Source organism: Actinomadura miaoliensis (assembly GCF_039536785.1).
GTDB classification, from domain to species: domain Bacteria; phylum Actinomycetota; class Actinomycetes; order Streptosporangiales; family Streptosporangiaceae; genus Spirillospora; species Spirillospora miaoliensis.
In genome coordinates this window covers 744,481-800,263 of the sequence record NZ_BAAAZG010000001.1, presented here as the reverse complement: position 1 = coordinate 800,263, position 55,783 = coordinate 744,481, and the positions used below count along the sequence as shown (strand labels likewise).

The 55,783-nt window shown below is 74.4% G+C and carries 54 protein-coding genes and 1 pseudogene (1 of these 55 cut by a window edge); 36 read left to right on the top strand and 19 right to left on the bottom strand.

Annotated features, from left to right (window positions below; all coding sequences use genetic code 11):
* A protein-coding gene (locus tag ABD811_RS03685) for a FecCD family ABC transporter permease (protein WP_425549363.1) crosses the window boundary here: on the bottom strand, positions 1–84 show its start. It extends 891 nt beyond the left edge of the window; the window shows 84 of its 975 coding nt (coding positions 1–84); its start codon is at positions 82–84; its stop codon lies off the left edge, out of view.
* An 85-nt stretch (positions 85–169) separates the two neighbouring features.
* Positions 170–1,120: an ABC transporter substrate-binding protein gene (locus tag ABD811_RS03680; protein WP_344940635.1), complete on the bottom strand. Its 951-nt coding sequence runs from the start codon at positions 1,118–1,120 to the stop codon at positions 170–172.
* Positions 1,121–1,390: 270 nt separating this feature from the next.
* On the opposite strand from ABD811_RS03680, the gene ABD811_RS03675 reads away from it, so the two are divergent.
* Positions 1,391–2,152: an SDR family NAD(P)-dependent oxidoreductase gene (locus tag ABD811_RS03675; protein WP_344940632.1), complete on the top strand. Its 762-nt coding sequence runs from the start codon at positions 1,391–1,393 to the stop codon at positions 2,150–2,152.
* Positions 2,153–2,161: 9 nt separating this feature from the next.
* On the opposite strand, the gene ABD811_RS03670 is transcribed toward ABD811_RS03675, so the two are convergent.
* Positions 2,162–2,404 (bottom strand): aldo/keto reductase, encoded by a 243-nt coding sequence (locus ABD811_RS03670; RefSeq protein WP_344940629.1) that lies wholly within the window; start codon positions 2,402–2,404, stop codon positions 2,162–2,164.
* Here ABD811_RS03670 and ABD811_RS03665 point away from each other — a divergent pair.
* Positions 2,334–2,522, top strand: coding sequence for an SbtR family transcriptional regulator (locus ABD811_RS03665; protein ID WP_344940626.1), 189 nt, complete (start codon positions 2,334–2,336; stop codon positions 2,520–2,522). The two genes, ABD811_RS03670 and ABD811_RS03665, sit on opposite strands and share 71 nt — an antisense overlap.
* Positions 2,523–2,629: 107 nt before the next feature.
* On the opposite strand, the gene ABD811_RS03660 is transcribed toward ABD811_RS03665, so the two are convergent.
* Positions 2,630–3,391 (bottom strand): peptidoglycan DD-metalloendopeptidase family protein, encoded by a 762-nt coding sequence (locus tag ABD811_RS03660; RefSeq protein ID WP_344940623.1) that lies wholly within the window; start codon positions 3,389–3,391, stop codon positions 2,630–2,632.
* Positions 3,392–3,430: 39 nt separating this feature from the next.
* On the bottom strand, positions 3,431–4,609 hold the full coding sequence (locus ABD811_RS03655; protein ID WP_344940620.1) for a hypothetical protein: 1,179 nt from the start codon (positions 4,607–4,609) through the stop codon (positions 3,431–3,433).
* Between the two features lie 533 nt (positions 4,610–5,142).
* On the opposite strand from ABD811_RS03655, the gene ABD811_RS03650 reads away from it, so the two are divergent.
* From ABD811_RS03650 to ABD811_RS03645, 3 genes and pseudogenes are all read left to right on the top strand, one after another.
* Positions 5,143–5,781, top strand: a complete 639-nt coding sequence (locus tag ABD811_RS03650) for a hypothetical protein (RefSeq protein ID WP_344940617.1) — start codon at positions 5,143–5,145, stop codon at positions 5,779–5,781.
* A pseudogene (locus tag ABD811_RS44140) lies at positions 5,727–5,936 on the top strand (hypothetical protein); the annotation flags it as partial. The gene ABD811_RS03650 and the pseudogene ABD811_RS44140, both read left to right, overlap by 55 nt.
* 377 nt (positions 5,937–6,313) lie before the next feature.
* Positions 6,314–6,598, top strand: a complete 285-nt coding sequence (locus ABD811_RS03645; RefSeq protein ID WP_344940614.1) for a hypothetical protein — start codon at positions 6,314–6,316, stop codon at positions 6,596–6,598.
* A gap of 37 nt (positions 6,599–6,635) precedes the next feature.
* Here the strand turns inward: ABD811_RS03645 and ABD811_RS03640 are convergent, their stop codons facing one another.
* Entirely contained in the window at positions 6,636–8,099 is a 1,464-nt protein-coding gene (locus ABD811_RS03640; RefSeq protein WP_344940611.1) for an MFS transporter, read from the bottom strand.
* A gap of 104 nt (positions 8,100–8,203) precedes the next feature.
* Between ABD811_RS03640 and ABD811_RS03635 the strand changes: the two genes are divergently transcribed.
* The 5 genes from ABD811_RS03635 (at position 8,204) to ABD811_RS03615 (ending at position 12,303) form a co-directional block, all read left to right on the top strand.
* Positions 8,204–8,752 (top strand): MarR family winged helix-turn-helix transcriptional regulator, encoded by a 549-nt coding sequence (locus ABD811_RS03635; protein ID WP_344940608.1) that lies wholly within the window; start codon positions 8,204–8,206, stop codon positions 8,750–8,752.
* Between the two features lie 474 nt (positions 8,753–9,226).
* A complete protein-coding gene (locus tag ABD811_RS03630; protein WP_344940605.1) occupies positions 9,227–9,664 on the top strand; it encodes a hypothetical protein in 438 nt (145 codons plus the stop codon).
* A complete protein-coding gene (locus ABD811_RS03625) occupies positions 9,661–9,969 on the top strand; it encodes a transcriptional regulator (RefSeq protein ID WP_344940602.1) in 309 nt (102 codons plus the stop codon). The genes ABD811_RS03630 and ABD811_RS03625 overlap by 4 nt, the downstream gene beginning before the upstream one ends.
* Before the next feature lie 85 nt (positions 9,970–10,054).
* Positions 10,055–11,314, top strand: coding sequence for an AI-2E family transporter (locus tag ABD811_RS03620; protein WP_344940599.1), 1,260 nt, complete (start codon positions 10,055–10,057; stop codon positions 11,312–11,314).
* Positions 11,315–11,355: 41 nt separating this feature from the next.
* Positions 11,356–12,303, top strand: coding sequence for a DMT family transporter (locus ABD811_RS03615; RefSeq protein ID WP_344940596.1), 948 nt, complete (start codon positions 11,356–11,358; stop codon positions 12,301–12,303).
* A gap of 32 nt (positions 12,304–12,335) precedes the next feature.
* Here ABD811_RS03615 and ABD811_RS03610 read toward each other — a convergent pair whose 3' ends face one another.
* Positions 12,336–13,991, bottom strand: coding sequence for an FAD-dependent monooxygenase (locus ABD811_RS03610; protein ID WP_344940593.1), 1,656 nt, complete (start codon positions 13,989–13,991; stop codon positions 12,336–12,338).
* Between the two features lie 227 nt (positions 13,992–14,218).
* On the opposite strand from ABD811_RS03610, the gene ABD811_RS03605 reads away from it, so the two are divergent.
* From ABD811_RS03605 to ABD811_RS03560, 10 genes are all read left to right on the top strand, one after another.
* Positions 14,219–14,608 (top strand): SchA/CurD-like domain-containing protein, encoded by a 390-nt coding sequence (locus ABD811_RS03605; protein ID WP_344940590.1) that lies wholly within the window; start codon positions 14,219–14,221, stop codon positions 14,606–14,608.
* A gap of 291 nt (positions 14,609–14,899) precedes the next feature.
* Positions 14,900–15,595 carry a response regulator gene (locus ABD811_RS03600; protein WP_344940587.1) on the top strand — a complete coding sequence of 232 codons (696 nt, stop codon included), beginning with the start codon at positions 14,900–14,902 and terminating at the stop codon, positions 15,593–15,595.
* 113 nt (positions 15,596–15,708) lie between these two features.
* The gene (locus ABD811_RS03595) at positions 15,709–16,101 is read left to right on the top strand and encodes a TcmI family type II polyketide cyclase (protein ID WP_344940584.1); all 393 of its coding nucleotides are present in this window, start codon (positions 15,709–15,711) and stop codon (positions 16,099–16,101) included.
* Positions 16,098–17,771, top strand: coding sequence for an acetyl-CoA carboxylase carboxyltransferase subunit alpha (locus ABD811_RS03590; RefSeq protein ID WP_344940580.1), 1,674 nt, complete (start codon positions 16,098–16,100; stop codon positions 17,769–17,771). The genes ABD811_RS03595 and ABD811_RS03590 overlap by 4 nt, the downstream gene beginning before the upstream one ends.
* Entirely contained in the window at positions 17,764–18,639 is an 876-nt protein-coding gene (gene accB / locus ABD811_RS03585; RefSeq protein WP_344940577.1) for an acetyl-CoA carboxylase biotin carboxyl carrier protein, read from the top strand. The genes ABD811_RS03590 and accB overlap by 8 nt, the downstream gene beginning before the upstream one ends.
* A gap of 13 nt (positions 18,640–18,652) precedes the next feature.
* Positions 18,653–20,053, top strand: a complete 1,401-nt coding sequence (locus ABD811_RS03580; RefSeq protein ID WP_344940574.1) for an acetyl-CoA carboxylase biotin carboxylase subunit — start codon at positions 18,653–18,655, stop codon at positions 20,051–20,053.
* Positions 20,013–20,276 (top strand): acyl carrier protein, encoded by a 264-nt coding sequence (locus ABD811_RS03575; RefSeq protein ID WP_344940571.1) that lies wholly within the window; start codon positions 20,013–20,015, stop codon positions 20,274–20,276. Before ABD811_RS03580 ends, ABD811_RS03575 begins: the two co-directional genes overlap by 41 nt.
* Positions 20,277–20,349: 73 nt before the next feature.
* Positions 20,350–21,336 (top strand): cupin domain-containing protein, encoded by a 987-nt coding sequence (locus ABD811_RS03570; RefSeq protein ID WP_344940568.1) that lies wholly within the window; start codon positions 20,350–20,352, stop codon positions 21,334–21,336.
* A complete protein-coding gene (locus ABD811_RS03565; RefSeq protein WP_344940565.1) occupies positions 21,333–22,652 on the top strand; it encodes a beta-ketoacyl-[acyl-carrier-protein] synthase family protein in 1,320 nt (439 codons plus the stop codon). Before ABD811_RS03570 ends, ABD811_RS03565 begins: the two co-directional genes overlap by 4 nt.
* On the top strand, positions 22,649–23,965 hold the full coding sequence (locus tag ABD811_RS03560; RefSeq protein WP_344940562.1) for a beta-ketoacyl synthase N-terminal-like domain-containing protein: 1,317 nt from the start codon (positions 22,649–22,651) through the stop codon (positions 23,963–23,965). Before ABD811_RS03565 ends, ABD811_RS03560 begins: the two co-directional genes overlap by 4 nt.
* Here the strand turns inward: ABD811_RS03560 and ABD811_RS03555 are convergent.
* Positions 23,936–24,892, bottom strand: coding sequence for a sensor histidine kinase (locus tag ABD811_RS03555; RefSeq protein WP_344940559.1), 957 nt, complete (start codon positions 24,890–24,892; stop codon positions 23,936–23,938). The two genes, ABD811_RS03560 and ABD811_RS03555, sit on opposite strands and share 30 nt — an antisense overlap.
* Before the next feature lie 204 nt (positions 24,893–25,096).
* Between ABD811_RS03555 and ABD811_RS03550 the strand changes: the two genes are divergently transcribed.
* A complete protein-coding gene (locus ABD811_RS03550) occupies positions 25,097–26,044 on the top strand; it encodes an NAD-dependent epimerase/dehydratase family protein (RefSeq protein WP_344940556.1) in 948 nt (315 codons plus the stop codon).
* Here the strand turns inward: ABD811_RS03550 and ABD811_RS03545 are convergent.
* The 8 genes from ABD811_RS03545 to kdpF all read right to left on the bottom strand — a co-directional run bounded on the left by ABD811_RS03545 (position 26,034) and on the right by kdpF (position 38,923).
* Entirely contained in the window at positions 26,034–28,049 is a 2,016-nt protein-coding gene (locus ABD811_RS03545; RefSeq protein WP_344940554.1) for an APC family permease, read from the bottom strand. The two genes, ABD811_RS03550 and ABD811_RS03545, sit on opposite strands and share 11 nt — an antisense overlap.
* A gap of 80 nt (positions 28,050–28,129) precedes the next feature.
* Positions 28,130–28,804: a response regulator gene (locus ABD811_RS03540; RefSeq protein ID WP_344940552.1), complete on the bottom strand. Its 675-nt coding sequence runs from the start codon at positions 28,802–28,804 to the stop codon at positions 28,130–28,132.
* Entirely contained in the window at positions 28,801–31,425 is a 2,625-nt protein-coding gene (locus ABD811_RS03535) for a DUF4118 domain-containing protein (RefSeq protein WP_344940549.1), read from the bottom strand. The genes ABD811_RS03540 and ABD811_RS03535 overlap by 4 nt, the downstream gene beginning before the upstream one ends.
* 52 nt (positions 31,426–31,477) lie before the next feature.
* The gene (locus tag ABD811_RS03530) at positions 31,478–34,099 is read right to left on the bottom strand and encodes a sensor histidine kinase (protein ID WP_344940547.1); all 2,622 of its coding nucleotides are present in this window, start codon (positions 34,097–34,099) and stop codon (positions 31,478–31,480) included.
* A 13-nt stretch (positions 34,100–34,112) separates the two neighbouring features.
* Entirely contained in the window at positions 34,113–34,997 is an 885-nt protein-coding gene (locus ABD811_RS03525) for a potassium-transporting ATPase subunit C (protein ID WP_344941064.1), read from the bottom strand.
* Between the two features lie 7 nt (positions 34,998–35,004).
* The gene (gene kdpB / locus ABD811_RS03520; RefSeq protein WP_344940544.1) at positions 35,005–37,167 is read right to left on the bottom strand and encodes a potassium-transporting ATPase subunit KdpB; all 2,163 of its coding nucleotides are present in this window, start codon (positions 37,165–37,167) and stop codon (positions 35,005–35,007) included.
* Entirely contained in the window at positions 37,167–38,825 is a 1,659-nt protein-coding gene (gene kdpA / locus ABD811_RS03515; protein ID WP_344940541.1) for a potassium-transporting ATPase subunit KdpA, read from the bottom strand. Before kdpA ends, kdpB begins: the two co-directional genes overlap by 1 nt.
* 8 nt (positions 38,826–38,833) lie before the next feature.
* Positions 38,834–38,923: a K(+)-transporting ATPase subunit F gene (gene kdpF, locus ABD811_RS03510; RefSeq protein WP_344940538.1), complete on the bottom strand. Its 90-nt coding sequence runs from the start codon at positions 38,921–38,923 to the stop codon at positions 38,834–38,836.
* Positions 38,924–39,372: 449 nt separating this feature from the next.
* On the opposite strand from kdpF, the gene ABD811_RS03505 reads away from it, so the two are divergent.
* The gene (locus tag ABD811_RS03505; RefSeq protein WP_344940535.1) at positions 39,373–40,413 is read left to right on the top strand and encodes an NAD(P)-dependent alcohol dehydrogenase; all 1,041 of its coding nucleotides are present in this window, start codon (positions 39,373–39,375) and stop codon (positions 40,411–40,413) included.
* Positions 40,414–40,494: 81 nt separating this feature from the next.
* On the opposite strand, the gene ABD811_RS03500 is transcribed toward ABD811_RS03505, so the two are convergent.
* Positions 40,495–41,019: a winged helix-turn-helix transcriptional regulator gene (locus ABD811_RS03500; protein ID WP_344940532.1), complete on the bottom strand. Its 525-nt coding sequence runs from the start codon at positions 41,017–41,019 to the stop codon at positions 40,495–40,497.
* A 68-nt stretch (positions 41,020–41,087) separates the two neighbouring features.
* Here ABD811_RS03500 and ABD811_RS03495 point away from each other — a divergent pair, with 68 nt between their 5' ends.
* The 12 genes from ABD811_RS03495 to ABD811_RS03440 all read left to right on the top strand — a co-directional run bounded on the left by ABD811_RS03495 (position 41,088) and on the right by ABD811_RS03440 (position 52,172).
* Complete coding sequence (locus tag ABD811_RS03495) at positions 41,088–41,537, top strand: tautomerase family protein (protein ID WP_344940530.1); 450 nt, start codon at positions 41,088–41,090, stop codon at positions 41,535–41,537.
* A 185-nt stretch (positions 41,538–41,722) separates the two neighbouring features.
* Positions 41,723–42,631, top strand: a complete 909-nt coding sequence (locus tag ABD811_RS03490; protein ID WP_344940527.1) for an LLM class flavin-dependent oxidoreductase — start codon at positions 41,723–41,725, stop codon at positions 42,629–42,631.
* Positions 42,632–42,709: 78 nt separating this feature from the next.
* The gene (locus ABD811_RS03485) at positions 42,710–43,156 is read left to right on the top strand and encodes a hypothetical protein (protein WP_344940524.1); all 447 of its coding nucleotides are present in this window, start codon (positions 42,710–42,712) and stop codon (positions 43,154–43,156) included.
* Between the two features lie 20 nt (positions 43,157–43,176).
* Positions 43,177–44,292 carry a sensor histidine kinase gene (locus ABD811_RS03480; RefSeq protein ID WP_344940521.1) on the top strand — a complete coding sequence of 372 codons (1,116 nt, stop codon included), beginning with the start codon at positions 43,177–43,179 and terminating at the stop codon, positions 44,290–44,292.
* Positions 44,289–44,948 carry a response regulator gene (locus tag ABD811_RS03475; protein ID WP_344940518.1) on the top strand — a complete coding sequence of 220 codons (660 nt, stop codon included), beginning with the start codon at positions 44,289–44,291 and terminating at the stop codon, positions 44,946–44,948. The genes ABD811_RS03480 and ABD811_RS03475 overlap by 4 nt, the downstream gene beginning before the upstream one ends.
* 122 nt (positions 44,949–45,070) lie before the next feature.
* Positions 45,071–45,331 (top strand): hypothetical protein, encoded by a 261-nt coding sequence (locus ABD811_RS03470; RefSeq protein ID WP_344940515.1) that lies wholly within the window; start codon positions 45,071–45,073, stop codon positions 45,329–45,331.
* On the top strand, positions 45,328–47,427 hold the full coding sequence (locus ABD811_RS03465; RefSeq protein ID WP_344940512.1) for an MMPL family transporter: 2,100 nt from the start codon (positions 45,328–45,330) through the stop codon (positions 47,425–47,427). The genes ABD811_RS03470 and ABD811_RS03465 overlap by 4 nt, the downstream gene beginning before the upstream one ends.
* 254 nt (positions 47,428–47,681) lie before the next feature.
* Complete coding sequence (locus ABD811_RS03460; protein WP_344940509.1) at positions 47,682–48,539, top strand: STAS domain-containing protein; 858 nt, start codon at positions 47,682–47,684, stop codon at positions 48,537–48,539.
* 9 nt (positions 48,540–48,548) lie between these two features.
* Positions 48,549–48,935: an STAS domain-containing protein gene (locus tag ABD811_RS03455; RefSeq protein ID WP_344940506.1), complete on the top strand. Its 387-nt coding sequence runs from the start codon at positions 48,549–48,551 to the stop codon at positions 48,933–48,935.
* Entirely contained in the window at positions 48,932–49,360 is a 429-nt protein-coding gene (locus ABD811_RS03450) for an anti-sigma regulatory factor (RefSeq protein WP_425549355.1), read from the top strand. Before ABD811_RS03455 ends, ABD811_RS03450 begins: the two co-directional genes overlap by 4 nt.
* Positions 49,361–49,368: 8 nt before the next feature.
* Positions 49,369–50,388 carry a SpoIIE family protein phosphatase gene (locus tag ABD811_RS03445; protein WP_344940503.1) on the top strand — a complete coding sequence of 340 codons (1,020 nt, stop codon included), beginning with the start codon at positions 49,369–49,371 and terminating at the stop codon, positions 50,386–50,388.
* Entirely contained in the window at positions 50,385–52,172 is a 1,788-nt protein-coding gene (locus ABD811_RS03440; RefSeq protein WP_344940500.1) for a PP2C family protein-serine/threonine phosphatase, read from the top strand. Before ABD811_RS03445 ends, ABD811_RS03440 begins: the two co-directional genes overlap by 4 nt.
* 87 nt (positions 52,173–52,259) lie before the next feature.
* On the opposite strand, the gene ABD811_RS03435 is transcribed toward ABD811_RS03440, so the two are convergent.
* Positions 52,260–52,778, bottom strand: a complete 519-nt coding sequence (locus ABD811_RS03435) for a MarR family winged helix-turn-helix transcriptional regulator (protein WP_344940497.1) — start codon at positions 52,776–52,778, stop codon at positions 52,260–52,262.
* Positions 52,779–52,876: 98 nt separating this feature from the next.
* Between ABD811_RS03435 and ABD811_RS03430 the strand changes: the two genes are divergently transcribed.
* The gene (locus tag ABD811_RS03430) at positions 52,877–54,115 is read left to right on the top strand and encodes a PP2C family protein-serine/threonine phosphatase (RefSeq protein ID WP_344940494.1); all 1,239 of its coding nucleotides are present in this window, start codon (positions 52,877–52,879) and stop codon (positions 54,113–54,115) included.
* Between the two features lie 88 nt (positions 54,116–54,203).
* A complete protein-coding gene (locus ABD811_RS03425; RefSeq protein WP_344940491.1) occupies positions 54,204–54,905 on the top strand; it encodes a FadR/GntR family transcriptional regulator in 702 nt (233 codons plus the stop codon).
* Positions 54,906–54,946: 41 nt separating this feature from the next.
* On the opposite strand, the gene ABD811_RS03420 is transcribed toward ABD811_RS03425, so the two are convergent.
* Positions 54,947–55,729, bottom strand: coding sequence for a crotonase/enoyl-CoA hydratase family protein (locus ABD811_RS03420; protein ID WP_344940488.1), 783 nt, complete (start codon positions 55,727–55,729; stop codon positions 54,947–54,949).
* Positions 55,730–55,783 lie beyond the last annotated feature (54 nt).

Below are 55,783 nucleotides of genomic sequence, written 5' to 3'. Positions count from 1 at the left end.
CACGAACGGCAGCCGGTCGGCCAGCGCCTTCAGCACCCCGGCGACCGGCAGGCCGGCGGGCCCGATGAGCAGCGCGGCCAGCATCGCCGCCAGCAGCACCAGCACGGTCACCGCCAGCGGCACGGGACGCAGCCGCGCCGCCTCCTGCGTCCTCACCGAAGCGACGGCTTCACTGCGCCGCCGACGACTTCTGCACGGCGTCCCCGATGGCCTTCACGAACTCCGGCAGCCGCGGACCCCAGCGGGAGGCGATGGAGTCGTCCAGCTCCACGACGTTCTTGCGCTTCACCGCACCCAGCCCGGCCCAGCCGGGACGCTCGCCCACCGTGGCGGCGCTCTGCCCGCAGCACTTGGTGTCGGCCAGGAACACCAGGTCGGGGTCGCTCTTGAGCAGGTGCTCGCGCGACAGCTGCGGGTAGGCGCCCGCCGACGACTGCGCGTCGTCGGCGATGTTGCGCAGGCCGAACAGCCCGTACACCTGCCCGACGAACGTCTTGGACGTCACCGTGTGCAACTGCTCGTCCAGCTCGTGGTAGTAGGTGAGCGGCTCGCCGCCGGGGGCGGCGGCCTTCTTGGCGGAGTCCACCGTCTGCTGGATCCGGCGGCGCATGTCGTCGGTGAGCCTGCGGGCCTGCTCGGCGCGGCCGGTGGCCGTGCCCAGGTCCATGATCTCGTCGTAGGCGTCCTCGATGCGGGTGGCGGCGGGCTCCAGCAGCACCGGCACCTTCACCTTCTCCAGCGCCTTGACGATGCCGTCCATGTCGTCCGACAGCACCACCAGGTCGGGCTTGTACCCGATGATGGCCTCGGCGTTCGGCTTGAACCCCGACAGCTTGGTCTTCGGCGCGTTCGCCGGGTGGTCGGAGTACTCGTCGGCCGCCACCACCTGCGGGCCCGCCCCGATGGCGAACAGCGTCTCGGTGTGCGTGGGCGACAGCGACACGATCCGCTTGGGCACGCCGGGCAGCGTGACGGTGCCGTTGGCCGCCTGGACGGTGATCGCGGCGCCGTCCCCGCCGTCCCGGCCGGACGATGTGTCGTCGTTCGCGCCGCCGCACGCCGCGGTCAGCGTCAGCGTGACGGTCAGGGCGGCCGCGCCCAGGGCACGTAGCGGTCTCAACGGAGCCTCCAGGGGGGCGGAAGGGCCGCCCGCGACGGGCCGCCCTTCCGCGAGGGTCGACGTCATCCGCGCGCGGGAGGCGACCTGGCTCGGCCGTGCGGGGCACGGCCATCACAGTTGCGGGACAGCGCCGGAATCACACCGGACTTCGCTCCGTCGCGCGCTCGACCGGTCACGTTATCAGCCGTTCGTCCGCTTCCGGCAACGGACGTCCGTCCCTGGGCTATCGTCGGCCCCGCGAACGTGATCGACGACGGGTGGGGAGTGCTCGTGGCTGGGGAACAGGACGGGCGACAGGGTGTCGCGCTGGTCACCGGGGCGTCGCGCGGGCTGGGCGCCGTCATCGCGCGGCGGCTGGCGGCCGACGGGTGGGCCGTGGCGGTCTGCTACCGGTCCGGCGCCGAGCAGGCCCGGCGGGTGGTCGGGGACATCCGTGCGGCGGGCGGCGCCGCCGAGGCGTTCGCCGCCGACGTCACCGACGAGGCCGAGGTGTCCGGCCTGGTGGAACGGGTCGCCGAACGCCTGGGCCCGGTGGAGGTGCTGGTCGTCAACGCCACCGGCCCCCAGCCGGAGGTCGCCGTGGAGGACCTCACCTGGGAGGCCCACCTGGACCAGCTGCGGTTCTTCGTCAAGAGCCCGACTCTGCTGCTGCAGGCGGTGCTGCCCGGCATGAAGGAGCGGGGACGCGGCCGGGTCATCCAGATCGGCTCGGACATGTTCGAACGCGCGCTGCCCGGCATGTCCGCCTACGTCGCCGCCAAGGGCGCGCAGATCGGGCTGACCCGGTCGTGGGCGCGCGAGCTCGGCCGCCACGGCATCACCGTCAACCTCGTGGCGCCCGGCTGGATCCCCGTCGAGCGGCACGCCGACGTCCCCGCCGAGGACCGCGCCGCCTACACCGCCGAGGTGCCCCTCGGCCGCATGGGCGACCCCGAGGACGTCGCCGCCGCCGTCTGCTTCCTGGCCTCCGAGGCGTCCGGCTTCATCACCGGCGAGCGCGTCACCGTCAACGGCGGCCACACCATCGACTAGCCCCGCGAGTCACGGCCGGAAGGCGGGCAGGGTCGGGTCGTTCATCCCGTCGACGGGGGAGATGGTCGTGGACCGGGACGCCTCGTCCAGGCGGGCGGCGGCCTCGGCGGGCAGGTCCAGCGCCAGGCCGTCCAGGTTGCCGCGCATCTGCTCCACGCTGCGCGGCCCCACGATGACCGACGTGACACCGGGCCGGCCCCGCACCCAGGCCAACGCCACCGCCGCGGGCGCCGACCGCCGCGACCTGGCCATGCCGGACCTGCTGGCCCTGCTCACCGCCGCCTGCCTGGCCGCCGAACGCGGCCAGTGGGACGAGGCGACGCGCACCCGCACGCTGTCGTTCATGTTCGACGGCTTCCGCCCCCGCTGATCATCGGCGGCCGCTGCGGACGACGGCGGCCGGCCCACCGGGGATCGCGGCGGTGAGCCGGCCGCCGTCGCGGCGAAGGCGGACCCTACGGGCGCGAGGCGCCGGGGTCAGCAGGCGGGGGCCACCGGGTTGTCGGAGCCGGTGTAGACGTAGGCGTCGGCGATGTACCCGGCGCCGACCTTGTTCCAGATGTCGCTGGTGCCGTACGTGCCGGTGACCGAGGTGCCGCGCCGGTAGCAGGAGATGAACACCGTCCCGCCGTCGGGCACCGAGCCGATCGACGAGCCGCTGGTGCTCGCGCTGGACCGGACGGTCAGCGCGATGCCGGAGGTGTTGACCGTGCCGGACGGGCCGATGCAGGTGTTGCGGCTGGTGTAGTTGGCCGTGCCCCAGTAGGTGATCTGCGACCCGTTGAACTTGATCTTCTGGTCGACGCCGTTGAGGCGCTGCTCGAAGTGCAGGTGCGGGCCGGTGGAGCCGCCGGTGGTGCCCACGGTGCCGATCTGCTGCCCGGCCGCCACGCTCTGCCCGACCGTGACGAACTCGCCGGACAGGTGCGCGTACCGGGTGCGCCAGCCGCCCCCGTGGTCCAGTTCGATCCACAGCCCGTAGCTGGTGCTGCCGGTGTTCTCCACGCGGGCGACGGTGCCCGCCGCCGATGCGGTGACCGCGTCGCCCTCGTCGTTGGTGCGGTTGAAGTCCACGGAGTTGGCCGGGCTGTGGTTGGTGCGGGTCTGCCCCGACCACACCTGCCCGCAGGGGAACGGCATCTGGAACGCGGGCGCGGCCATCGCCGGGGTGGCGGGCAGCAGGGCCAGGACGGGGGCGGCGGCGAGCAGGACGGCGGTCGAGCGTGCGGGCACTCTCATGGGACGGCTCCGTTTCCTCGTCGGACGGGGGCGACTACGTCAGCAGGCGGGGGCCACCGGGTTGTCGGACCCGGTGTAGAGGTAGACGTCGGGAACGAAGTGGCCTGGGCCGATGCGGTTCCACAGATCGCTGGTGCCGTACGTGCCGGTGACCGTCTGACCCCGGACGTGGCACTCGACGACGACGTTGGCGTAGTTGGCCGCCAGCCCCACGATGCCGGCGGAGGTGCTGGCGGACGACCGCACGTTCAGGGGCGTGCCGTTGGTGCGGACGACGCCCTTGGGGCCGCTGCCCGTCCACAGGTACGTGACGTTCACCCAGGAGTTGTCGGTGAGCCGCAGCCCGTCCCAGAAGGTGCCGTCGGCCAGGTCGATGCCCGCGGGGTTGGCGACCGTCCTGCCGAACTCGTCCTTGCCGCCGTTGTAGCCGTCCTGGTAGGCGGCCTGGGCCTCGGGCTTGCCCTGGGGCAGGTTCGTCCACATCTGCCGGACGGACGACGGGTTCCAGTAGTCGTCGCGTGTGTTCCAGGGGCCGACGTCCCACACGGGCGCGTACTCGCAACGCGAACCCGACGTCGTGCACACGCGCACCGAGTACTCGCCGGCGTTGTTGGCCGACAGCCCCCGGCGGGACGGCAGCGCGACGAAGTGGTCCCTGGTGGTGATGACGTGGCCGTTGGCCGTCGTGCCGCCGACCAGGCCCTCGCGGGTGGCGTAGATCCGGTACGTCTGCGCGGCGGCGGCCGCGACCCGGCGCTGCGCGACCTGCTCGCCGGTGAGCCGCACCGACGACACCGCCGGGGAGGCGCCGCCGGGGGCGGTGGACAGCACCACCCGCACCTGGATCCGCTTGGACGAGGCGGGCAGCACCTGCCCGGCGGGATGCCACTCGGTCCACGCGGTGCCGCCCAGGTGCGCCCGCACCTCGACGGTTCCGGCGCCCGACACCTGCGCGCTCACCCGGTTGACCGGTTCCGGCAGGTCCTTGGGGGCGAGAAGGAGCTGGCCCGAGGCGACGGCACCGTCCAGGGCGGCGGGTCCGGTGCGGTTGTCGCGGAGACGGAGGGCGTGACCGTCGTGACGGACGTTGACATCATCGCTGTCGATGACCGACAGGTCCGGTGTCCAGGCGGTGTCCGCTTCCGCGGTGGCGGGCAGGGCGACGAGGGACGCGACGACTCCGAGAGCCACGGTTCCCTTACGGATCAGCGGGAGCATGACCAAGAGAGTGAGCGCGAGTGATCGTCTCGGCAAGCGTGAAAGATTTACGAAAGCAACCTTCGTATTTCGGCTACCGTGCACCCGCTCCAGCTAGGAACGTTCCTAAACGCCGGCCCACCCGGCACGGCGGCCCCGACTTTCACCGACCGGCGCGCCCTGCTTAACCGCGCCGCGCCCACCCGTTCACCCACCACCCCGGACCGCCTCCCAGGATCAACGCACGTGATATCCCTCCGCAGGAAAGGCAGGGGTGGCGTATTCGTCATGCGTCAGATCGATGGCGTGAGCGGGAATTACGGCCGCCCGTCCTCGTCGAGGCCGCCGACCGGGGATCGTCCAGATCGACGGAGACCGCGAGAGCTACCACGCCGCACCCGTAAACAATCGTTTATTGAAGCGCCGGTGCCGACCGGCTCACCTCCCGGGTCTCGCCCTGTGCGCACCGGGCGTCTTGAGTGGTGACCAGTCTGGTGCGTTTGGCGGCGGGGCGACGGGGGTCGTGTTGATGATGTCGGTATGGCGAGGCGTGGGTGGGCGCGGGGTTGACGGTGGCGGCGGTCACCGGGCTCGGCGTCTACTTCGCGACCGTCGGGCTGGAGGAAGCCGACAAGCTTGGCAGCGTGGTCGGAGGGCTGGCGGCTGTGGCGGGCCTGTCGCTCACTGTTTACGGGCTGATGGCGGGTTCGGGCGGCGGAGGGCGGCGGGTGCGCCAGACCGCCCGCGCCTTCGGGGGCACCACGCGGCTGCGTCACGCCGCCCTGGCGGCCGCCGGCCGCCGCATCATCGAGGTCGACACCTTCACCGAGCAGGAGGCCCGCTCCTACCTGACGGCCAAGCTCGCCGACCGCGCCGCCAACACCGCCCAAGCAGACGCGCTCGCCCGCGAGCTGGGATATCTGCCGCTGGCGCTGGCGCTGGCGCAGGCCGCGACCTACATCCTCAACGCCGACCTCGACTGCGCCGCCTACCGGCGGCTGCTGGGCACCCGGCTGCTGCACCGCGTCCTGCCCGACCAGCAGGACCTGCCCGACGATCACGGCGGATCGTCGCGGCCACCTGGGAGCTGTCCATCGCCCAGGCCGACCGGGCCCAACCGGCCGGACTGGCCCGGCCGGTGCTGTCCCTGGCCAGCGTCCTGGACCCCGCCGGCATCCCCCAAGCCGTGCTGACCAGCCCACCCGCACTGCAGTACCTGACCGGCCAGCTGGCCGAGGCCTCCCCGGATCGCGGGATGGACACCGAGGCAGTGGATGCGACAGCCGTGGATGAGGCCCTGCGGGCGCTGCACCGGCACAGCCTGATCGACCACGACCGCACCGCAACCCACCATGAGATCCGGGTGCACCAGCTGGTGCAGCGCGCCACCCGCGACACCCTGGCCACCCACCCCGACACCGGCCCCGACCAGATGGCCGCGCTCGCCAACACCACCGCCGACGCGCTACTGGCCGTGTGGCCCGAAGTGGAACGCGACCAGCTCGGCCAGATCCTGCGCGCCAACACCACCGCCCTGCACAACGCCACCGGCGCCGCCCTTCACACCCCCGCAACCGGCGCCCACCGCGTACTGTTGCGGGCCGCCAACAGCCTCGGCGAAACCGGCCAGGTAGCCGCCGCCATCACCGCCTGCCGCAGCGTCCAGCGGGTCAGCGGGCGCAGGGCACCCCGTCCGGACGGCCCACCGGCGGCCCCGGAGGTGGCATGGCCTCGCTGTCGGCCGAGCAGCAGAAGGCGTTCCAAGCGTGCGCCTCACTGCGTCCCTCGCCGCCGGACGGGCGGCGCGGAAACGGCGGGCCGCCGGACGGCGAGGTGTCGGCGGCCTTCCGCGACTGCATGTCCAAGAACGGCGCCGAGGTGGCCGAGGGGACCCGTGTGGCGGACGTGAAGACGACCGACCCCAAGGTGGCCAAGGCCCTGGAGACCTGCCGTCCGCTGCTCCCGCAGCGCGGCGGCGGATCACCCTCGCCGACCCCGGCGGCGTCCTAGGCGGCCCGGCGAGCCGGGGGACGGGCGGGCCGCCTGGTCAGGCGGCCGCCGTGGCGCGGCGGCCGTGCCGCAGGCCGTGCAGGGCCGCGACGACGGCGGTGAATCCCGCGCCGATCGCCGCGAGCACGAAGCACAGCACGTACCCGTGCAGGCTCGGCACCGACGTGCCCCGGATCACGTTGCCGGTGAGCACCGAGGCGGTCACCGCGCTGGCCGTGCTGCCCCCGGCCGTCCGGACCAGCGAGTTGATGCCGCTGGCGATGCCGCTCTGGTGCATCGGGACGTGCTGCACGGCCAGGGTGCCGAGCGCCGCGTACGCGATGCCGAATCCGATGCCCTGGACGGCGCTGAACACCAGCATGTCGGCCACCGAGTCGTTGAACAGGGCCAGCCACACGTAGCTGAGCGCGGCGAACACCGAGCCGATCGCCAGCGTGTACGCGGCGCCGAGCCGGGCCTCGAACCGCCCGGCCAGCGCCGAGAAGATCAGCATGGTGAAGGTGCTGGGCAGCATGTACAGGCCGACGTCCAGCACCGAGCCGCTCAGCCCGTAGCCCACCCGCTCCTCGGGCGTCTGCACGAAGTTGGACACCAGCGTGAACGCGGCGAACATCGAGAAGCCGAGCACCAGCGAGGCCAGGTTCGCCGACAGCGACCTGGGGCCGACCAGCAGGTTCAGCCGCACCAGCGGCTCGCGGACGGTCAGCTCGACCGCCACCCACGCCGCGCACAGCACCGCGGCCGCGATGAACAGGCCGACGACCCGGCCCGAGCCCCAGCCCCAGGAGTTGCCCTGGCTGATGCCGAGCAGCAGGCAGACCAGCCAGGAACCGAGCATGAGGGCGCCGAGGACGTCGGGCCTGCCGCCCGTGCGTCCGCCCACGGCCGGGGCGCACACCGCGACCAGCACCAGCGCGCCCGCGCCGAGCGCGGCCGCCGTCCAGAACACCGGGTGGTGGCTGGTGGTGTGGTCGGCGATCACACCGGTGAACAGCATGCCGATGGTGCCGCCCACGCCCATCGTCGCGCTGACGATCCCGATGGCGGTGGTGACCCGGTCGGCCGGGAAGGCGTCCCGGATCGTGCCGATGGCCAGCGGGATCAGCGCCGCCGAGGCGCCCTGCAGCGCCCGCCCGGCGATGAGCACGCCGAGCGAGGTCGACAGTGCGCACACCACCGACCCGGCGACCAGCAGCCCCAGCGTCACCATGATCATCTTTTTCTTGCCGTACATGTCGCCGAACCGCGACAGCAGCGGGGTGGCGACCGCCCCGGCCAGCAACGACACCGTGAACACCCACGTCACCGCCGACACCGACACCTGGAAGGAGTTCATCAGCCGGGGCAGCAGCGGCAGCACCAGCGTCTGCTGCACGGAGACGGCCATCCCCGCGACGGCCAGCGCCAGCAGGGTGAGCGCGGCCGGTGCGCGCGCCGTCCCCGCCTCCGCGTGATCGGTGAGCTTGACCGGTCCGGTCCCCTTGGTACCGGTGCCTGACATGAGACCTCCTGCCGGATGGCATAGAGCGCCGGGGTGGGCGCGGTCGAACCGCGGGCGCGATACAACTTGCTTAAGTTAAGCAAATAATTCATAGGATGGGAGGCATGTCCACGCAACGGCCCGTACAAGCCGTCGACCCCGCCCGGCCCGCCCCGTGCGCCGGGGTGCCTCCGGTGCCGGCCGACGTGATGGAGATCGAGCGCGCGCTGGCCCGGATCTCTTACCTGCTCAATCGCAGCCGCCAGCACGGCCGGGTGATGGCCGAGGCCGGGGTGCCGGTCGACCGCGCCGCCGTCCCGGTCCTGCGGCTGCTGTCCGACACCGAGCCGCTGCGCCTCGGCGAGGTGGCCGGCCGGCTGGCGGTCGAGCCCTCGCACGTCACCCGCCAGGTGCAGCGGCTGGTCAAGGTGGGGTACGTGGAACGCCTGCCCGACCCCGACGACCACCGCGCCTTCCGCGTCGGGCTGACCGCGCGGGGACGCGACGCGGCCGACCGCATCCGCCAGGTGGGATGGCAGTGGATGCACGACGCGCTCGCCGAATGGCCGCCGCCGCAGCGCGAGCAGCTCGCCGTCCTGTTCAACCGCATGGTCGACGACTTCCTCGCGCACGCCGAGCACCGTCAGATGCCCTGCTCCGAGGGCCCGGGCTGAGCCCATCCGCGGGCCCGGCCGGCGACCGGCACGCCGCGTACGGCCCGTTGTACGACATCCACACCCAGGACACCTCCCGGGCCTGCACGGTCCACCGCCCCGCGGGCGCCGGAGACGTGCGGGTCCTGTGCGCCGGCATCCTCAAGGACCTGCTGCCGCTGCCGGTCGACCGGGCCGGCCGGGTGATCGGGCCGCCCACGTCGGGACGGTCCGGGATCGGCGCGCTGCCGACCGTCCTTTTCCGCCGGCCGCCTTCCTCTGCCGACCGCCTTCCTTCGCCGGTCGTCCTCCTCTGCTGGCCGTCCTCCTTTGCCGGCCGTCCTCCTCTGTCGGCTGACCGGCGGAACCGGTCCCTTCCGCGCCTCCGACGGCCCTCGCCTCTGTCCGCCTCCGTCCGGCTGGGCCCGGCAGCTTGTTTCCGTGATGGAAAGTCGCGAGTTGACAAGATGGAAACTGTCGGCGAGAGTTTCCGGTATGGAAACTCATGGGAGCCCTCCGTCCCCCGCCGAGGCCGCCGCCGCGCTGCGCGCCGCCGAGCAGGCCCGTGCCGCCGGGACCGCGCCGATCCCCGCCTGGTTCTTCCCCGCGGTCGGACTGCTGGTGGCCGCCGGCATGGCGAGCGTCATGCTCCCCGGCCCGGCCGCCGTCGCCGTGCTGGTCGTGGTGGTCGCGGGCCTGCTGGCGGTCAACCTGCTCTACAGCCGCCGGGTCGACGGCGCCGGGATCGAGCCGCGCAGGCTCACCGCGCGCCAGGGCGCGGCGCTGGGCGCGCCCCTCCCCGTGGCGGTGCTGGCCTGCGAGCTGCTGGACGACCGGTGGAGCGGCGTCTGGGCGGTCGCCGGCGTGGTCCTGGCCTGCTGGGCGATCGGCTACGGGCGCCGGCACGCCCGGCGCGTCCGGACGGCGAAATGACCGGCGGCGACGGGTTCGACGCCACCATCCACGCGCCCAACCGGCTGCGCATCTGCGCGCTGCTTGACCCTGCGGAACGGGTGGAGTTCGGTGTCGTCCGCGACCGCCTGGGGGTCAGCGCCTCGGTGCTGAGCAAGCACGTCGCCGTCCTCATGGACGCGGGCTACGTGGAGCAGACCAAGGCCGTGCGCGACACCCGCCAGCGGGTGTGGCTCTCGCTGACCCCCGCCGGCCGCGCCGCGTATCGCGCGCACGTCGCGGCACTGCGCGCCATCGTGGGAGAAGGCGACGCGGCCGTTCGCTGAGTCCCGGGTTTCCCGGCCGCGGCAAGGGGCAGGCTGCTGGCTGGACCGGCCGCCTCTCGGCATCGGCGGCGGTCGAGGCGGGGCCGTGAACGAGGAACGCAGGGACGACGACACGCGCGCGACGGGGGCACGGCAGGTGCCCCCGTCGCTGGTCACGGCCGCCGGCTACGGCTGGCGGCTGATCGTCCTCGCGGCCGTGGTCTACGGGCTGGTCTGGATCTGCACCAGGCTCACCATCGTGGTGCTTCCGATCATCGTGGCGCTGCTGCTGTGCGCGCTGCTGCACCCGGTCACGGCGTGGCTGTCGCGGCGGGGGCTGCCGCCGCTGGCCGCCACCTGGATCACCCTGCTGCTGTCGCTGGTCGTGCTCGGCGGGGTCGGCACCTACATCGTCATCGAGGCGAACGCGCAGTTCCCCCGGCTGGCCACCGAGGTGCAGCAGACCGGCCGGGAGGTGCAGAGCTGGCTGGTCAACGGGCCGCTGCACCTGAAGACCTCGCAGCTGCAGCGGTACGTGGACGAGGGCGTGAAGTACCTGGAGGCGCGCCGCGGCAAGCTGGCCAGCACCGCGGTCGAGGCCGGGCGGATGACCGTCGAGTTCCTCGTCGCCTTCATCTTCATGCTGTTCGTCCTGTTCTTCCTGCTCAAGGACGGCCGCCAGATCTGGGACTGGCTGATCGGCGGGCTCGGCTCCTACCGCACGCGCGTGGACCGCGCGGGCCACGCGGCCTGGCGGACGCTGTCGCAGTACGTCCACGGCACCGTCACGGTGGCCGCCATCCACGCGGTGGTGCTGGCGATCGTGCTGACGGTGCTGGGCGTGCCGCTGGTCGCCCCGCTCGCCGTGATCATCTTCCTGGGCAGCTTCATCCCCATCATCGGCATCCTGGTGAGCGGCACGCTCGCCGTCGCCGTCACCTTCAGCGCCAAGGGACTGTGGGCGGCGCTGATCTTCCTCGGCATCCTGCTCGTCGAGCAGCAGATCGAGGGTCACCTGCTGCAGCCGCTGGTGGTCGGCCGCTGGGTGCGGCTGCACCCGCTGGCGATCATCGTGTCGCTCACCGTCGGCGGCGTCCTCGCCGGGATCCCCGGCGCCGCCCTGGCCGTGCCCCTGGCCGCCGTCATCTACCGCGCCTGGCCCGCGCTGCGCGCCTCACCCGAATCCGGCACCGCCGACACGGCCCCGGCGGACTCCGCCCCCGCGAGACCCGCCGCGGAACCCACCCCCGCCGACCCGCCCCGCGCCGGCGCGGCCCCCGCCGACCCGGCCGGCGCCGACCCGGCCCCTTCCGACGCGGCGAGCGAGGGCCGCTCCCGGGATGATCCGCCGGAGCGCGGCGGTTGACCCTTGTCGTCACGGGTGGGGCCGGTTCGGGAGGTGGGGCTGTGTCGTCCGAGGCCGCGTGCACGGAGGGTCCGGCGGGAGGCGTCCAGGGGCGGCGTCGCGCGTGGACGGCCGGCCGGGCGGCGGCGGCCGCGGTGCCGGTGGCGTTCGTCCCGATCTGGAGCAGCGGCTACATCGTCGGGACCATCGGCGCGCACGCCGGGCCGACGCTGGCCTTGGTCGCGTGGCGGTTCGTCCTGGCGGCCGCGGTGCTGGGCGTGATCGCCGTGGCGACGCGGGCGCCCTGGCCGCGCGGCCGCGCCGTGTACGCGCACCTGCTGGTCAGCGGGGTGCTGCTGCAGACCGTCCAGCTCGGCGGGGTGTTCCTCGGCCTCGGGCACGGCGTCCCGGCGGGCCTGTCGTCGCTGATCCTCAGCGCGTGCCCCCTGGTGGTCGCCGCCGCGGCGGTGCCGCTGTTCGCCGAACGGCTGACCGCGCGGCAGTGGGCCGGACTGGTGGTCGGCCTGCTCGGCGTGCTGGTCGCGGTGAGCGGACGGCTGTCGGGCGGCGGCGAGCTGACCGGGTACGCCTTCACCGGCCTCGCGCTGGTCGGCCTGGCGGTCGGCACGCTCTACCAGAAGCGGTTCGGCCACTCGGTGGACCTGCGCACCGGCACGACCGTGCAGCTGCTGGGCGCCGCGGTCACCTGCCTGCCGCTGGCCGCCGCGTACGGCGGGCTGGACCTGCCGATGACGGCGGCCGCGCTGGGCTCGCTGGCGTGGCTGGCGACGGTCAACTCGATCGTCGCGCTGCTCCTGCTGTTCGTCCTGCTGCGGCGCAGCTCCGGCGGGGCGGCGACGAGCCTGCTCTACCTCGTCCCGCCCGTGACCGCGCTGCTGGCCGTGCCGATCCTCGGCCAGGACGTCACCGCCGGCGTCGCCGCCGGGATGGCCGTGTCCGCCGTCGGCGTCCTGCTGGTCACCGTCGGCGAACGCCGCCCGGCGGGCTGACCGCCACTGGCCCGGCGCGGCGCCCGGCTCACTCAGCGCGACGCCGTGGCCAGGCGCTGCGGCAGCATCGCGGTACGGCCGGTGACCTGGGCCAGCACGGCCTGGACCGCCTCGGCGGCGTCGGCCGGGTACGTGTCGGTCCGCCAGGCGACGAAGCCGTCCGGACGGGCCAGCAGCGCGCCCCGGGCGCCGATCCCGACGTCCTCGTGCCACGTTCCGGACGGGTCGGCCAGGTCCGCCGAGCCGACCCGGTGAACGTTGACCGGCACGCCGACCCGGGCGGCGGCGGCCGGCGCGGCCTCCGTCCAGCCGGGCGCGGCCGGGCCCGCGAACAGGGTGAACCGGGAGCCGATCAGGTCCAGGGTGGAGGCGTCGGCGCCGTTCAGCCGCAGCCACCGGTGCGGGATCCGCGAACCGGGCGTGCCGTCGAGCAGACCGGTGATGTCCTCCAGCGACGGCAGGTCCCGGCTGCCGCCGACGACCGCCGACGACGCGTACCGGTACCCCAGGTGCACGACGGGTGCGCTGGCCGCGCCCGCCGCCGCCCGTTCGGCGACCGCGTTGGGGTTCCAGTGCAGTTTCGGGTTGTGGTGCCGCAGCAGCGCCTGCTCCATGGTGAACACGGCGACGGGACGGCGCTCGGCGTCGTAGCTGTCCAGCAGCGTGGCGCCGGCCTGGTCCCGCAGGACGGCGGCCAGCTTCCACGCCAGGTTGTGCGCGTCGGCGATACCGGAGTTCAGCCCGAACGCGCCCTGCGGCGGGACGGTGTGCGCCGCGTCCCCCACCAGGAACACGCGGCCGTCCTGGAAGCGGCGCGCCACGCGGGCGGTCGGCCGCCACGGCAGCGCGTTGAGCACCTCGACGTCCAGGTCCGGCACCCCGACCGCGGTGCGGATCAGCGACCGGCAGCGCTCCTCGTCGTACCCCTCCCCGTCGCCGACGATCACGTGCAGCGCCCACCGCCGCTGGCCGTCGAGCGTGGCCAGGCGGCCCGCGGCGTCCGGATGCGTGATGTCGGTCAGCACCGGCACGTGCGGGACGACGGCCGACAGGTCGGCGCGGAAGAGGATGTTCAGCGTGCGGCGGCCGACCTGTCCGGGGCCGTCGGAGCCGATGCCGAGCAGCCCGCGCACCGTGCTGCCCACACCGTCGGCGGCCACCAGGTAGTCGGCGCGGACCCGCCGCTCGCCCGCCGGGCCGCACACGGTCGCCGTCACCCCGTCGGCGTCCTGCCGCAGGCCGGTCAGCTCCGTGCCGAACGTCACCGTCGCGCCGCGTTCGGCCGCCGCGGGCAGCAGCACCGCGTCCAGGTGGTCCTGCGGGCAGCTGCCGGGGACCGGCGCGGGCGTCAGCAGGTCGGACGGCCCGCCCGCGGCCAGCATGGGATGCGTCTCCGGCACGGTGAACTCGCCGGGTGCGGTCCGCAGCTCGGCGAGCGTGCGGACGGTGCGCCGCCAGATCCGGTCGGCGGGCACGAAGCACTCCTTCTCCACGGCCTGCTGCAGGCCGACCTCGCGCATCAGCTCCAGCGTGCGTCCGCTGAGCCCGGTGGCGCGCGGATGGTCCGACAGTCCCTCGCGCCGTTCCACCACCAGCGCGCGGACCCCGTGATGGCCGAGGAACACGGCCATGGCCAGCCCCACCGTGCCCCCGCCCGCGATCAGAACCGGCACCTGCGTCTCGCCCATGATGTCCCCCTTCGACTACGCACAGCGTATGTTCGATTACATAAAGCGACATCCTGGGATAGTCCATCAGCTGGTCGTGGTGCGGTCCGCCCGCGTGCCCGCGGCGGCGGGCGGTCTCCTCACCGCGGGCAGGTCCCCCCTCGCGTGGCGGAGACGCATGTTCATCCGGCCGACGGGAGACAGCGCGCACCGTCCCGGCGAAGGATGTGACGCACGGAAAGCTTCCGATGACAGAGGGGGACGCCATGCAACGCCACGCGGTCATGTTCCGGATCAAGCCGGGCAGCCAGGACGCCGTGCGCAAGCTGATGTCGGGGTACCGGGCCCCGCGGCAGCTGGCCGACGGCAAGTCCCGGCTGATCAGCACGTCGGTGTTCATGAAGGACGACATCGTGGTGCGAATGATCGAGATCGAGGGGGACCTGCCGACGCTGATGCGGCACCTGTCCCAGGATCCCAACATCCAGAAGCTGGAACGGGAGTTGGAGCGGCACCTGGCCGAGAAGCGCGACATGAGCACGCCCGAGGGCGCCAGTGAGTACTTCCGCAAGGCGATGATGGAGACCGTCACGACCCGTATGGCGCCGCCGCCCGAGCCCGCGCTCAGCGGACACTGACGGCGCCGCCGGACCGGCGCCCGCACGCGTTGGCGCGAAGGGCGCCGGCGATCCTTTCCCATGACCCGCGGAGAAGACGACTCGATGATGATCGCCGGGGAAGTGGCCCGCCTTTGGTGAACGCATGGGAATTCAGTGAGCGTCCGGCGGTATATGTCCATTGCCGTACGACGTGTCGAGCCGCCGGACCATCTCGTCACCGGCGCGCGGACATCATCCGGGAGCTCGCGTCCGGCGGCGCTCCCCGCTTTTACCGTCACTTCGCGGTGCCCTGAAACGGAGGCGCAGGCAGTGGAACCCGTGCGCGTGCTGATCGCCGACGACCAGCCGCTGGTGCGCGAGGGGCTGCGGGCCACCCTCGCGCAGGCGGACGGCCTCCGGATCGTCGGCGAGGCGTGCGACGGGCTGGACGCGGTGCGGCTTGCCCAGGCGACGCGTCCGGGCGTGGTGCTGATGGACATCCGCATGCCGGGCCTGGACGGCCTGGAGGCCACCGAGCGGCTGTGCGGCCCCGACGGCGTGCCGGGCGTGCGGATCATCATGCTCACGATGTTCGACCAGGACGAACACGTGTTCGGCGCGCTGCGCGCGGGGGCCAGCGGGTTCCTGCTCAAGGACGTTCCCGGCGAGAAGATCGTCGAGGCGGTGCGCGTGGTGGCCGCCGGGGACGCCCTGCTGGCCCCGGCCGTCACCCGCCGGCTGATCGCCGAGTTCGCCCGCCGCCCGACCGTCACGCCCGCCTCGGCGGCCGCGCTGGACGGGCTGACCGCACGCGAGACCGACGTGTGGAAGCTGCTGGTGCGCGGTTACGGCAACGAGGAGATCGCCCGGCTGCTCTCCCTCGGGGAAAGCACCGTGAAATCGCACGTGCAGCATCTCTACCAGAAACTCGGCGTGCGCGACCGCGTCCAGTTGGTCATTCACGCCTACGAGTGCGGATTGCTGCGCCCGGGCGTCGCGATGACCTCCGCCGAGCGGATGAGCTGACCACCACGCGGGGGACGCGGCAATTCATGTCGGCGTGGGAAGACGCCGGGTGAAATACGGCTCTAACGTGATGGGCGTCGTGTTTTTTCAGAGAAATCGGGGAGTGAGCCGCCGTGCCTGATCGGACCCTCATCGTCGCCCGTCTCAAACCAGGCGGAGCCGACGGCGTCGCCCGGCTATTCGCCGACTCGGACGCGTCGGAACTGCCCCGCGCGCTGGGCGTCGTCCGGCGTCACCTCTACCAGTTCCACGGACTGTATTTCCATTACGTGGAATTCGAGGGGGACGCTCGGGCGGCGGTGGAGAGCGCCCGCGGGCGCGCCGACTTCAAGCGGCTCAGCGACGACCTGCAGGCCTACGTGATGGCCTACGACCCGGCGACGTGGCGTGCCCCGAAGGACGCCATGGCCGAGGAGTTCTACCGGTGGACGCCGGAGGAGGGCGCGCGGGGGCCCGCGCTGCGGGAGCCCGCGCCGCCCGGGACCGCCGCGCGGAGGGACGGATGAGTGGCGGCACCCTGGCCGCCTCGGACAGGCGTGCCCAGGTCGCCGGGCGCTGGGTGCGGTGTGCGGGCTGCGGCACGACCGTGTACGTCCCGAGGCTGACCAGATCGCTGGGCGTGTGCCCGGACTGCGGGCACCACCACCGCCTGCGCGCGGCCGAACGCCTCGACCACCTGCTCGACCCGGGGTCGTTCGCCGCCGCGCCCGACCGCGTCCGCAGCGCCGACCCGCTGGGCTTCCACGACCGGATGCCCTATCCGGAGCGGCTGGCGCGGGCCAGGGAGAGCACCTCTCTGGACGACGCGGTCGTCCGCGGACGCGGCACCGTGCAGGGCGCTCCGGTCGTCGTGGCCGTCATGGACTTCGCGTTCATGGGCGGCAGCATGGGCTCGGCGGTCGGCGAGGCGGTGACGCGGGCGGCCGAGGAGGCGCTGGCGACCCGCACGCCGCTGCTGCTCGTCGTGGCCTCCGGCGGCGCCCGCATGCAGGAGGGCTGCCTGTCGCTGATGCAGATGGCCAAGACCGCGCAGGCGGTCCGCGCCTGCGCGCGCGCCGGGGTGCTGACGGTGAGCGTGCTGACCGATCCCACGTTCGGCGGGGTCACCGCGTCGTTCGCCACGCTGACCGACATCGTGCTGGCCGAGCCGCGCGCCCTGATCGGGTTCGCCGGGCCGCGGGTGGTCGAGTCGGCCACCGGCCGGGCGCTGCCCGAGGGCTTCCAGACCGCCGAGTACCTGCGCGAGCACGGCATGGTCGACCGCGTCGACCCGCGCGCCAACCTGCGCCCGGTGCTCGCCCGTGTCCTGTCGCTGTGCGCGCCGCGCGCCGCGGACGCCGGGCGGTACGAGGCGCCGCGGCGGCCGGACGCGCCGGAGCGCGACGCCTGGGAGACCGTGCGCTTCGCCCGCGACATCAACCGTCCCACCACACTGGACTACGTCGGCATGATGTGCGCCGACTTCGTCGAACTGCACGGCGACCGCGCGCACGGCGACGACCCGGCGATCGTGGGCGGCCCGGCCCGGCTCGGCGGCCGCAATGTCATGGTCGTCGGCCACCAGAAGGCGCACGACACCGCCGGGCTGGTGGCCCGCAACTTCGGCATGCCGCACCCCGAGGGGTACCGCAAGGCGGTGCGGCTGATGCGGCTGGCCGAGCGGCTCGGCCTGCCCGTCGTCACCCTGGTCGACACGCAGGGCGCGGCGGCGGGCGTGGGGGCCGAGGAGCGCGGCCAGGCGTGGGCGATCGCCGAGTCGATCGCGGCGATGGCCGAGCTGACCGTGCCGGTCGTCGCCACCGTGATCGGGGAGGGCGGCAGCGGCGGCGCGCTCGCGCTGGCCGTGGCCGACCGGGTGCTGATGATGGAGCACGCCTGCTACTCGGTGATCAGCCCGGAGAGCTGCTCGGTGATCCTCTGCGGGGATCCGGGCCGGGCGGCGGCGATGGCCGGGGCGCTGCGCGTCACGGCGCCCGAGCTGATGCGGCTCGGCGTCGTCGACGGCGTGGTGCCCGAACCCGGCGGCGGCGCCCAGCGCGCGCCCGAGGACGCCGCCGACGCACTGAAGGCGGCCGTGCTGGCCGCGCTGCACGAACTGGACGGGCTGGACGGGGCCGAACTGGTGGCCCGGCGTCACGCCCGCTTCCGCGACCTGGGGGTGGTCGCCGATGTCTGAACACTTCGCACCCGCCGCGGCGGACGACGCGCGGCGCGCCGCCGGCAACGGCGTGGTCAAGGGCCGTTCCCGAGGGGACGTCACGCACGGCCGTAACGGGACGAACCTGGCGCAGGACCCGGCCCCGAACGGCGCGGGCACAGGCCCGTCCGGAAACGGGAACGGGTCGGGCAACGGAGCCGGGAACGGGTCCGGGAACGGGGCCGTCAAGGGTGGTCCCAACGGGAACGGCGCCGCCAAGGCCGCCGGGAACGGAGCCGCCAAGGAGCGGCACCGCAACGGCCTGGGCAGAAGCCGGCCCGCCGGCGACGCCGCGCGGGCGGCCGGCACCGCGGCCCGGCCCGACTGGGAGGGGTTGCTGCGCGTCCTGCGCGAGGAGGTCGCCTGCCTGGTCAAGACCGTGCCCGGGCCGCTGGCCCAGCTCGCGGTGCGCGCCGGTGACTGCTCGTTCGAGATCACCTGGGGGCCGGCCGGGGGGCCCGCCGCGGGCGGCGTGAACGGTGAGGTCGCCGCCGCGGGCGGCGGGGGCGCGGTGCCCGCGCCGGCCGGGCCGGTCGACGCCGCGCAGGCCGACGAGGAGCTGGAGACCTGCGCCGCGCCGCTGGTCGGCACGTTCTACCGGTCCCCGGCGCCGGGCGAGGCGCCGTTCGTGGAGGTCGGCGACCGGGTGGAGGCCGGACAGCCGGTCGGGATCATCGAGGCGATGAAGCTGATGAACGAGATCCCGGCGGCCTGCTCGGGCGAGGTCGTGGACGTGGTCGTCCCCGACGCCGCCCCGGTGGAGTTCGGCCAGCCGCTGGTGCGCATCCGCCCCGACCAGCGCCCGGACCAGCGCCCCGACCACCGTGCCGACCACCGGCAGGACTGACCGGGGGCCCGCGGTGTTCCAGAAGATCCTCATCGCCAACCGAGGCGAGATCGCCGTGCGGATCGCCCGCACCTGCCGGGAGATGGGCATCGCCACCGTCGCGGTGCACTCCACGGCCGACCGGGACGGCCGCGCCGCGGCGTACGCCGACGAGACCGTGCAGATCGGCCCGCCGCAGGCGCGGCGCAGCTACATGTACGTGCCCGCGATCATCGAGGCGGCGCTGCGCACCGGCGCCGACGCGATCCACCCCGGCTACGGATTCCTGTCGGAGGACCCCGACTTCGCCCGGATCTGCGCCGAGCACGGCATCGCGTTCATCGGCCCGCCGCCCGAGGTCATGGAGGTCGCGGGCGACAAGGCCCGGGTGCGCGGCCTGCTGGCCGACGCGGGGCTGCCGGTGCTGCCCGGCAGCGACGGCACGCTGCCGACCCTCGACGACGCCCAGGAGGTGGCGCGGTCCGTCGGCTACCCGGTGATCGTCAAGGCGGCCGCGGGCGGCGGGGGACGCGGCATCGCGGTGGCCGACTCGCCGTCCGCGCTGCGCCGCGCCTACCGGGAGACCACGGCGGTCGCCCGCACCGTGTTCGGGTCGGGCGAGGTGTACCTGGAGCGGTACGTGCCCGCCGCCCGGCACGTCGAGGTGCAGCTGCTGTGCGACGGGCACGGCACGGCGCTCCACCTGGGCGAGCGCGACTGCTCCCTGCAGCGGCGCCGGCAGAAGCTGATCGAGGAGGCGCCGTCCCCGGGGCTGTCGCCGCACCTGCGCGCCCGGCTGGGCGAGTACGCGGTCATGGCGGCCCGCGCCCTGGGCTACGAGGGCGCCGGGACGGTGGAGTTCCTCGTCGACCACTCGGGCCGGCCCACGTTCATGGAGGTGAACGCGCGGATCCAGGTCGAGCACCCGGTCACCGAGATGATCACCGGCCTGGACCTGGTCCGCGAGCAGATCCGCGTCGCGGCGGGGGAGCGGCTCACGCTGACCCAGCGGGACGTGCGGGCCTCGGGCTGGGCGATCGAGTGCCGGATCAACGCCGAGGACCCCGACGCCGACTTCCGTCCCACGCCCGGGGTGCTGGAGGTGTTCCGCCCGCCCGGCGGGCCGGGGACGCGCGTCGACTCGGGCTTCGCCCAGGGCGACCGGGTGCCCTCCCACTACGACTCGCTGATCGCCAAGCTGGTCGTCTGGGCGCCCACCCGGGAGCAGGCCGTCGCCCGAGCCGACCGGGCCCTGGCCGAGTTCACCGTCCACGGTCCGGGCGTGGCGACCACCGTCCCGCTGCTGCGCGAGTTGCTGGCGCATCCGGACTTCGCCGCGGGACGGCACCACACGAATCTCGTCGACCAGATGACCCGTTCGAAAGGAGACAGCGATGTCCGAGAAGACGACGTCCGCACCGGTGCTCACCGATGACGACGTCCTGACGCTGCTGCGCGCGGTGGGCGCGTCCGCCGGCGTGACGGCCGGCGACCACGGCAGGTCCTTCGAGGAACTGGGCCTGGACTCGCTGGCGCGCTTCGAGATCGCCAGCCGGATCAAGAACCGCTACGGCGTGGACATCGAGGACGACATCACCGCCGAGACCAGTCCCGCCGGAGTGCGCGAACTGGTCAACGGCAGGCTCGCCGGGGCCTGAGGGCCCGCGGGGCCCGCCCGGGCCCCGCGGCAACGCGCCGGCCCGTGAGCGGGCCCGCAGAGGAGAGGACGACATGATCGGCACCACCGACAACTCGATCGTCATCGACGCGCCCGCCGGGTACGTCTTCACCAGGACCAACGACGTGCGCGGCTGGCCGGAACTGTTCACCGAGTACGCCAGTGTGGAGGTGCTCGACGAGGAGGAGCACGCGGTCACCTTCCGGCTCACCATGCACCCCGACGAGAACGGCACGTCCTGGTCGTGGGTGTCGCGCCGGGAGTGGGACCCGCGCACCCGCACCGTGCGGGCCCGCCGCGTGGAGACCGGCCCGTTCGAGTTCATGGACATCATCTGGACGTTCGAGGAGCTCGAACCCGACCGCACCCGGATGCGCTGGGTGCAGCACTTCCGCATGAAGCCGGACGCGCCCGTGGACGACGAGTGGATGACCGGCAACATCAACCGCAACTCGGTCGAGCAGATGCGGATCATCAAGGAGCGGCTGGAGGCGCGGCGCAGCACGGTGATGGGGCTGGACGACGTGCCGTCCAACACCCGGCGCGGCGGCGACATGCGCACGCTGCTGGCCCCGAGCACCATCGGCTCGGCGTTCGCGTTCGGCGGGGCGATGCGCCTCGGCCCGCACGAGCGCACCCGCGAGCACTACCACCCGTACTCGGAGGAGTTCCTGTTCGTCACGTCCGGGGAGATGCGCGTCGAACTGGACGGGCGGCCCACGACCATCGGCGCGGGGCAGGCCATGCTCATCCCGCGCGGCGTGCGGCACCGCGTGACCGGCGGCGACCGCGAGTCGCTGGTGGTGTTCCACCTGAGCCCGCTCGCGCCGCGTCCCGACCTCGGCCACGTCGACACCGAGGACGAGCCGGCGGGCGCCGCGGGCAGCGCCGCGCCCGCCGCGTCCGCCGCCGCGCAAGCCCGGCCGGGGAACGCCGGGCCGGGGAACGCCGGGGCCAAGTCGGGCCGGGCGGGCGCGAAGACGGGCGCGAAGACGGGCGCGAAGACGGGCCCGAAGCCGCGCGTGAGGGAGACGTCGTGAGGCCCGAGAAGGGCGCGGCGAGGCGTTCCCGGTCCGCCGCCGGGGCGCGGCGGACCGTCGTCACGGGCATCGGCGTCGTGGCGCCGGGCGGCGGCGACCGCGAGGAGTTCTGGCGGCGGATCGTCAACGGCAAACCGGCCATCCGGCGCATCACCTTCTTCGATCCCGCGCGCTTCCGGTCCCAGGTGGCGGCCGAGTGCGACTTCGTGCCGGCCCACTACGGGCTGACGCCCCGGGAGGTGCGGCGCACCGACCGGTTCGTGCAGCTGGCGATGGCGGCCGCCGACGAGGCGGTCGCCGACAGCGGCCTGGACCCCCGGGGCGTCGACACCGACCGGATGGGGGTGTCGCTCGGCACGGCCACCGGCGCCGCCGCGACGCTGGAGGACGAGTACGTGGTCGCCAGCGACCACGGCAGACACTGGGTGGTCGACGCCGAGCACGTCATGCCGTTCCTGTACCAGGCGCTGGTGCCGTCCAGCGGCGCCAGCGAGCTGGCGGTGCGGTACGGCGCGCACGGGCCCGCCGCCGTGATCTCCACCGGGTGCACCGCGGGCATCGACGCCATCGGGCACGCGCACCGGCTGATCGTCGACGGCGAGGCCGACGTGATGGTGGCGGGCGCGTCGGAGGCGCCGGTCACGCCGTTCTCGGCCGCCGCGTTCGACGCGATCCGGGCGACCACCCCGCACAACGACGACCCGGAGGGCGCGTCCCGGCCGTTCGACGCCGACCGGCGGGGCTTCGTGCTCGGCGAGGGCTGCGCGGTGCTCCTGCTGGAGGAGCTGGCGCACGCCCGGGCCCGCGGCGCCGAGATCTACTGCGAGATCACCGGGTACAGCACCCGCGCCAACGCCTTCCACATGACCGGGCTGCGGCCCGACGGCCTGGAGCTGGCCGAGGCCATCCGCGACGCCATGCGGCAGGCCCGGCTCGACCCCGCCGACCTGGGGTACATCAGCGCCCACGGGTCCGGCACCAAGATGAACGACCGGCACGAGACCGCCGCCTACAAGCGCGCGCTGGGCCACACCGCCTACCAGGTGCCGATCAGCTCCATCAAGTCGGTGGTCGGGCACTCGCTCGGCGCGATCGGGTCGATCGAGATGGCCGCGTGCGCGCTGGTGATCCAGCGCGGGGTCATCCCGCCCACCGCCAACCTGCACACTCCGGACCCCGACTGCGACCTGGACTACACGCCCGTCACGGCCCGGGAGGCGCGGGTGGACCACGCGCTGTCGGCGGGCAGCGGCTTCGGCGGCTTCCAGTCCGCCATGATCTTCTCCCGGCTCGCGGGCGGCCGGGCGGACTCATGAGCGCGGGAGGCGGCCGCACGGCCGCGACCCTCAGCCGCGGGCGGACCCGCGGGGCCGGCGGCGCGGACGGCGGCCGCGTGACGGTGATCAGCGGGATCGGCGTGGTCGCGCCGACCGGCATCGGCGTGGCCGAGCACTGGGCGGCGACCCTGCGCGGCACGTGCGGGCTGGCGCCGATCACCGCGTTCGACACCGCGGACCTGCCGATCCACGTGGCCGGGCAGGTGACCGGGTTCGACGCCGAACGGCTCGTCCCCGACCGGCTGCGGGTGCAGACCGACCGGTGGACGTGGATGGCGCTGGCCGCCGCCGAGATGGCGCTGGCCGACGCGCGGCTGGACCCGGCCGCGGAGGACGACCCGTTCGCCCTGGGCGTGCTGACCTCCAGCGCGTCGGGCGGCAACGAGTTCGGCCAGCGGGAGATCCAGGCGCTGTACGCGCAGGGCCCGCAGGACGTCACCGCCTACCAGTCGATCGCCTGGTTCTACGCAGCCAGCACCGGCCAGCTGTCGATCCGGCACGGCATCAAGGGGCCGTGCGGCGTCGTCATGTCCGACGGCGCCGGCGGCATCGACGTGGTGGCGCAGGCCCGCCGGCTGATCCGGCGCGGCGCCGAGGCGGTGCTGGCGGGCGGCGCCGAGGCGCCGCTGTCCCCGTACGCGATCACCTGCCACGGGACGCGGGAGATGAGCGGCGGGCACGACCCGCGCACCGCCTACCGCCCGTTCGCGCGGTCGGCGAGCGGCGCGGTGCCCGGGGAGGGCGGCGCGATCCTGGTCGTGGAGGAGCGCGAGCGGGCGCTGCGCCGGGGCGCGCCCACGATCTACGCCGAGCTGGCCGGCACGGCGTCCACCCACGACGCGCACCGGCCCGCCGGGCCGCCGCCGGACCACCGGCAGCTCGCCCGGGCCATGCGCCTGGCCATCGAACGCGCCGGGCTCACCCCGCAGGACGTGGACGTGGTGTTCGCCGACGGGGCGGGCGACCCGGCGCGCGACGCGCTGGAGGCCGCGGCGATCAACGACGTGTTCGCGCACGCGGTCGGGGCCATCCCGGTAACGGTGCCCAAGACCATGACGGGGCGGCTCGGCTCGGGCGCCGCCGCGCTCGACCTGGCCTGGGCGGCGCTGGCGCTGCACCACGACACGATCCCGCCGTCGGTCAACCTGGACGCCGACGGCGGCTACGGCCTGGACCTGGTCAGCGAGCCCCGCGAGCACGCCGCGCTGCGCCACGCGCTGGTGGTGGCGCGCGGGTCGGGCGGGTTCAACGCCGCCGCCGTGCTACGGACGGTGCGCCATGACGTCGGATGACGCCCCGCCCGAAGCCTCACCCGGTGCGTCGCCCGGCGCCTCGTTCGCAACCTCGTTCGGAACCTCGTTCGGCGCCTCGCCCGGTGCGTCGGTCCCGGCGTCGGCCGGGGTTCCGGGCGGGGCGCCGGGCGGCCGGCGCGCCGCGGGCAGCGGCAGCCGGGCGCGCACCAGGAAGCCGTCGCCGGGCGGGCGCCCGAAGGTGAACGATCCGCCCCGCGCGGTGACGGTCTCGACCAGTCCGCGCAGGCCCTGCCCGCCGGGACCGGCCCAGCCGTCCCCGGGCGGGTGCCCGCCCTCGTTGGTCACGGTGATGCGCAGCTCGTCGCCGTACTCGATCAGCACGCGCAGCCTGCCCCCGCCGTGCTTGAGCGCGTTGGCCAGGCTCTCCTGGACGATGTGCAGCGCGGTGGTGCGCAGGTCGAGCGGCAGCGCGGGCTCGCGCCCGGTCACCTCCAGCTCGACGGCGCGCCGGTCGGGCATCCGCCCGATCAGCTCGGCGGCCCGCTGCGACAGCAGCCAGCCGCCGGGCTCGGGCGCGCCGCGCAGCGTGCCGATGATCTGCCGCATGTCCCGCAGCGTCGCCTGGGCGGTCTCGTCGATCAGCCGGGCCACCGACTGCGCCTGCGCGCTGACCGCCGGCAGCCGCCGCGAGTGCATGGCGATGACGACCAGCCCGTGGCCGACCGCGTCGTGCAGCTCGCGTGCGATGCGCTGGCGTTCGCGCTGCACGGCCAGGGTGACCCCGTCGGCCTCCCCCCGGCCCAAGCGGCCGTGCCGCTGCACCACCCGGTGACCCAGCGCCGCCCCCGCCAGCACGCCGATCGCCGCGCCGCCCGCCAGCAGGCCGATCCGGCGGTCGCGCCATCGGGCGGGTGCCTGCGCGGCGGGCCCGCCGTTCGCGGGCAGCGCCGTCCGCGGCCGCGTCACGGCCCCGTGTCCCTTGTCAACTCGCCCCCGAAGATGTCGCCCCGCCGACCCCCTGCACCGCCACTGACCAGTCAGGATGGTAGGCGCGCCGAAGCAGGTGATCAAGAAGATCAATGTCAAGAATGCCGTCGCAGGCGGTAGATCACGATGTCCGTGACGGTGCTCGCGACGTGCCGGCCGCGGCGAATGTGACAATCTGGGCGGATGCGCACGGTCGTGACGGGGGTGGCGGGGTTCCTGGGATCCCATGTGGCTGAGGCGCTGCTGGCCCGCGGGCACACGGTGCTGGGCGTCGACCGCCGTTCCCCGGACCTGGACGAGACCGCCGCGCGCAACCTGGCCGGTGCGCTGGAGCGGCCGGGGTTCCGCCTCGTCGTCGCCGACCTCAACCACACGCCGCTGGAACCGTTGCTGGACGAGGCCGTCACCGTCTACCACCTGGCGGCCGTCCCCGGGGTGCGCGCCTCGTGGGGGCCGCGGTTCGGCGCCTACGTGGCGTCCAACGTGCTGGCGACGCGGCGCGTCGTGGCCGCCTGCGCGCGTGTGCGGACGCCCCGGCTGGTGTTCGCGTCCTCCTCCAGCGTGTACGGAACGACCACCGGGCTGCCCTCACGCGAGGACGACCCGACCCTGCCCGCCTCGCCGTACGGGATGACCAAGCTGGCGGCCGAACGGCTGTGCCTGGCCCACGCCCGCGAGGCGGACGCCCGCACCTCGGTCGTGGCGCTGCGGTACTTCACCCTCTACGGCCCCCGTCAGCGCCCCGACATGATGATCAGCCGGGTGCTGCGGGCGGCGCTCACCGGCGAGCCCGTGCGCGTGTACGGCGACGGCACTCAGCGCCGTGACTTCACCTACGTCGGCGATGCCGTCGCCGCGACCCTGGCTGCGGGGGCGGTCGCGGCGCGCGCCGAGGCGGTCAACGTCGGCGGCGGCGCCGGCGTGTCCCTGCGGGAGCTGCTCGACCTGGCCGCCGAGGTCACCGGCCGCCCGGTCCCGGTGATCGATGACGTGCCGCAGCGCGGGGACGTCGCCGTCACCTGCGCCGACCTCGCCAAGGCCCGCGACCTGCTCGGCCACGTCCCCGCCACCGGCCTGGCCGAGGGCCTGGCCCGCCAGTGGGAGCACCTGACGGCCGCCGTCACCGGGTGACGCCCGAGTGGCGGCGCGGCAGGGGCACGACCCTGCGGACGCGGTGGCGGCTGTTCATGGCGGCGCGTTCGGCGGTGCGGGCCTGCGCCTCGGTGCCGGCCGAGTCCAGCTGCCACGGGACGCTGCAGACCATGACGCCGGGGCGGAACAGCAGCCGGGTCTTCAGGCGCAGGGCGCTCTGGTTGTGCAGCACCTGCTCCCACCAGTGCCCGACGACGTACTCGGGGATGAACACGCACACCACGTCGCGGGGGCTCCTGCGGCGGACGCGCGACACGTAGTCCAGCACCGGGCCGGTGATGTCCCGGTACGGGGAGTCCAGGACGACCAGCGGCACCGGGATGTCGCGTTCCCGCCACTCGCGTTCCAGCTCGGCCACCTGGGCGGGGGAGCCGTCCACCGTGACGGCGGTCAGGGTGCTGGGATGGGTGGCGCGGGCGAACGCCAGCGCCCGCAGGGTCGGGGTGTGCAGCCTGGACACCAGCACCACCGCGTGGATGCGGCTGGGCAGCGGCACCGGCTCGTCGCCCGGCCGCAGCTCGGCGTCCAGCCGGTCGTAGTGCCGCCGGATCGCCCTCATCATCCAGAACACCAGCGGCATCGCCACGCACACGATCCAGGCGCCGTGGGTGAACTTGAAGACGACCACGATCACCAGGACCAGCGCGGTCAGCGTGCCGCCCAGCCCGTTGACCAGCCGGGACCGGTGGACGCGGCCGCGGGGCGCGGCGTCGTCCGTGCGCAGCGTCCGGGTCCAGTGCCGCACCATGCCCCACTGGCTGAGGGTGAACGAGACGAACACCCCGATGATGTACAGCTGGATCAGCCGGGTGGTACTGGCGTCGAACGCCCAGATCAGCGCGATCGCCAGCAGCGCCAGCAGCACGATGCCGTTGCTGAACACCAGCCGGTCGCCGCGGCGGCCGAACTGGCGCGGCAGGTAGCCGTCCTCGCCCAGGATCGAGGCCAGGATCGGGAACCCGTTGAACGCGGTGTTGGCCGCCAGCACCAGGATCGCCGCGGTGAACGCCGCGACCAGGAAGAACGGCAACGAGCCGGCGCCGAACACCGCCGCCGCCTCCTGCGCGATCACGGTCTTCTGCATGTAGCCCGGGGGCGCGCCCGCCAGCCGTCCGGGGGCGTCGGCGACGTGCACGCGCGCCGCCATCGCCAGCGCCGTGATGCCCGCGAACATCGTCACGGTGATCGCGCCCATGAGCGCCAGGGTGGCCGCCGCGTTGGCCGGCTTGGGCGGCCGGAAGTTCGGCACCCCGTTGCTGACCGCCTCCACGCCCGTCAGCGCGGTGCAGCCCTGGGAGAAGGAGCGCAGCACGATCGCCGCGGCCAGCAGCCCGGCGGCCTGGTGGGTCGGCTCGACGCGCAGCGACGCCGACTCGGCCACCGGCACGTGGCCGGTCAGCGCGCGCACCGCGCCCCAGGCGAGCATGGCGAACACCACGGTGACGAACCCGTAGGTGGGGATCGCGAACACCGTGCCCGACTCCTTGACGCCGCGCAGGTTCATCACCGTCAGCACCGCGATCATCGCGACGCACAGCTGCACCGCGTACGGGTGCAGCGCGGGGAGCGCCGACACGATGTTCGCGACGCCGGCGGCCACCGACACCGCCACCGTCAGCACGTAGTCGATCAGCAGCGCGCTGGCGGCGACCAGCGAGGCGTTCACGCCCAGGTTGGCGCGGCTGACCGCGTACGCGCCGCCGCCGTCGGGATAGGCGCGGCAGGTCTGCCGGTACGACAGCACCACGACGGCCAGCAGGGCGATCACCGCCGCGGCCACCCAGGGCGTCAGGTGCAGCAGCGCCATGCCGCCCAGGCCCAGCCCGAGCAGGATCTCCTCGGTGGCGTAGGCGTTGGACGACAGGGGGTCGCTGCAGAACACCGGCAGCGCCAGGCGTTTGGGCAACAGGGTCTCGCCCATCTGCTGAGTGCGCAGCGGGCGCCCCACCAGAAAGCGCTTGGGGAGTCTAAGGACGGCCTTCACGGCGACCACCTCATGCGCCGCGTACCCGGCCGGGCCCCCGCCTAACGGCGAGGTCCGGCCGAAGAGTCCAGGTCGCAGCGTCAGGGGTCGAAGCGGTAGCCCATGCCGGGCTCGGTGATCAGGTGCCGGGGACGGGCCGGGTCGGGCTCCAGCTTGCGGCGCAGCTGGGCCAGGTAGACGCGCAGGTAGCCGGTCTCCTTCTCGTACGCCGGGCCCCACACCTCGCGCAGCAGCCGCTTCTGGTCGACCAGCCGCCCGGCGTTGCGGACCAGCACCTCCAGCACGTGCCACTCGGTGGGCGTCAGCCGCACGCCGGCGCCGCCGCGGGTGACCTTCCGGGCGGCCAGGTCGACGGTGAACGCGGCGGTCTCCACCACGGCGTGCTCCCCGGCGGGGGCGGCGCGGCGGACGGCGGCGCGCAGCCGGGCCAGCAGCTCGTCCATGCCGAACGGCTTGGTGACGTAGTCGTCGGCGCCGACGTCCAGGGCCTCCACCTTGTCGGCGGACGCCTGCCGCGCCGACAGCACGATGATCGGCACGTTCAGCCACCCGCGCAGCCCCTGGATGACCTCGACGCCGTCCATGTCCGGCAGGCCCAGGTCGAGCACCACCACGTCCGGGCGGCGGCGGGCCGCCAGGTCCAGGGCGGTGCGGCCGTCGGGCGCGGCGTCCACCTCGTAGCCGCGGGCCCGCAGGTTGATCCGCAGCGCCCGGACGAGCTGCGGCTCGTCCTCGACGACCAGTACGCGCGTCACCGTGTGCCTCCCTGCGGTTCCCGTGCGGGTCCGTGTTCCGGCGCGGGCGGCCCGTCCGGCGCGGGGGATGGTACGGGGGACGGTACGGGGGACGGCGCGGGCGCGAGCGGCAGCGCGAACACCATGGTCAGCCCGCCGCCGGGGGTGTCCTCGGCGTCCAGGGTGCCGCCCATGGCCTCGACGAACCCGCGCGCGACGGCCAGCCCGAGGCCGACCCCGGTGCCGCGCCTGCCGTCGTCCAGCCGCTGGAAGGGGCCGAAGACGCGCTCCTTGTCGGCGTCCGGCACGCCCGGCCCGCGGTCGACGACGCGGATCTCCAGCCGGCCGGGGCCGCCGCCGAAACGCAGCTCGTCCGCCGACACCAGCACCGTGCCGGGGCTGTGCCGGACCGCGTTCTCCACCACGTTGGCCAGCGCCCGCTCCAGGAGCCCGGCGTCGGCGGGCACGGGCGGCAGCGTGTCGGGCACGTCCACCACGACGCGGCCCGGGGGGACGCCCCGCAGCGCCCCCGGCAGCACCTCGTCCACCGCGACCGGCCGGGTCAGCGGCGTCACCGCGCCGGTCTGCAGGCGGCTCATGTCCAGCAGGTTGCCGATCAGCCCGTCGAGCCGGTCGGCCGACTCCTCGATGGCGGCCAGCAGCTCGGCCTCGTCCTCGGGGTCCCAGGTCACGTCCGCCGAACGCAGGCTGCTGACGGCGGCCTTGATCGACGCCAGCGGGGTGCGCAGGTCGTGGGAGACCGCGGCCAGCAGCGCGGTGCGGATCCGGTTGCCCTCGGCGAGCCGGCGGGCGTGCGCCGCCTCCTCGGCCAGCCGCCGCCACTCCAGCACCGCCGCGGCCTGCGCGGCGAACGCCGTCAGGACGCGCCGGTCGGCGGCGGGCAGCACCCGTCCGCGCAGCGCCAGCACCGTCTCGCCGCGCCCGTCCGGCCCGGATCCGGCGGGCACCGCGGCGTGCGCGTCGGCGTCCTCGGGGTCGGCGCACGGGCCGGGACCGGCGGCGCCGAGCGTGACCCAGCCGTGGCCGGAACGCTCCAGCAGCGCGACCGACCCGGCCCCGAACGTCTCGCGGACGCGCCGCAGCAGCGCGGGCAGCGCCTGCTCGCCGCGCAGCACGCTGGTGGCCAGCATGCTCAGCGTCTCGGCCTCGGCGCCGCTGCGCGCGGCCTGCGCGGTGCGGCGGGCGGCCAGGTCCACCACCGACGACACCGCCACCGCCACCCCCACGAAGATCACCAGCGCGGCGACGTGCTCGAACCGGGCGACGTTCATCGTGTGGTACGGCGGGGTGAAGAACCAGTTGGCCAGCAGGCAGCCCAGGACCGCCGCGGCCACCGCGGGCCACAGCCCGCCCACCAGCGCGACCCCGACCGTCAGCGCCAGGTAGAACAGGATGTCGGTGGTCAGCCCCGACTCGCCGCGCAGGCCCGTCAGCACCGCGGTCAGCAGCGCCGGGCCCGCCACGGCCAGCGCCCACCCGGTGGCGCGGCGGCGGCGGCTCAGCGCCGGCCCGGCCATCCGGCCCGGCCCGCGGCCCTTGCCGACGTGCTCGTGGGTGACGATGTGCACGTCCAGGTCCCCGGCCTCGCGCGCCACGGTGGTGCCCACGCCCGGCCCGAACACGAACTGCCAGCCGGGCCTGCGGCTGGACCCCAGCACCAGCTGGGTGGCGTTGACGCCGCGCGCGAACTCCAGCAGCGCCGTCGGGACGTCGTCGCCGACCACCTGGTGGTACGTGCCGCCCAGGCTCTCCAGCAGCGCCCGCTGCCGGGCCGGCTCGCGCGGGAAGCGCTCGGTGAGGCCGTCGCCGCGCACCACCCGCACCGCCAGCAGGTCGGCGTGCCCGGCGTGCGCGGCCAGCCGCGCCGCCCGCCGGATCAGCGTGTCGCCCTCCGGGCCGCCGGTCAGCGCCACCACGATCCGCTCGCGCGCCTCCCAGGGCCGGGTGATGCCGTGCCGGTGCCGGTAGCGGGCCAGGACCTCGTCCACCCGGTCGGCCACCCACAGCAGCGCGATCTCCCGCAGCGCGGTCAGGTTCCCGGCGCGGAAGTAGTTGGCCAGCGCCGCGTCGATCTCCTCCGGCGGGTAGACGGCGCCGTGCGCCATGCGGCGCCGCAGCGCCTCGGCGGTCATGTCGACCATCTCGATCTGCTCGGCGCGGCGGACCACCTCGTCGGGGACGGTCTCGCGCTGGCGCACCCCGGTGATGCGCTCGACCACGTCGTTCAGCGACTCCAGGTGCTGGACGTTGACGGTGGAGATCACGTCGACGCCCGCCTCCAGCAGCTCCTCGATGTCCTGCCAGCGCTTGGCGTTGCGCGAGCCCGGCACGTTGGTGTGCGCCAGCTCGTCGACCAGCGCCACCCGCGGTCCGCGGGCCAGCACCGCGTCCACGTCCATCTCGGTGAACGTCCGGCCCCGGTGGCGGATCTCCCGGCGGGGGACGACCTCCAGGTCGCCGATCTGCTCGGCGGTGCGGGCGCGGCCGTGCGTCTCGACGAGCCCGACGACCACGTCGGTGCCGCGGGCGGCGCGCCGCCGTCCCTCGTTCAGCATGGCGTAGGTCTTGCCGACGCCGGGCGCGGCGCCCAGGTAGATGCGCCAGGTGCCCCGCTTGCCCATGCCCGTTCACCCCCCAGGCCCGGATCATCCCCGTTTTGTGGCTATGCGAAATCTACGGGTCGCTCGCCGCGCGGCCGGACGCGCGGTCCGCGTCGAAGCGGTACGCGTCGAAGCGGTACGGGCCGGGCAGGGCGGCGCCGTCCTCGGCGGTGCCCGCGGCGGGCAGCGACACGATCATGGTGAGGCCGCCGCCGGGGGTCTCCTCGGGGGTCAGGGTGCCGCCCATCGCCTCGGTCAGCCCGCGCGACAGCGCCAGACCGAGCCCGACCCCGGTCCCGGCGGACCGGTCGTCCAGGCGCTGGAACGGCAGGAACACCCGGTCCCGGGCGGCGGGCGGGATGCCGGGGCCGCGGTCGATCACCCGGATCTCCACGTGTTCGGCGTGCGCGCTGGCGGTCACCGCGACGGGCTCGCCGCCGGGCGGGTTGTGCCGCACGGCGTTGCCGACGAGGTTGGCCAGGACCCGTTCCAGCAGCGCCGGGTCGGCGAGCACGTCCGGCAGCGTGTCCGGCACCCGGATGCGGACCTCCGCGTCGCCCACCTCGCCGAGCGCCCGCGGCACCAGGTCCCCGACGGCGACGCGCGCCGGGGACATGCCGAGCGCCCCGGCCTGCAGGCGGCTCATGTCCAGCAGGTTGGCCACCAGCCGGTCCAGGCGGTCCAGCGACTCGGCGGCGGTGTCGAGCAGCTCGTCGCGGTCCTCCTCGCTCCAGTCGACGTCCCGGCTGCGCAGGCCGTCGACGGCGACCTTGGCGGAGGCGAGCGGGGTGCGCAGGTCGTGGCCGACGGCGTTGAGCAGGGCGGTGCGCATCCGGTCGGCCTCGGCCAGCGGCCGCACCTGCTCGGCCTCGGCGCTCAGCCGCTGCTGCCGCAGCGCCACGGCGGCGTGCGCGGCGAACGCCTCCAGCACCCGCCGGTCCTCGGCCCGCAGGGTGCGCCCCCGCATGACCAGCACCAGTTCCTCGGAGATCGGGATCTCGTTCTCCCCGGCCCGCGGAGCCGGGCACGGCGGACCGCCCGCGGTGGCCACGATGCGCCAGCGCTCCGGGTCGCCGTGCAGGCCGGGGGTCTCGGCGGTGCCCGGCTCGCGCTCCAGCAGCGTCACCGCCGTCAGCCCGAACGTCTCGCGCAGCCGTTCGAGGATGTCGCGCGGCGCGCTCTGCCCGCGCAGCACGCCGCCCGCCAGCGTGGACAGCACCTCCGCCTCGGTGCGCGCCCTGGCCGCCTCGCGGCTGCGCCGGTAGTTGACGTCCACCACGGCGCTGATCGCCGCGGCCACCACCACGAACACCACCAGCGCCAGCAGGTTGTCCCGCTCGGCGATCGTGAACCGGTACGTCGGCGGGGTGAAGAAGTAGTTGAGCAGCAGCGACCCGGCCACGGCCGCGAACAGCGCCGGGTACAGCCCGCCGGCCAGCGCCGCGCCGATCACCGCGACCAGGAACAGCAGGATGTCGCTGGGCAGCGAAAGGTCGGGCTGAGCGGTGCGCAGCAGGACCGTCAGCAGCGGCAGCAGCGCGGCCGCCAGCGCGAAGCCCGCCGTGCGGCGCCGCCCCGACAGCCGGCCGCCCGGCGACCGCGGCCGCCGGCCCCGGCTCACCTCCTCGTGGGCGACCAGGTGCACGTCGATCGTCCCGGACAGGGCGGTGGTGGTGACCCCGACGCCGCGGGAGAGGAGCTGCGCGACGCGGCCCCGGCGGGACGCGCCCAGCACCAGCTGGGTGGCGTTGACGCCGCGCGCGAAGTCCAGCAGCGCGGTCGGCACGTCGTCGCCGACCACCTGGTGGTACGTGCCGCCCAGGCTCTCCACCAGCGTGCGCTGGCGGACCAGGTGGGCCGGGTCGGCGCCGGTCAGCCCGTCGCCGGAGGCGACGTGCACGGCCAGCAGGTCGGCGCCCTTGGAGCGGTCGGCGATGCGGGCGGCGCGGCGGATCAGCGTGTCGCCCTCGGGCCCGCCGGTCAGCGCCACCACGACGCGTTCGCGGGCCTCCCAGGTGCCGCGGATGCCGTGGTCGGCGCGGTAGCGGTCGAGCTGGTCGTCGACCTTGCCGGCCAGCCACAGCAGCGCCAGCTCGCGCAGCGCGGTCAGGTTGCCGACGCGGAAGTAGTTGCCGAGGGCGGCGTCGATCTTCTCCGGGGCGTAGACGTTGCCGTGCGCCATGCGGCGCCGCAGGGCCTCGGGGGCCATGTCGATCAGCTCGACCTGGTCGGCGCGGCGGACCACCTCGTCGGGGACGGTCTCGCGCTGCGGCACGCCGGTGATGGCCTCCACGACGTCGTTCACCGAGTCCAGGTGCTGGATGTTGACGGTGGAGATCACGTCGATGCCCGCGTCGAGGATCTCGTCGATGTCCTGCCACCGCTTGGCGTTGCGCGAGCCCGGCACGTTGGTGTGCGCCAGCTCGTCGACCAGCGCCACCTGCGGGCGCCGCGCGATCACCGCGTCGACGTCCAGTTCGGTGAAGGCGGTGCCCCGGTAGGGGACGACGCGGCGGGGGACCACCTCCAGCCCGTCGAGCAGTTCCCGGGTGCGGGGCCTGCCGTGGGTCTCCACGAACCCGGCCACCACGTCGGTGCCGCGCCCCCGGCGGCGGCGGGCCTCCGCGAGCATCGCGTAGGTCTTGCCGACGCCGGGGGCGGCCCCCAGGTAGACGCGGAGCCGCCCGCGCGCCATGGTCGCTCCCCTCTCAGCCGTGGTAGGGGTTGGTGCTGTCCAGTTGCAGGTTGAGCCGGACGACGTTCACCACGGGTTCGCCCATGAACCCCAGGGCGCGTCCCGTCTGGTTGTGCCGGACGGCCGCCCGCACCTGCGCGAGCGTCATGCCGCGCGCCCGGGCCACGCGCGGCGCCTGCAGCATCGCGTAGGCGGGGCTGATGTGCGGGTCCAGGCCGCTGCCGCTGGCGGTGACCGCGTCGGCGGGCACCTTCGGCGTGGCGGGCGCGTTCCCCCGGATCGGCACGGTCAGCCCGGTGGACAGGTCCTCTCCGGGCGTGGCGCACTCGACCCGCACGCCCTCGTAGGCGGTCAGGAACGGCCTGGCCGGGCACGCCTGGTTGGCGCTCACCACACGGGTCGGCCTGGGGACGGACCCGCCCGCGGTGCGCGTCCCGAACACCTTGAGCACCGCCCCGACGCCGTCGGGCGTGCAGTACGGGCGGGAACCGTCCACGCCCTCCAGTTCCCCGACCGCCTTGCTGCGCTCGCAGACCCGGGTGAGCAGGCTCTGCCGGCCCTCGGCGCCGGGCGAGGGCAGCCTGTCCAGGACGTCCTCGGGGCCGAGGTTGCTCGCGCCGGTGGACAGCGGGTCGTACCCGTCGCCGGCGGCGGACGGGCGGCTCTGGAAGTACTGCCGCAGGGGGCGGCCGTCCCGGCCGGTGAACGACTGGCCGACGAGCGCGCTGCCCGCCGTCCGGCCGCCGGCGGTCGTGACGACCGACCCGCCGGCCTTGCCCCTGAGGCCGGGGGACTGCGCCACCGCGAACACCGCGAGCGGGTAGGCGACGCCGAGGACCACCGTGAGGACCAGCAGCGCGCGCACGGCGGCCAGGTGCCGGCGGATCCAGCTAGGCATAAGCATGTCAGGACATCCCAGGAAGGAACCGGACGATCAGGTCGATGAGCTTGATGCCGGCGAACGGCGCCACCAGCCCGCCCAGCCCGTAGACGGCCAGGTTGCGGGACAGCAGCGTGGCGGCGCTGCTCGGCCGGTACTTCACCCCGCGCAGGGCGAGCGGGATCAGCGCCACGATGATCAGCGCGTTGAAGATCACCGCGGACAGGATCGCCGACTGCGGGCTGTGCAGCCGCATCACGTTCAGCGCGTCCAGCCCGGGGTACAGCGCCGCGAACATCGCCGGGATGATCGCGAAGTACTTGGCGATGTCGTTGGCGATGGAGAAGGTGGTCAGCGCGCCGCGGGTGATGAGCAGCTGCTTGCCGATCGCGACGATCTCGATGAGCTTGGTCGGGTCGGAGTCCAGGTCCACCATGTTCCCGGCCTCCTTGGCGGCCGTGGTCCCGGTGTTCATGGCCACCCCGACGTCGGCCTGCGCCAGCGCGGGCGCGTCGTTGGTGCCGTCGCCGGTCATCGCGACCAGGCGTCCCCCCTCCTGCTCCTTCTTGATGAGGGCGAGCTTGTCCTCCGGCCTGGCCTCGGCCAGGTAGTCGTCCACCCCGGCCTCCTCGGCGATCGCCCGGGCGGTCAGCGGGTTGTCCCCGGTGATCATGACGGTGCGGATGCCCATCGCCCGCATCGCGGCGAACCGCTCCCGCATGCCCCGCTTCACCACGTCCTTGAGGTGGATCACCCCCAGCACGCGGGCCTCGCCGTCGCGGCACTCGGCGACCGCCAGCGGCGTGCCGCCGGACGCGGAGATGCCGTCGACGATCTCCGCCAGCCGGTCCGGGACCGTCCCGCCGCGCTCGCGCACCCACGCCGCGACCGCCCCGGCCGCGCCCTTGCGCAGCGACCGGTTCATCCCCTCGTCCAGGTCGACGCCCGACATCCGGGTCTGCGCGGTGAACGGCACCCACGTGGCGTGCGCCAGCTCGCCGGGGGAGCGCTCGCGCAGCCCGTGCGCCCGTTTGGCCAGCACGACCACCGAGCGGCCCTCGGGGGTCTCGTCGGCGAGGCTGGCCAGCTGCGCCGCGCCGGCCAGCTCGTCCGCGGCCACGCCGTCCAGCGGGAGGAACTCCGCCGCCTGCCGGTCGCCGAGCGTGATCGTGCCGGTCTTGTCCAGCAGCAGCGTGTTCACGTCGCCCGCCGCCTCGACGGCGCGTCCGCTCATCGCCAGCACGTTGCGCTGCACGAGCCGGTCCATCCCGGCGATGCCGACCGCCGACAGCAGCGCGCCGATCGTCGTCGGGATCAGGCACACCAGCAGCGCCACCAGCACGATGCCGGTGATCCCGTGCGGGCCGAGCGCCGGGGAGTCGGGCACGCCGGGGTTGGCGTGCCGGGAGTAGACCGCCAGCGGCTGCAGCGTTGCGGTGGCCAGCAGGAAGATGATCGTCAGCGCGGCCAGCAGGATGTTCAGCGCGATCTCGTTGGGCGTCTTCTGCCGGGTGGCGCCCTCCACCAGGGCGATCATCCGGTCGATGAAGCTCTCCCCGGGCCGCTGCGTGACGCGCACGACGATCCGGTCCGACAGCACCCTGGTGCCGCCGGTGACGGCGGACCGGTCGCCGCCCGACTCGCGGATCACCGGGGCCGACTCGCCGGTGATCGCCGACTCGTCCACGCTGGCGATGCCCTCGACCACGTCCCCGTCGGCCGGGATCAGCTGCCCGGCCTCCACCACGACGATGTCGCCCGGACGCAGCTCGGGGGCGGGCACGGTCTCCTCGGCCGCGTCGGCCCGGCCGGGCGACCAGCCGGTCAGGCGGCGCGCCACCATGTCCTTCTTGGCCCGGCGCAGCGTGTCGGCCTGCGCCCTGCCGCGTCCCTCGGCCACCGCCTCGGCCAGGTTCGCGAAGATCACCGTCAGCCACAGCCACGCCACGACCAGCCAGCCGAACCAGCTCGGCCGCGCGACCGCCAGCACCGTGGACCACACCGCGCCGACCTCCACGATCAGCATGACCGGGTTGCGCCACAGCGTGCGCGGGTCGAGCTTGCGCACCGCGTCCGGCAGCGACCGCAGCAGCTGCCCCGGGTCGAGCAGGCCGCTCCGGACCCGTCCCGGCGGGGTGGGGGCGGGCGGCCGCGCCGGGCGTCCGGACATGCGGGTCCGCACGGTCATCAGTGGATCCCTTCGGCCAGCGGCCCGAGCGCCAGCGCGGGCAGGAACGTGAGCGCGACCAGCACGACCGTCACGCCGGCGACCATGCCGACGAACTGCGGCCGGTGGGTGGGCAGCGTGCCCTCCGAGGCGGGCGTGGCGCCCTGCCGGGCCAGCGACCCGGCCAGCGCCAGCACGAACACGATCGGCAGGAACCGGCCCAGCGCCATGCACAGGCCGAGCGCGGTGTTGTAGAAGACCGTGTTCGCGCCGAGCCCGGCGAACGCCGACCCGTTGTTGTTGGACGCCGAGGTGAACGCGTACAGCACCTCGCTCAGCCCGTGCGGTCCGGAGTTGAGCATCCCCGCGCGGCCGTCGCCGGTCGCCATCGCCGTCCCGGCGCCGACCAGCACCAGCACCGGCGTCGTCAGGAAGTACAGCGAGGCGAACTTCATCTCCCGGCCGCCGATCTTCTTGCCCAGGTACTCGGGGGTGCGGCCGACCATCAGCCCGGCCACGAACACCGTGACCACGGCCAGGATCAGCATGCCGTACAGGCCCGAGCCGGCACCGCCCGGCGCGACCTCGCCGAGCATCATGTTGACCAGCGGCATCATGCCGCCGAGGCCGGTGTAGGAGTCGTGGGCCGAGTTCACCGCGCCGGTCGAGGTCAGCGTGGTGGCCGCGGCGAACACCGCCGAGTTCAGCACCCCGAACCGGGTCTCGGTGCCCTCCGCGGCCGCCCCCACCGCCGTGGGCACCGTGCCGTGGTGCATGCCTTGGAACAGCATGGTCAGCGACACGCTGACCAACGCCAGCACGGTCATCACCGCGGCGATCGCGTAGCCCTGCCGCACCTGGCCCACCAGCCGGCCGAACGTGCGGGTCAGCGCGAACGGGATGAGCAGGATCAGGAAGATCTGCAGCCAGCTCGTCCAGGCGGTGGGGTTCTCCAACGGGTGCGCGGAGTTGGCGTTGTAGAACCCGCCGCCGTTGGTGCCCAGCTCCTTGATGGCCTCCTGGCTCGCCACCGGCCCGCCGGTCAGCGCCTGGTGGCCGCCCGCGACCGTGCCCACCGTGTGGTCGGGCGGGTTCCAGAAGTTCTGCACCGCGCCGCCCGCTACCAGGACGATCGCGGCGGCGAACGCGACGGGCAGCAGGATCCGCAGCGACCCGCGGGTCAGGTCCACCCAGAAGTTGCCGAGCCGGTCGGTCCTCGTGCGCGCGAACCCGCGGACCAGCGCGACCGCCACGGCCATGCCGGTCGCCGCCGACACGAAGTTCTGCACCGCCAGCCCGGCCATCTGCACCAGGTGGCCCATCGTCGACTCGCCCGAGTACGACTGCCAGTTGGTGTTGGTGACGAAGCTGACGGCGGTGTTCCACGCCTGGTCCGGCTCGACCGGCGCCATGCCCAGGCTCAGCAGCAGCCGGTTCTGCAGCCGCTGGAACCCGTACAGGAACAGCACGCTGACGAGCGAGAACGCCAGCACGCTCCGCGCGTAGACGCCCCAGCGCTGCTCGGCCCCGGGGTCGACGCCCATCAGCCGGTAGATCCGGCGTTCGGGACGGGAGTGCCGCGTTCCCGAGTAGACCCGGTACATGTAGTCGCCCAGCGGCCGGTACGCCGCGGCCAGGGCGAGCACGAGCGATCCCAGGAAAAGGACGCCCGCCGTCATCGAGCTCACTAGAAACGCTCCGGAAAAAGAAGGGCCGCCACCAGGAAGACGGTCAGCAGCACGGCCAGCCCGAGGCCGACCGCGTTCTCCGCGGTCACAGCCGTTCCACCGCCTTCACCGCCAGCGTCAGCAGCGCGAAGACCGCCACCGTCAGCAGGACGAACGCCAGATCAGACATGCTCCGATTCCTTGACCGTGTGGTCGTGCGCGTTCACTTCTTCGGGAACGCGGTGCGCGACGATCGCCGCGCAGCGCCTTTTTCGGATTCCATGCACTTTCCGAGTACCCTCCCGTGCGGCCAGGTGTCTGCCGCGTTAGGAGTAAAGCGCTGTTTCGGGTGCTTTCTGTGCTGTCTTGACGCGTTCTTAGCGCGCGCTCCCGCGCTCTTAACACGTCCCTAACGCCCCTTGGCCGTCCGGGGCGGCCGGCGCCAAGGGGGTCCTGGCGGTCCCAGGGACGACCAGAGCCTGGGTCGGCCGGTCGTGGCCCACCACGATGGGTGACGTCCCTCGGAACCACCTTTCCGACCGCTGAGGAGAACCGCGATATGAGCACCGTCGCCGCCTACGCGGCGCCCTCCGCCGGGGCGCCCCTGGAGCGCACCACGATCGAGCGCCGTCCCGTCGGCGAGCACGACGTCCAGATCGAGATCAAGTACGCGGGCATCTGCCACTCCGACATCCACCAGGCCCGCGGCGAATGGGGCAACCAGATCTTCCCGATGGTGCCGGGGCACGAGATCGCCGGCGTCGTCACCGCGACCGGCCCGGGCGTGACCAGGTTCGCCGTCGGCGACCGGGTGGGCGTCGGCTGCATGGTCGACTCGTGCCGCGAGTGCGAGAACTGCAGGGCCGGGCTGGAGCAGTACTGCCTCAAGGGGTTCGTCGACACCTACAACGGGATCGACCGCGCCGGGAACCCCACCTACGGCGGCTACTCCACGCACATCGTGGTCGACGAGAACTTCGTCCTGCGCATCCCCGACGGCCTGTCGCTGCAGGAGGCCGCGCCGCTGCTGTGCGCCGGCATCACCACCTACTCGCCGCTGCGGCACTGGAACGCCGGGCCGGGCAAGCGGGTCGCCGTCGTCGGGCTGGGCGGCCTCGGCCACATGGCCGTCAAGATCGCGCACGCGCTGGGCGCCGAGGTGACCGTGCTGTCCCAGACGCTGCGCAAGAAGGACGACGGCCTGAAGCTGGGCGCCGACCACTACCACGCCACCGGCGACCCGGCGACCTTCGAGCAGCTGGCCGGACGGTTCGACCTGCTCCTGTGCACCGTCTCGGCGCGGCTCGACCTGGACGCCTACCTGGGGCTGCTGAAGACCGACGGCGTGCTGGCCAACGTCGGCGCCCCCGAGGAGCCGGTCTCGCTGAACGTGTTCTCGCTGATCTTCGGCCGCCGCAGCCTGGCCGGATCGGCGATCGGCGGCATCGCCGAGACGCAGGAGATGCTCGACTTCTGCGCCGAGCACGGCCTCGGCGCCGAGATCGAGCTGATCCGCGCCGACCAGATCAACGAGGCGTGGGAGCGCGTGCTGAACAGCGACGTGCGCTACCGGTTCGTGATCGACGCCGCCACGATCTGACGGCCCCGTCCGCCGCGTCGCGCCCGGCCACCGCGCCCGGTGGCCGGGCGCACTGGTCGGGCCCGCTGGTGGGCGCGGTGGTCAGGTGCGGTGGACGCGGCCGCCGAGCAGACGCGTGCCGGGCCCGGCGGCCGCCCCCGGGCCGGATCGCGCGGTGACCGTGCCGGCGGTGATCTCCGCGCCGCATTCGGAGCAGCAGACCCGGGGCGTGAACTCCTGGCCGCAGGCGTCGTGGACGAGCAGGGCGGGCGGGCCGCCGGGCGGCGTCTGCCACTTGTCGCCCCAGGCCATCATCGCCATCAGCACCGGCACCAGGTCCCGGCCGGCCTCGGCCAGGTGGTACTCGTACCGGGACGGACGGTCCTGGTAGCGCCTGCGTTCCAGGATTCCCGCGGCGACCAGGTCGTCCAGGCGCCGCGTGAGCAGGTTGCGGGAGATGCCCAGGTTCCCGGCGATGTCGTCGAAGCGGTGCAGGCCGAGGTGGACGTCCCGGACGATCAGCGGGCTCCACCAGTGCCCGACCACCTCCAGGGTCCGCCCGATCGAGCAGTGCATGTCGGCGAAGCTGGTCTTCTGCACGGCCTCCAGGCTAGTCGGTTGACTCATTGAACGCACCCGTCCTAGGGTCGCTCACGAGGGGTCAGTTCAATACAAGTACTCACTGGAGGTGGGCCATGCCCTTCGTCGAGCTGTTCGCGCCCCGGGGCGCGCTGGACGGCGAGCGCGGCACGCGGGCCAAGCAGCGGCTGGTGGCCGAGGTGATGGCGGTCGAGGGCGCGCCCGACACCCAGGCCGCACGGGACATCTCCTGGCTGGTGGTCACCGAGCCGGCGGAGTGGTTCGTCGGCGGCCGGGCCGCCGGCGCGGACGAGCCCCCGCGCTACCTGGTGCGGGTGAGCGTCCCGGCCGGGTCGCTTGACGACGGCAAGCGCCGTGAGATGGTCGAACGCGTCACCCGCGTCCTGGCCGAGGCCGAGGAGGACGCCGGCCGCCTCTATGCCGCCCCCGTCGCCTGGGTGCACCTGGTCGAGATTCCGGACGGCAACTGGGGCGCCATGGGCCGGGTGTTCCGCCTGCCCGACATCATCGAGTTCACCACGGGCGCCCCCGCGGGCGCCGGCTGAGACGAGCCGGTCACTCCCGAGCGTGCGGCGTTCCGTGACAAGCTCCGGCGCGTCGCACGCGCCGTGCCGTTTCCCCCACGGCAGGAGCGGAATACCGTCCCGAGACGCGCGGTTCCACGGCACATCCCTGATCACATGGGGACCGCGCGGCCACACGTCCGCGCGGCGGGGAACGAGGGGGAGCCATGCCCGACTACGGCCACGACCTGATGTTCGGTTCGTTCATCACCCCGGGGAGCGCCGACCCGAAACAGGTGCTCGACCTCGCGCAGGCGTCCGAGGCCGCCGGCCTGGACCTGGTGACCTTCCAGGACCACCCCTACCAGCCGCGTTTCCTGGACACCTGGACGCTGCTGACCTACGTGGCCGCGCGCACCGAGCGCGTCCGCCTGGCGGGCAACGTGCTGAACCTCCCGCTGCGTCCCCCCGCGGTGCTGGCCCGCGCGGCGGCGAGCCTCGACCTGCTCAGCGGCGGCCGCTTCGAGCTGGGCCTGGGCGCCGGCGGGTTCCGGGAGGCCATCGAGGCCATGGGCGGGCGCCGCCTGACCCCGGCGCAGAGCGTCGACGCGCTCGGCGAGGCCATCGACGTCATCCGCGGCGTCTGGGACGCCGGGAACACCGCGCGGCTGCGGATCGACGGCACGTACTACCAGGTGGACGGCGCCAAGCGCGGCCCCGCACCCGCCCATGACATCGGCATCTGGCTGGGCGCCTACAAGCCCAGGATGCTGCGCCTGGTCGGGGGCAAGGCCGACGGCTGGCTGCCCTCGCTGCCGTACCTGAGCGACGTGCGCCGCCTCGCCGACGGCAACGCGATCATCGACGAGGCCGCCGCCGAGGCCGGACGCGACCCCGCCGCGGTGCGCCGCCTGCTCAACATCGGCGGCCGGTTCGGGTCCGGCGGCGAGGAGCTGTTCTCCGGACCGCCCGGGCGGTGGGCCGAGCAGCTGGCCGGGCTGACCCTGGAGTACGGCGTCAGCGGCTACATCGTCATGGCCGACGACCCCGCCGTCCTGCGGACCTTCGGCGGGGAGGTCGCCCCCGCGACCCGCGAGCTGGTCGCCTCCGCCCGCGCGTCCGCCACCCGGACCTGACCCCGGCGCCGCCCCCGGCGCCCGAACCCGACCCGCCCCCCATCGCATGCCCGACCGTCCGTCCACCAGGAGGATGCGATGAAGCTGAAGCTCAGGACCGTTCCGAGCCGCCTGGCGAGCGGCGCGTACATCCTGCACAGCGGGCTGGAGTTGTGGAACGGGGACGAGGAGCAGGCCACGGCCACGCACGGCATGGCCGCCGCCGCCTTCCCGTTCCTCAAGGGCGTCCCGCCGCGCAGGTTCCTGCGCCTGCTGGCCGCCGGGCAGATCGCCACCGGCGCCGCGCTGCTGGCCCCGTTCGTCCCGAACGCCCTGGCGGGGACGGCTCTCACCGGGTTCGGCGGCTCCCTGGTCGCGTTCTATCTGCGCGCTCCCGGCCTGCGCAAGCCCGGCAGCGTCTGGCCCAGCCAGGCGGGCATCGGCGTCAGCAAGGACGTCTGGCTGCTCGGCATCGGCCTCGGCCTGCTGGCGGACGCGGCCTCCGAACGCCGCGCCACGACCGGCGGCGCTGCGGAAGGCGGCTGATCGCTCCCTATGCTGGGGTGATGCTGTCTCGCCACGGGGCGGCGGCCGCCGCGCTGACGGTGCTGGTCGTCGGGAGCACGGTCGCGATGTGGCTGCGCGCGCCCGCCCATCCGCCGTGGCGGGCGGTCGTGGACGGGGTGCTGGTGCTGAGCGTGTGCGGCACGCTGCCGCTGCTGCGGCGCCGTCCCGTGGCCGGGGGCGTGTACGCGCTGGTGGCCACCGGCGTGTACTACGTGCTCAGCCCGGTCGACGGGCCGCTGATCGTCGTGACGATCCTCATGCTGTACGTGGTCGCCGCGGGCGGGCGCGTGCGCACCGCCGCGGCGCTCGGCGCGGTCCTGGTGATCGCCGCCGGGCTCGGCACGCTCGCCGGGAACGAGGACGTCAACAGCGTCGCGATCATCATGATGACCGGCTGGATGGTGGCGCTGGTCGCCCTCGGCGCCGTCCGGTACGGCCGCCAGGAGGCGCTGCGCGCGGCGGTGCGGCGGGCCGAGGAGGAGGCGCGCTGGCGCGCCACCGCCGAACGGCTGCGCATCGCGCGCGAGCTGCACGACGTCGTCGGCCACCACCTGTCGATGATCAACGTGCAGGCGGGCACCGCGCTGCACCGGCTGCACCGCGATCCCGAGCAGGCGGGCCGGGCGCTCAGCGTGATCAAGGAGGCCAGCCGCGAGACGCTGCGCGAGATGCGCGCCACGCTCGGCGTGCTGCGCGCCGTCGACGAGCAGCCGGGCACCGAGCCCGCCGGGCGGCTGGACCGGCTGGACGACCTGGTCCGGCACGCCGAGCTGGCGTCGCTGGAGACGGCGGTGCGCGTGGAGGGCGACCCGCGTCCGCTGCCCGCCGGGGTGGACCTGGCCGCCTACCGCATCCTGCAGGAGGCCATCACCAACGTGACCCGGCACGCCGCGGCCCGCCGCGTCACCCTGCGGATCGGCTACGGTACGGCGGACCTGCTGGTGGAGGTCGAGGACGACGGAAGGGGCGCCGCCGTGGACACGGGCGGGGACGGCAGCGGCATCCGCGGCATGCGGGAACGCGCGCGGGCGCTGGGCGGCGAGCTGACCGCCGGGCCCGTGCCGGGCGGCGGGTTCCGCGTGCGGGCCCGGCTGCCTTACGGGGCGGACGGATGATCCGGGTACTGCTCGCCGACGACCAGGCGTTGGTGCGCGCCGGATTCCGCTCCCTGCTCGACGACGAGGACGACATCACCGTCGTCGGCGAGGCGGCCGACGGCGCGGGCGCGGTGGAGGCGGCGCGGGAGCTGCGGCCCGACGTGGTCCTCCTGGACATCCGGATGCCGGGCATGGACGGCCTGGCCGCGGCCCGCCGCATCGCCGCCGCCGACCCGTCGGTGCGCGTGGTGATCCTGACGACCTTCGACCTGGACGAGTTCGTCTACGGCGCGCTGCGCGCGGGCGTGGCGGGCTTCCTGGTCAAGGACACCGAGCCGGAGGAGCTGCTGCGCGCGGTGCGCGTCGCCGCCCGCGGCGACGCGCTGATCAGCCCGTCGGTGACGCGGCGGCTCATCGCGGAGTACGCGGGCCGCAAGGCGGTGCCCGAGCCGGGCCCGCGGCTGAACGCCCTCACCCCGCGCGAACGCCAGATCGTCGAGCTGGTCGCCGAGGGCCACTCCAACGACGAGATCGCGGCGCGGCTGGAGCTGCGCCCGGCCACCGTCAAGAGCCAGGTCAGCCGCATCATGACCAAGCTCGACGTGCGCGACCGCGCGGCGCTGGTCGTGCTGGCCTACGAGAGCGGCCTGGTGCGTCCCGGCTGGGCCGGCTGACGCGGCGCCGCCCGCCGCAACCGGGGGTGTAGGGGCGCGGCCGGCGCGCGCAACAAACGGGGTATCGGACCGGCGCCTCGCGGCCGATGCGCACCGCCATGCCCCGGCAGCAGCCTGTGAGCATGAACGACAACCAATCCGGTCCCTCGCCGGCGAGCAAGGCCGGGGCCGCCGTGGTCGGCTTCCTGGTCGGCGGGGCGGGGGGCTTCTTCGCGACGGAGGCGTTCGCCGCGTTCTGCCACTTCGTCCTCGGCGTGACCCTCGACGTGGAGGACACGCCCGCCCTGCTGGTCCTGTTCGCGGGGCTGCCGCCGCTGCTCGCGGTGGTGGGCGCGTTCGTGGGGGTTCGCGTGGCGGCCCGGGAGAACGGAGGCCGCCGGTGACGACCGGACTGTTCGGACGCCTGGCCGCCTGGTCGTACCGGCGCCGCTGGATCGCGCTCGGCCTGTGGGCGCTGGTGCTGGTCGCCGTCACCGTCGCCGCGCGCGCCGTGGGCACCGACTACCGCAACGACTTCACCCTGCCCGGCACCCAGTCGCAGCGGGCGGGCGACCTGCTCACCGAGCACGGCGCCGCGCAGGCGGGCGACTCCCTGCAGATCGTGGTGAAGGCGCCGGGCGGGCTGCGCGCGCCGGACACCGAACGCCGCGTCCGCGACGTGGTCGGGCGGGTGGACGGCCTGCCGGGCGTCGCGGCCGTCCGCACCCCCTACGACGACCGCGCCGCGATCTCCCGCGACGGCACCATCGGGTACGCCACCGTCACGCTCACCGGCAAGGCGGAGGAGGTCCCGCGCGACGACGTCGTCCGCATCGTCGACACCGCGCGGTCGGCCGCGTCCGGCGGGCTCCAGGTGGAGGTCGGCGGGGAGGCGGCGCGCGGCGCCGAGGAGAGCGGCGGCGGCGCCGAGGGCGCGGGCATGCTGGCCGCGCTGGTCATCCTCGTGCTGCTGTTCGGCTCGCTGGTCGCCGCCGCGCTGCCGCTGGTGACCGCGCTGTTCGCGGTGGGTTCGGCGATCGGGCTGATCGGGCTGGCCTCGCACCTGGCCACGGTCGCCGACTTCACCCCGCCGATCCTGATGCTGGTCGGCCTCGGCGTCGGCGTCGACTACGCGCTGCTGGTGTTCTACCGCTACCGGCACGAGCTGCTGGAGGGCGCCGAACCGCGGGACGCCACGCGCCGCGCCCTGGACGCCGCGGGCCGCACCGTCTTCGTCGCCGCCTGCACCGTCGTCATCGCGCTGCTGGGCCTGATCGCGCTCGGCCTCGGCGCGTTGCAGGGCGTGGCCGTCGCGGTCGCGCTGACCGTGCTGGTCACCATGCTCGCCGCGCTGGTGCTGCTGCCCGCGCTGCTGGGCTTCTTCGGCGGGCGCATCCAGCGGCACGTGCGCAGGCGCGCGAGCCGGACCGCCGCGCGCGGCAGGGAGCCCGGCGCGGGCTGGCGGCGGCTGGCCACGGCGGTGCAGCGCCGTCCGCTGCCCGCCCTGCTGGTGGCGCTCGCCGCGCTGCTGGCGCTGTCGGCGCCCGCCCTGGACATGCGCCTCGGCTTCGCCGACGCGGGCAACGACCCGGCCTCGTCCACCACCCGCAAGGCCTACGACCTGCTCGCCGAGGGCTTCGGGCCCGGCTTCAGCGGGCCGCTGGTCGTCGTCGGCGAGACGGGCGCGGGGGAGGCGCAGCGCGTGCAGCAGATCCTGGCCCGCACCGACGGCGTCGCCGCGACCACCCCGCCGCTGCCGTCCCGCGACGGCGCCGTGCACACGCTGATCGTCTTCCCGGACGCGGCGCCGCAGGACGAGCGGACCGCCGACCTGGTGCACACCCTGCGCGAGGACGTGCTGCCCGACGGCTTCCTGGTCGGCGGCCCCACCGCCGCCACCCAGGACTTCGCCGACACCGTCGCCTCGCGGCTGCCGCTGTTCGTCACGATCGTGGTGGGCCTGTCGGCGCTGCTGCTCCTGGTGGTGTTCCGCTCGGTGCTGATCCCGGTCAAGGCGGCGCTGCTCAACCTGCTCAGCATCGCCGCCGCGCTGGGCGCGATCACGCTGGTGTTCCAGCACGGCTGGTTCGGGGTGCCACCGGGCCCGATCGAGGCGTTCATCCCCGTGATGATCTTCGCGATCGTGTTCGGGCTGTCCATGGACTACGAGGTGTTCCTGCTGTCGCGGATCCACGAGGAGTGGACCGCCACGCGCGACCCGGGACGCGCCGTCCGCGAGGGCCTCACCGCGACCGGCCAGGTCATCACCGCCGCGGCGGCCATCATGATCGTGGTGTTCGCCGCGTTCGTCCTGAGCCCGAGCCGGATGCTGCAGCAGTTCGGCCTGGGCCTGGCGGTCGCGATCCTGCTGGACGCCGTGGTCATCCGCTGCCTGATCGTCCCGGCCGTCATGCAGCTGCTGGGCCGCCGCGCCTGGTGGCTGCCCGGCCCCCTGGCCAGGCGCCTTCCGGAGGTGGCGCTGGAACGCCCCACCGGCTGAGCGTCCTTCCGAGCCGCGCGTGCCGCCCCGGGCGAACGCCCGGGGCGGCACAGTCATGATCTACAACGTAAAGGCGCGCGGCCGTGGGAGGGTGAAGGGAGAGGTTTGGTTCGGGTACCGCTCTTCATTACTATTGCCGGATGACAAGGATCCCGGTGGCGGTGGTGTTCCGTCATCGAGCGCGCCGCCCGCGGGCCGCCGACCCCGTCCGGGCGTGCGCCGGTGCGTACGGCTGCGGCTAGAAGGGCATCCGCGTGAGCGAAGGGACTTTCGACGGCGCCGAACGGACCGTGGCCGAGGTGCTGCGGGCGCGGCGGGAGCAGATCGCGCAGCGCTGGGCGGACCAGGCGTTCTTCCGGACCGTGTACGTCTCCGGCCGCGACGCGGCCGTGGAGGCGGCGCGCCGGCTGACCGACGCGCTCGCGGACGTCGCCGACGGCGGGCGCGGCGACGACCCCTGGGCCGCCGGGTTCGAGGGCGTGCGGACGCAGCTCGGCGAGACGATCGCGGCGCGCACGGCCGCGGGCAGCCCGCTCACGCGGCTGCTGACGGACGTCGCCGAGCTGCGCGAACCCGTCCTGACGGCGGTGGACGAGGAGCTGGACGGCCAGGCCGAACGGCGATGGGCGGCGCGGGCCGCGGCCGTCGAGCTGCTGGGCACCCTGCGGCTGGTGGTGATGGACACCGCGGTCGACAAGGACGCGGCCGTCGTCGCGCGGCAGCGGCAGGAGATCCTGGAGATGGCCACGCCCGTCCTCAAGCTCTGGGACGGCGTGCTGTCGGTGCCGCTGATCGGCACCCTGGACAGCGCCCGCAGCCAGGTGGTGATGGAGACGCTGCTGGAGTCGATCGTCGAGCACCAGGCCCGGGTGGCGATCCTGGACATCACCGGCGTGCCGATGGTCGACACCGTCGTGGCCCAGCACCTGATGAAGACCGCCCTGGCGGTGCGGCTGATGGGCACCGAGTGCGTGGTGAGCGGCATCCGCCCGCAGATCGCCCAGACCATCGCCTCACTGGGCATCGACCTCGGTGAGATACGCACCCGCGCAACGCTCGCCGACGCGCTCGGCTACGCGTTGCGGCGGATCGGCGCACCGCTGCCGGGCTGAGAGGCGACGATGGAACGCGTTGCCATCCTGGACCTGCAGGACGTGCTGCTGGCCACGATCCAGACCCAGCTGACCGACCAGCTCGCGCTGACGCTGCAGGAGGAGCTGCTGGAGCGCGCCGCCGCCACCGGCGCCCGCGGCGTGATCATCGACATCTCCGCGGTGGAGGTGGTCGACTCCTTCCTGGCCCGGGTGCTGACCGAGATCGCGCTGTCGGTGCGGCTGCTGGCGGCCCGCACCGTCGTGGCGGGCATGCGGCCGCCGGTCGCCGCGACGCTGGTGGAGATGGGGCTCGACCTGCCCGGCGTCACCACCGCGCGGTCGCTGCGGCACGCGCTGGACCTGCTGGGCGCCGCGCCGGCGGCGCCCGGCGCGCATGATCAGGACGGGCGTTGAGAGGCCCGGCGGCCGGGGCGGTGCTGCCGATCACCAGCGACATGGAGATGGCGGCCGTCCGGCAGGCCGTGCGCGAGTCGGCCATCCGGATCGGGATGAGCCTGGTGGAACAGACCAAGCTGATCACCGCCGCCAGCGAGTTGGCCCGCAACACGCTGGTGCACGGCGGGGGCGGACGGGTGGAGATCGTCGAGGTGGAGCGGCACGGGCGGCGCGGCGTGCGGCTGACGTTCGCCGACGAGGGGCCGGGCATCGCCGACGTGGCGCGCGCCCTGTCCGACGGCTACAGCAGCGCGGGCGGGCTCGGCATGGGCCTCGGCGGGACGCGGCGGCTGGTGGACGACTTCACCATCGACACCGAGCCGGGCCGGGGGACCACGGTCACGGCGGTGCTGTGGTCGGTCCGCCCGGCCGGACCGGGGTGAGCCGCCGGATGATCGTGACTGCGGGGTGGAACCTGGAGGTCGACGATCCGAGCCGGATCCACGGGGCCGAGACGGCGGCGCGGCTGGCGGGCCTCACGGCCGGGCTGGCCGCGCGGGACGTGGCCGCCTGCGAGCTGGCGGCGGTGGAGCTGGCGACGAACCTCACCCGGTACGCCGACGCGGGCCGGCTGCTGATCAACGCGTTCGGGCCCGAGCCGGGCATGGTGCAGCTCGTCGCGGTCGACAAGGGCCCCGGCATCGGGGACGTGGGCGCGTCGATGGTCGACGGCTACTCCACCACCGGCGACTCGCTGGGCGCGGGCCTGGGCGCCTGCCGGCGCATCGCCGCCGTGTTCGACCTGTACAGCCTGCCGGGGCAGGGCACCGCCGTGCTCGTCCAGATCGGCCGGGTGGACGCGGCGGAACCGGCGGTCCGCGTCGGGGGAGTGGTCACCCCGCATCCGGCGGAGACCGCCATCGGCGACGGGTGGGGCGCGGTCCGGTCCGGTGACCTGCTCACGCTCGCGGTGGTGGACGGGCTCGGGCACGGAGTGAAGGCGGCCGACGCGCGGCACGTCGCGCTGGAGACCGTCCGGCGCCGCCCGGACGCCGAACCGCAGGGGATGCTGGACGAGCTGGACGCCGCCCTGCGCGGCACCCGCGGCGCGGCCGGCGCCGTCGCGCAGGTCGACACGCGGTCGGGCGGCATGCGGTTCGGCGGCGTCGGCAACCTGACCGCGCGGCTGCACCGGGGGCCGCGCGTCGACGTGCTGGTGTCGCGTCCCGGAATCCTCGGTATGGGGAAACGTCCCCGTTCCTATGAGCGTGGCCCCGTCCCCTGGACCGATCCCGGCATGCTGGTGGTGAGCACGGACGGCGTCGGCGGCTGGGACCTCGGCCGCTACCCCGGAGTCGAGCGGCGTCATCCGGCCATCGCGGCCGCGCTGATCTGGCGTGACGCGTGGCGCGGCACCGACGACGCCACCGTCGTGGTCGCTTCCAGGTCCCCCGCGAGAGGCACGGCATGACACGGCAGATCCTCAGCCGGGCGATCGGCGGCCCGGACGACCTGAACGACGTCTGCTCGGCGGTGGCGGCGGCCACCGCCCGGCACGGCGTCGACGCCGAGGAACGCGCCCGCTTCACCCTGGCGGTGGCGAGGACGCTGCGCGAGCGCGCCGCCGCGTCGCCGCCCGCGCGCCTCACACTGACCCTCGCCGCGGCCGGGGACGGGGACGGCGGGGAGCTGACCGCCGAGGTCGTCCCCGGCGGGCCGGACGGGGCGCCGGAGACCGTCGCCACGATCGCCGTCCCCGACCCGTCCGCCGACTCCCACGGCGACGCCGGCGACCGGGACGGGCTGCTGGAGCTGCTCGCCGCCCAGCACGAACGGCTGGCCTGGCACCAGCAGGAGCTGGAACGCACCGACCAGGGCGTGCTGGCGCTGCACGCCGAGCTGGCCCAGGCCGCCGAACGGCTGCGCGCCGCCAACGCCGAGCAGGCCCGCCTGCTGGACGCCGAACGGGAGGCCCGCGCGGCGGCGGAGTCGGCCCGGTCCCGGCTGGCGTTCCTGGCCCACGCCGGCGCCACCCTGTCGGCCTGGCTGGACCACGAGCAGGTCATCAAGCAGCTGCACAGCCTGGTGGTGCCGCGGCACGCCGCCGCCATGGAGGTGTGGATCTCCCGCGACCAGCGGGCGCTGACCCCGTCGGGAGCGCTGGACGAGGACGCCCCCGGGGCCGCGCCGCCCGAGGCCGTGGTCGCCGCGCACGACAGCGGCCGCACGCGGCACGTCACGCCGTCCCCGTCGTCCCTGATGCCGGGGGTGGAGGTGCGGCCGGGCCCGGCAGAGCTGCTGGCCGTCCCGCTCATCTCCGGCGGGCGCGCGCTCGGCGTGGTCGCCTACACGCCCGCCGGCCACCCGTTCACCGCCGACGACATCGCCGTGTTCCGGGAGCTGACCCGGCTGGGCGCGGCGGCGCTGGACAACGCCATCCGCTACGAGCACGAACGCGGCGTCGCCGAGAGCCTGCAGCGCGCGATGCTCACCGACCTGCCGTCCGCCGCGCCGCTGGAGTTCACCGCCCGCTACCTGCCCGCCGAGGCCGGGCTGAACGTGGGCGGGGACTGGTACGACGCGTTCCAGCGTCCCGACGGGCAGGTGATCGCCGCGATCGGCGACGTCACCGGGCACGGGCTGCGCGCGGCCACCCTCATGGGCCAGCTGCGCACCGCGCTGCGCGCCTACGCCCTGGACTCGGCGGGCCCCGGCGAGGTGCTGGCCCGCATGCACCGGCTGCTGACCCACCTGCAGCCCGACGACCTGGCCACCGCCGTGCTGCTGCAGTACGCCGGGAACGGCCGGCTGCGCTGGGCCAACGCCGGGCATCCGCCGCCGCTGCTGCGCGCCCCGGACGGCACGGTGCGGGTGCTGTACGGCGGCGACGTGCTGCTGGGCATGCCGCTGCACGACGGCCCGCTCACCGACCGGGAGGTCGAGCTGCCGCCCGGCGCCACCCTGCTGCTCTACACCGACGGCCTGGTCGAGCGCCGCACCGCCTCGTTCGAGGCCACCACGGACCGGCTGGCCGAGGCGTTCGCCGCCGCCGACGTCGGCGGCGGCCTGGACCGGGTCGCCGACGTCCTGCTGGACCGTATGCTGATCGACAGTGCCCGCGAGGACGACACCTGCCTGCTGCTGTGCCGGGCGCGGCCGGTCGCGACGGACGGCGACGGCCCCGCCATGAGGACGCTCGTGCGGTCCCGTGCCTCGGCCTCGGACACGCGCGACCGGGCACGCACCGTGCCCTGACATCCGGAGGCCCCCATTCCCCCGTCCCGCCGATCCGCGTCGGCCCGTCTCGCCGCGCCCGTCGCCGTGCCCGGGGCGCCGGCGGGGTCAGGCCGGGCGGGAGACGTCGGCGGGCTCGTCGGGGGCCTTCCCCTCGGTGGCCTTGCCCTCGGTGGCCGCGGTGTGGAACTGCAGCAGGCCCGTCAGCAGCGCGGTGCGCGCCGACGGGGACATCCTGGCCAGCACGCCGGCCAGGTCGGCGCGGCGCCGTTCGCGCAGCCGGTCCAGCAGCAGCGTGCCGTCCCGGCTGAGCCGCAGGCTGATCACGCGGCGGTCCCGCCCGGGCACGCGCACCAGCAGCCCCGCCGCCTCCAGCCGGTCGCACAGCCGGCTGGCCGACGACGGCAGCGCGCCCAGCTCGGCGGCCAGGCCGCTGAGGTTGATGCTGCCGTGCCGTTCCACGATGAACAGCACCCGCAGCTGCGTGGCGGGCACCGGCACGGACGCCTCCGGGGTCCCGCCCCACACCGCCGCGAGGGTGCCCACCGCCTCGTCCATCGCCGCGGCGAGCCGGTGCAGCCGGTCGGGTTCGACCGGTTGCGCGGGATCACTGTGCGGCACTGTCATGCCCCCAACTGTTACACATCCGTCCGATCTCCGGCACGCGCTGCGACTCCGCCCGCCCGGGTCACCGGCGACCTGCCGCCCATCCAGGTGAGGCGACCATGACCGAGGACCCGTTCACCGCCGTCGAGCAGGCGATCTGGAAGGCCCGTCCGCACGGCGTACCCGCGGCCGCCGCCAAGATTCTCACGACCCATTTCGGCGCCGACCACGCCGTGACGCTGCTGGTGGACTACCGCATGGCGCACCTGGTGCCCGTCGGCGCGGACACCGGCCCCGACGCTGGCCCGGACGCCGGCCCGGACGCCGGCGGCGACGCCGAGCCGGTGCCGCTGGACGCCACCTTCGAGGGCCGCGCCTTCGCCACCCAGCAGACGATCGTGGAACCGGTGGACGACGGCGCGGCGTGCCGGCTGCACCTGCCGCTGACCGTCCACGGTGAACGGATCGGCGTGCTGAGCGTCCACCTGCCCGGTCCGTCCCGGCCCGAGGACCATCCCGCGCTGGAGGCCGTGGCGACCATGGTCGCCCGCGCGCTGAAGGTCGCCGACGGCCACACCGACGTCTACCGGCGGGCCCGGCGCCGCGTCCGCATGACCCTGGCCGCCGAGATCCAGTGGGACCTGCTGCCGGGGCGGTCCTGCGAGAGCGACGAGTTCAGCCTCGCCGGGCAGCTGGAGCCCGCCTACGCGGTGTGGGGCGACAACTTCGACTGGTCGCTGGACGCCGAGCACCTCACCGTGACCGTCACCAACGGCACGGGCCGCGGCATCGAGGCCGCGCTGCTGACCCAGCTGACCGTCAGCGCGCTGCGCAACGCGCGCCGCTCCGGGGCGGGCCTGGTCGACCAGGCCGTGCTCGCCGACGAGATCCTGCACGCCCACCACCGGGGCGCCCGCACCGCCGCCACCCTGCTGCTGCGGTTCGAGCTGGGCACCGGGCGCGTCACCGCCGTCGACGCCGGGTCCCCGCTGGTGTACCGGCTGCGCGGCACCACCGTCGAGCCGGTCACGCTGGACGCGCAGCTCCCGCTCGGCATGTTCGGCGACACCCGGTACGTCGAGCAGGAGTTCTGGCTGCAGCCGGGCGACCGGCTCGTCCTGGTCAGCGACGGCGTCCACCAGGCCCAGTCGCCCGGCGGGGAGGTCTACGGCGCCAGCGCGCTGCCGCGCGCGTTGCGGCAGACGCGCCTGCAGGGGCCGCCGGAGGCGGTCCGCACCCTCATCCGCGAGCTGCTGCACTACCACGAGAACACCGAGCTCGCCGACGACGCCGTGATCGTCTGCCTCGACTGGACCGGCAAGAGCGGCCAGACCGCCGCGCGCCCCGCCGGCGACTGACGGTGCCGTGGCCCTTCCTATGGACCATAATGATGGTTGTCATTGATTACGGGAGGACAAGGTGGCGCAGCCGCATATCAAACGGGGGGTGAAGGTCGGCGAGGCGATCGCGCAGGACATCGTGCGGAAGATCGGCGCGGAGGGACTGGCGCCGGGCACGCCGCTGCCGTCCGAGGCCCAGATGATCGAGGAGTACGGGGTCGGGCGCGGGTCGCTGCGCGAGGCGCTGCGCATCCTGGAGGTGCACGGCCTCATCTCGATCAAGCCGGGGCCGCGCGGCGGGCCGATCGTCGCCGAGGTCAGCGCGGCCGCCTTCGGCCAGATGGCGTCGCTGTACTTCCAGGCGGCGCGGATGACCTTCCGGGAGCTGATGGAGGCCCGGCTGGTGATGGAGCCCGTCATGGCGCGGCTGGCCGCCGAGCGCCGCGAGCCCGACAAGGTCGAGCTGCTGGAGCGCATCGCGCAGGGCACGCCGCTGGACGACGACGCGGGCTACCTCAGCCACAGCGGCGACTTCCACCGCCTGGTCGCGTCCATGTCGGGCAACGGCATGCTCAACCTCTACAGCGCCTCGCTCGGGCACATCTTCCACGACCGGGTCAGCGGGATGTTCTTCCCCAAGGCCCGCCGCGCCAAGGTCCGCGAGGCGCACGCCGCCATCGCGCAGGCGATCGCCGACTCCGACGCCGACGCGGCCGAGAGGCTGATGCGCGACCACATGCAGGAGTACGCCACCTACGTGCGGCGCAAGCAGCCCGCGCTGATGAACGAGGTCGTCGGCTGGCGCTGACGGCGCGCCGGCCCCGGCTCCGCGCCTCGGGGCGCCGCGCCTCAGGCGCCGGTCCAGCGCGGGGCGCGCTTCTCCACGAACGCCCGCGCGCCCTCCTTGGCGTCGGCCGACTCGCGGACCGGGCCGACGATCTCCTCCTGCCGGTCGAACTGCTCGTCCAGCGTCCAGTCCGCCGACTCCACCAGCACCCGCTTGGACGCCGCCAGCGCCAGCGGCGCGTTCGCGGCGATCTCCTCCGCCAGCTCCAGCGCCCCGGCGAGGGCCCTGCCGGGATCGGTGAGCCGGCCGACCAGGCGCACCTCGGCGGCGTCGGTGGCGGGCCACATCCGTCCCGTCAGGGCCAGCTCCATCGCCAGGTGGTACGGCACGCGCCGCTGCAGCCGCAGCAGGCCCCCGGCGGCCGCCGTCAGGCCCCGCCTCACCTCCGGCAGCCCGAACGTGGCCGCGCGCGACGCCACGATCAGGTCGCAGGCCAGGGCGATCTCGAAGCCCCCGGCCAGCGCGTACCCCTCCACGGCCGCGATCAGCGGCGTGCGCGGCGGCCGCCGCACCAGCCCGGCCAGGCCGCGTCCCTCCACGACGGGACGCTCGCCGCGCGCGAACCCCTTGAGGTCCATGCCCGCGCAGAACGTCCCGCCCGCCCCGGTGATCACCCCGACGGCCAGGTCGGCGCGGGAGTCCAGCAGGTCCAGCGCCTCGGCGATCCGGTGCGCCATGTTCCGCGTCACGGCGTTGCGGGCGGCGGGCCGGTTCATGGTGAGCACCAGCACCGGGCCGCGCTCCTCGACCAGCAGTTCCGGCTCCGCGCCGGCGGTCTCGCTCATGCTCTCCTCGTCTCCTCGAACCATCTGAGGGGGAACGCCCCCCCTTCACCCCCC

What these genes read in the sequence shown, in the direction of transcription:
- ABD811_RS03670 (WP_344940629.1), bottom strand. Translation starts at nt 2,404, where the DNA reads ATGGCCAGGTCGCGGCGGTCGGCGCCCGCGGCGGTGGCGTTGGCCTGG.
- ABD811_RS03660 (WP_344940623.1), bottom strand. Translation starts at nt 3,391, where the DNA reads ATGAGAGTGCCCGCACGCTCGACCGCCGTCCTGCTCGCCGCCGCCCCC.
- ABD811_RS03655 (WP_344940620.1), bottom strand. Translation starts at nt 4,609, where the DNA reads ATGCTCCCGCTGATCCGTAAGGGAACCGTGGCTCTCGGAGTCGTCGCG.
- ABD811_RS03645 (WP_344940614.1), top strand. Translation starts at nt 6,314, where the DNA reads ATGGCCTCGCTGTCGGCCGAGCAGCAGAAGGCGTTCCAAGCGTGCGCC.
- ABD811_RS03640 (WP_344940611.1), bottom strand. Translation starts at nt 8,099, where the DNA reads ATGTCAGGCACCGGTACCAAGGGGACCGGACCGGTCAAGCTCACCGAT.
- ABD811_RS03635 (WP_344940608.1), top strand. Translation starts at nt 8,204, where the DNA reads ATGTCCACGCAACGGCCCGTACAAGCCGTCGACCCCGCCCGGCCCGCC.
- ABD811_RS03630 (WP_344940605.1), top strand. Translation starts at nt 9,227, where the DNA reads ATGGAAACTCATGGGAGCCCTCCGTCCCCCGCCGAGGCCGCCGCCGCG.
- ABD811_RS03625 (WP_344940602.1), top strand. Translation starts at nt 9,661, where the DNA reads ATGACCGGCGGCGACGGGTTCGACGCCACCATCCACGCGCCCAACCGG.
- ABD811_RS03610 (WP_344940593.1), bottom strand. Translation starts at nt 13,991, where the DNA reads ATGGGCGAGACGCAGGTGCCGGTTCTGATCGCGGGCGGGGGCACGGTG.
- ABD811_RS03605 (WP_344940590.1), top strand. Translation starts at nt 14,219, where the DNA reads ATGACAGAGGGGGACGCCATGCAACGCCACGCGGTCATGTTCCGGATC.
- ABD811_RS03590 (WP_344940580.1), top strand. Translation starts at nt 16,098, where the DNA reads ATGAGTGGCGGCACCCTGGCCGCCTCGGACAGGCGTGCCCAGGTCGCC.
- accB (WP_344940577.1), top strand. Translation starts at nt 17,764, where the DNA reads ATGTCTGAACACTTCGCACCCGCCGCGGCGGACGACGCGCGGCGCGCC.
- ABD811_RS03575 (WP_344940571.1), top strand. Translation starts at nt 20,013, where the DNA reads ATGTCCGAGAAGACGACGTCCGCACCGGTGCTCACCGATGACGACGTC.
- ABD811_RS03570 (WP_344940568.1), top strand. Translation starts at nt 20,350, where the DNA reads ATGATCGGCACCACCGACAACTCGATCGTCATCGACGCGCCCGCCGGG.
- ABD811_RS03560 (WP_344940562.1), top strand. Translation starts at nt 22,649, where the DNA reads ATGAGCGCGGGAGGCGGCCGCACGGCCGCGACCCTCAGCCGCGGGCGG.
- ABD811_RS03550 (WP_344940556.1), top strand. Translation starts at nt 25,097, where the DNA reads ATGCGCACGGTCGTGACGGGGGTGGCGGGGTTCCTGGGATCCCATGTG.
- ABD811_RS03535 (WP_344940549.1), bottom strand. Translation starts at nt 31,425, where the DNA reads ATGGGCAAGCGGGGCACCTGGCGCATCTACCTGGGCGCCGCGCCCGGC.
- ABD811_RS03530 (WP_344940547.1), bottom strand. Translation starts at nt 34,099, where the DNA reads ATGGCGCGCGGGCGGCTCCGCGTCTACCTGGGGGCCGCCCCCGGCGTC.
- ABD811_RS03525 (WP_344941064.1), bottom strand. Translation starts at nt 34,997, where the DNA reads ATGCCTAGCTGGATCCGCCGGCACCTGGCCGCCGTGCGCGCGCTGCTG.
- kdpB (WP_344940544.1), bottom strand. Translation starts at nt 37,167, where the DNA reads ATGACCGTGCGGACCCGCATGTCCGGACGCCCGGCGCGGCCGCCCGCC.
- kdpA (WP_344940541.1), bottom strand. Translation starts at nt 38,825, where the DNA reads ATGACGGCGGGCGTCCTTTTCCTGGGATCGCTCGTGCTCGCCCTGGCC.
- ABD811_RS03505 (WP_344940535.1), top strand. Translation starts at nt 39,373, where the DNA reads ATGAGCACCGTCGCCGCCTACGCGGCGCCCTCCGCCGGGGCGCCCCTG.
- ABD811_RS03500 (WP_344940532.1), bottom strand. Translation starts at nt 41,019, where the DNA reads ATGAGTCAACCGACTAGCCTGGAGGCCGTGCAGAAGACCAGCTTCGCC.
- ABD811_RS03495 (WP_344940530.1), top strand. Translation starts at nt 41,088, where the DNA reads ATGCCCTTCGTCGAGCTGTTCGCGCCCCGGGGCGCGCTGGACGGCGAG.
- ABD811_RS03490 (WP_344940527.1), top strand. Translation starts at nt 41,723, where the DNA reads ATGCCCGACTACGGCCACGACCTGATGTTCGGTTCGTTCATCACCCCG.
- ABD811_RS03485 (WP_344940524.1), top strand. Translation starts at nt 42,710, where the DNA reads ATGAAGCTGAAGCTCAGGACCGTTCCGAGCCGCCTGGCGAGCGGCGCG.
- ABD811_RS03480 (WP_344940521.1), top strand. Translation starts at nt 43,177, where the DNA reads ATGCTGTCTCGCCACGGGGCGGCGGCCGCCGCGCTGACGGTGCTGGTC.
- ABD811_RS03475 (WP_344940518.1), top strand. Translation starts at nt 44,289, where the DNA reads ATGATCCGGGTACTGCTCGCCGACGACCAGGCGTTGGTGCGCGCCGGA.
- ABD811_RS03470 (WP_344940515.1), top strand. Translation starts at nt 45,071, where the DNA reads ATGAACGACAACCAATCCGGTCCCTCGCCGGCGAGCAAGGCCGGGGCC.
- ABD811_RS03455 (WP_344940506.1), top strand. Translation starts at nt 48,549, where the DNA reads ATGGAACGCGTTGCCATCCTGGACCTGCAGGACGTGCTGCTGGCCACG.
- ABD811_RS03445 (WP_344940503.1), top strand. Translation starts at nt 49,369, where the DNA reads ATGATCGTGACTGCGGGGTGGAACCTGGAGGTCGACGATCCGAGCCGG.
- ABD811_RS03440 (WP_344940500.1), top strand. Translation starts at nt 50,385, where the DNA reads ATGACACGGCAGATCCTCAGCCGGGCGATCGGCGGCCCGGACGACCTG.
- ABD811_RS03435 (WP_344940497.1), bottom strand. Translation starts at nt 52,778, where the DNA reads ATGACAGTGCCGCACAGTGATCCCGCGCAACCGGTCGAACCCGACCGG.
- ABD811_RS03430 (WP_344940494.1), top strand. Translation starts at nt 52,877, where the DNA reads ATGACCGAGGACCCGTTCACCGCCGTCGAGCAGGCGATCTGGAAGGCC.
- ABD811_RS03420 (WP_344940488.1), bottom strand. Translation starts at nt 55,729, where the DNA reads ATGAGCGAGACCGCCGGCGCGGAGCCGGAACTGCTGGTCGAGGAGCGC.